General features: G+C 38.8%; 49 protein-coding genes, 5 tRNA genes and 1 pseudogene (1 of these 55 running past the window's edge). 30 read left to right on the forward strand and 25 right to left on the reverse strand.

Annotation, left to right across the window (positions count from 1 at the left end):
- The 3 genes from CCY97_RS03255 to CCY97_RS03265 all read right to left on the reverse strand — a co-directional run.
- Window positions 1-2,619, reverse strand: a 2,619-nt coding sequence (locus CCY97_RS03255) for a hypothetical protein (RefSeq protein ID WP_146744496.1), incomplete at its 3' end; no start/stop codon positions are given.
- Window positions 2,620-2,759: 140 nt separating this feature from the next.
- Window positions 2,760-3,590, reverse strand: coding sequence for a DUF815 domain-containing protein (locus tag CCY97_RS03260; protein WP_112064070.1), 831 nt, complete (start codon window positions 3,588-3,590; stop codon window positions 2,760-2,762).
- On the reverse strand, window positions 3,590-5,803 hold the full coding sequence (locus CCY97_RS03265; RefSeq protein WP_112064071.1) for an AAA family ATPase: 2,214 nt from the start codon (window positions 5,801-5,803) through the stop codon (window positions 3,590-3,592). The genes CCY97_RS03260 and CCY97_RS03265 overlap by 1 nt, the downstream gene beginning before the upstream one ends.
- 185 nt (window positions 5,804-5,988) lie before the next feature.
- Here CCY97_RS03265 and lolA point away from each other — a divergent pair, with 185 nt between their 5' ends.
- From lolA to CCY97_RS03320, 11 genes are all read left to right on the forward strand, one after another.
- Window positions 5,989-6,513 (forward strand): LolA-like outer membrane lipoprotein chaperone, encoded by a 525-nt coding sequence (gene lolA / locus CCY97_RS03270; protein WP_181562799.1) that lies wholly within the window; start codon window positions 5,989-5,991, stop codon window positions 6,511-6,513.
- A 60-nt stretch (window positions 6,514-6,573) separates the two neighbouring features.
- On the forward strand, window positions 6,574-6,921 hold the full coding sequence (locus CCY97_RS03275; protein ID WP_112064073.1) for a hypothetical protein: 348 nt from the start codon (window positions 6,574-6,576) through the stop codon (window positions 6,919-6,921).
- The gene (locus CCY97_RS03280; RefSeq protein ID WP_258456937.1) at window positions 6,900-7,286 is read left to right on the forward strand and encodes a hypothetical protein; all 387 of its coding nucleotides are present in this window, start codon (window positions 6,900-6,902) and stop codon (window positions 7,284-7,286) included. Before CCY97_RS03275 ends, CCY97_RS03280 begins: the two co-directional genes overlap by 22 nt.
- Window positions 7,287-7,296: 10 nt before the next feature.
- A complete protein-coding gene (locus CCY97_RS03285; RefSeq protein ID WP_112064075.1) occupies window positions 7,297-9,510 on the forward strand; it encodes a dynamin family protein in 2,214 nt (737 codons plus the stop codon).
- Window positions 9,507-11,228 carry a dynamin family protein gene (locus tag CCY97_RS03290; RefSeq protein ID WP_112064076.1) on the forward strand — a complete coding sequence of 574 codons (1,722 nt, stop codon included), beginning with the start codon at window positions 9,507-9,509 and terminating at the stop codon, window positions 11,226-11,228. Before CCY97_RS03285 ends, CCY97_RS03290 begins: the two co-directional genes overlap by 4 nt.
- On the forward strand, window positions 11,225-11,713 hold the full coding sequence (queF, locus tag CCY97_RS03295; RefSeq protein ID WP_112064077.1) for a preQ(1) synthase: 489 nt from the start codon (window positions 11,225-11,227) through the stop codon (window positions 11,711-11,713). Before CCY97_RS03290 ends, queF begins: the two co-directional genes overlap by 4 nt.
- A 29-nt stretch (window positions 11,714-11,742) precedes the next feature.
- Window positions 11,743-12,933, forward strand: coding sequence for a glycosyltransferase (locus tag CCY97_RS03300; RefSeq protein WP_220091887.1), 1,191 nt, complete (start codon window positions 11,743-11,745; stop codon window positions 12,931-12,933).
- Complete coding sequence (locus CCY97_RS03305; protein WP_181562800.1) at window positions 12,926-13,816, forward strand: glycosyltransferase family 2 protein; 891 nt, start codon at window positions 12,926-12,928, stop codon at window positions 13,814-13,816. Before CCY97_RS03300 ends, CCY97_RS03305 begins: the two co-directional genes overlap by 8 nt.
- Entirely contained in the window at window positions 13,813-14,988 is a 1,176-nt protein-coding gene (locus CCY97_RS03310; RefSeq protein ID WP_112064080.1) for a glycosyltransferase family 4 protein, read from the forward strand. The genes CCY97_RS03305 and CCY97_RS03310 overlap by 4 nt, the downstream gene beginning before the upstream one ends.
- A gap of 66 nt (window positions 14,989-15,054) precedes the next feature.
- Entirely contained in the window at window positions 15,055-17,346 is a 2,292-nt protein-coding gene (locus tag CCY97_RS03315) for a PD-(D/E)XK nuclease family protein (protein ID WP_112064081.1), read from the forward strand.
- Between the two features lie 92 nt (window positions 17,347-17,438).
- Window positions 17,439-18,482 (forward strand): glycosyltransferase family A protein, encoded by a 1,044-nt coding sequence (locus tag CCY97_RS03320; RefSeq protein WP_112064082.1) that lies wholly within the window; start codon window positions 17,439-17,441, stop codon window positions 18,480-18,482.
- Here the strand turns inward: CCY97_RS03320 and CCY97_RS03325 are convergent.
- Complete coding sequence (locus CCY97_RS03325; protein WP_112064083.1) at window positions 18,463-21,042, reverse strand: AAA family ATPase; 2,580 nt, start codon at window positions 21,040-21,042, stop codon at window positions 18,463-18,465. The two genes, CCY97_RS03320 and CCY97_RS03325, sit on opposite strands and share 20 nt — an antisense overlap.
- Before the next feature lie 175 nt (window positions 21,043-21,217).
- Between CCY97_RS03325 and CCY97_RS03330 the strand changes: the two genes are divergently transcribed.
- From CCY97_RS03330 to CCY97_RS03385, 13 genes and pseudogenes are all read left to right on the forward strand, one after another.
- The gene (locus CCY97_RS03330) at window positions 21,218-22,117 is read left to right on the forward strand and encodes a DnaJ C-terminal domain-containing protein (RefSeq protein ID WP_112064084.1); all 900 of its coding nucleotides are present in this window, start codon (window positions 21,218-21,220) and stop codon (window positions 22,115-22,117) included.
- Between the two features lie 27 nt (window positions 22,118-22,144).
- Window positions 22,145-22,486, forward strand: a complete 342-nt coding sequence (locus tag CCY97_RS03335) for a helix-turn-helix transcriptional regulator (protein ID WP_112064085.1) — start codon at window positions 22,145-22,147, stop codon at window positions 22,484-22,486.
- Window positions 22,486-23,667 (forward strand): replication-associated recombination protein A, encoded by a 1,182-nt coding sequence (locus tag CCY97_RS03340; RefSeq protein ID WP_112064086.1) that lies wholly within the window; start codon window positions 22,486-22,488, stop codon window positions 23,665-23,667. The genes CCY97_RS03335 and CCY97_RS03340 overlap by 1 nt, the downstream gene beginning before the upstream one ends.
- A gap of 23 nt (window positions 23,668-23,690) precedes the next feature.
- Window positions 23,691-24,767, forward strand: coding sequence for a tRNA (adenosine(37)-N6)-threonylcarbamoyltransferase complex transferase subunit TsaD (tsaD, locus tag CCY97_RS03345; RefSeq protein ID WP_112064087.1), 1,077 nt, complete (start codon window positions 23,691-23,693; stop codon window positions 24,765-24,767).
- Window positions 24,768-24,932: 165 nt separating this feature from the next.
- Window positions 24,933-25,313, forward strand: a pseudogene (locus CCY97_RS03350) (hypothetical protein); the annotation flags it as partial.
- 187 nt (window positions 25,314-25,500) lie between these two features.
- Window positions 25,501-25,734 (forward strand): hypothetical protein, encoded by a 234-nt coding sequence (locus CCY97_RS03355; protein ID WP_112064089.1) that lies wholly within the window; start codon window positions 25,501-25,503, stop codon window positions 25,732-25,734.
- Window positions 25,734-26,003, forward strand: coding sequence for a type II toxin-antitoxin system YafQ family toxin (locus tag CCY97_RS03360; protein ID WP_112064090.1), 270 nt, complete (start codon window positions 25,734-25,736; stop codon window positions 26,001-26,003). Before CCY97_RS03355 ends, CCY97_RS03360 begins: the two co-directional genes overlap by 1 nt.
- 251 nt (window positions 26,004-26,254) lie before the next feature.
- On the forward strand, window positions 26,255-26,521 hold the full coding sequence (locus CCY97_RS03365; protein ID WP_112064091.1) for a hypothetical protein: 267 nt from the start codon (window positions 26,255-26,257) through the stop codon (window positions 26,519-26,521).
- Window positions 26,521-28,131, forward strand: a complete 1,611-nt coding sequence (locus CCY97_RS03370; RefSeq protein WP_112064092.1) for a pentapeptide repeat-containing protein — start codon at window positions 26,521-26,523, stop codon at window positions 28,129-28,131. Before CCY97_RS03365 ends, CCY97_RS03370 begins: the two co-directional genes overlap by 1 nt.
- Window positions 28,132-28,144: 13 nt before the next feature.
- Window positions 28,145-28,282, forward strand: coding sequence for a hypothetical protein (locus CCY97_RS08205; RefSeq protein ID WP_181562801.1), 138 nt, complete (start codon window positions 28,145-28,147; stop codon window positions 28,280-28,282).
- Window positions 28,283-28,505: 223 nt separating this feature from the next.
- The gene (locus tag CCY97_RS03375) at window positions 28,506-28,880 is read left to right on the forward strand and encodes a hypothetical protein (RefSeq protein WP_112064093.1); all 375 of its coding nucleotides are present in this window, start codon (window positions 28,506-28,508) and stop codon (window positions 28,878-28,880) included.
- Window positions 28,881-29,025: 145 nt separating this feature from the next.
- Complete coding sequence (gene htpG / locus CCY97_RS03380) at window positions 29,026-30,891, forward strand: molecular chaperone HtpG (RefSeq protein WP_112064094.1); 1,866 nt, start codon at window positions 29,026-29,028, stop codon at window positions 30,889-30,891.
- 88 nt (window positions 30,892-30,979) lie between these two features.
- On the forward strand, window positions 30,980-34,384 hold the full coding sequence (locus tag CCY97_RS03385) for a S8 family serine peptidase (RefSeq protein WP_112064095.1): 3,405 nt from the start codon (window positions 30,980-30,982) through the stop codon (window positions 34,382-34,384).
- On the opposite strand, the gene CCY97_RS03390 is transcribed toward CCY97_RS03385, so the two are convergent.
- The 3 genes from CCY97_RS03390 to CCY97_RS03400 are packed head-to-tail and all read right to left on the reverse strand — an operon-like array spanning window position 34,379 to window position 38,793.
- Window positions 34,379-35,443: a UDP-N-acetylglucosamine--N-acetylmuramyl-(pentapeptide) pyrophosphoryl-undecaprenol N-acetylglucosamine transferase gene (locus CCY97_RS03390; protein ID WP_112064096.1), complete on the reverse strand. Its 1,065-nt coding sequence runs from the start codon at window positions 35,441-35,443 to the stop codon at window positions 34,379-34,381. The two genes, CCY97_RS03385 and CCY97_RS03390, sit on opposite strands and share 6 nt — an antisense overlap.
- Window positions 35,443-36,093 carry a rhodanese-like domain-containing protein gene (locus CCY97_RS03395; protein WP_112064097.1) on the reverse strand — a complete coding sequence of 217 codons (651 nt, stop codon included), beginning with the start codon at window positions 36,091-36,093 and terminating at the stop codon, window positions 35,443-35,445. The genes CCY97_RS03390 and CCY97_RS03395 overlap by 1 nt, the downstream gene beginning before the upstream one ends.
- A complete protein-coding gene (locus tag CCY97_RS03400) occupies window positions 36,094-38,793 on the reverse strand; it encodes a valine--tRNA ligase (protein ID WP_112064098.1) in 2,700 nt (899 codons plus the stop codon).
- A 64-nt stretch (window positions 38,794-38,857) separates the two neighbouring features.
- Between CCY97_RS03400 and fliW the strand changes: the two genes are divergently transcribed.
- From fliW to CCY97_RS03430, 6 genes are all read left to right on the forward strand, one after another.
- Window positions 38,858-39,268 carry a flagellar assembly protein FliW gene (gene fliW, locus CCY97_RS03405; RefSeq protein ID WP_112064099.1) on the forward strand — a complete coding sequence of 137 codons (411 nt, stop codon included), beginning with the start codon at window positions 38,858-38,860 and terminating at the stop codon, window positions 39,266-39,268.
- A complete protein-coding gene (locus CCY97_RS03410) occupies window positions 39,269-41,287 on the forward strand; it encodes an ATP-dependent helicase (RefSeq protein WP_112064100.1) in 2,019 nt (672 codons plus the stop codon).
- Between the two features lie 93 nt (window positions 41,288-41,380).
- A tRNA-Lys gene (locus CCY97_RS03415) sits at window positions 41,381-41,456 on the forward strand.
- A 60-nt stretch (window positions 41,457-41,516) separates the two neighbouring features.
- Window positions 41,517-41,591, forward strand: a tRNA-Glu gene (locus CCY97_RS03420).
- Window positions 41,592-41,612: 21 nt separating this feature from the next.
- Window positions 41,613-41,688, forward strand: a tRNA-Val gene (locus CCY97_RS03425).
- Between the two features lie 6 nt (window positions 41,689-41,694).
- Window positions 41,695-41,771 (forward strand) — tRNA-Asp (locus CCY97_RS03430).
- A 114-nt stretch (window positions 41,772-41,885) separates the two neighbouring features.
- Here CCY97_RS03430 and CCY97_RS03435 read toward each other — a convergent pair.
- The 18 genes from CCY97_RS03435 to recJ all read right to left on the reverse strand — a co-directional run.
- Window positions 41,886-41,961: transfer RNA gene (locus tag CCY97_RS03435), tRNA-Phe, on the reverse strand.
- 53 nt (window positions 41,962-42,014) lie between these two features.
- Window positions 42,015-42,884 (reverse strand): HDOD domain-containing protein, encoded by an 870-nt coding sequence (locus CCY97_RS03440; protein WP_112064101.1) that lies wholly within the window; start codon window positions 42,882-42,884, stop codon window positions 42,015-42,017.
- A gap of 31 nt (window positions 42,885-42,915) precedes the next feature.
- Window positions 42,916-44,076 carry an ABC transporter permease gene (locus tag CCY97_RS03445; protein WP_112064102.1) on the reverse strand — a complete coding sequence of 387 codons (1,161 nt, stop codon included), beginning with the start codon at window positions 44,074-44,076 and terminating at the stop codon, window positions 42,916-42,918.
- Window positions 44,073-45,179: an ABC transporter permease gene (locus CCY97_RS03450; RefSeq protein WP_112064103.1), complete on the reverse strand. Its 1,107-nt coding sequence runs from the start codon at window positions 45,177-45,179 to the stop codon at window positions 44,073-44,075. The genes CCY97_RS03445 and CCY97_RS03450 overlap by 4 nt, the downstream gene beginning before the upstream one ends.
- Window positions 45,180-46,163, reverse strand: a complete 984-nt coding sequence (locus CCY97_RS03455) for a biotin/lipoyl-binding protein (protein ID WP_112064104.1) — start codon at window positions 46,161-46,163, stop codon at window positions 45,180-45,182.
- A gap of 9 nt (window positions 46,164-46,172) precedes the next feature.
- Window positions 46,173-47,561, reverse strand: a complete 1,389-nt coding sequence (locus CCY97_RS03460; protein WP_112064105.1) for a TolC family protein — start codon at window positions 47,559-47,561, stop codon at window positions 46,173-46,175.
- A gap of 236 nt (window positions 47,562-47,797) precedes the next feature.
- Entirely contained in the window at window positions 47,798-48,190 is a 393-nt protein-coding gene (gene atpC / locus CCY97_RS03470; protein WP_112064107.1) for an ATP synthase F1 subunit epsilon, read from the reverse strand.
- A 10-nt stretch (window positions 48,191-48,200) separates the two neighbouring features.
- Window positions 48,201-49,598, reverse strand: a complete 1,398-nt coding sequence (atpD, locus tag CCY97_RS03475) for a F0F1 ATP synthase subunit beta (RefSeq protein WP_112064108.1) — start codon at window positions 49,596-49,598, stop codon at window positions 48,201-48,203.
- Window positions 49,599-49,616: 18 nt separating this feature from the next.
- Entirely contained in the window at window positions 49,617-50,519 is a 903-nt protein-coding gene (atpG, locus tag CCY97_RS03480; protein WP_112064109.1) for an ATP synthase F1 subunit gamma, read from the reverse strand.
- Between the two features lie 35 nt (window positions 50,520-50,554).
- Complete coding sequence (gene atpA, locus CCY97_RS03485) at window positions 50,555-52,069, reverse strand: F0F1 ATP synthase subunit alpha (RefSeq protein WP_112064110.1); 1,515 nt, start codon at window positions 52,067-52,069, stop codon at window positions 50,555-50,557.
- A gap of 23 nt (window positions 52,070-52,092) precedes the next feature.
- Window positions 52,093-52,620 (reverse strand): F0F1 ATP synthase subunit delta, encoded by a 528-nt coding sequence (locus CCY97_RS03490; protein ID WP_112064111.1) that lies wholly within the window; start codon window positions 52,618-52,620, stop codon window positions 52,093-52,095.
- A gap of 2 nt (window positions 52,621-52,622) precedes the next feature.
- Window positions 52,623-53,141, reverse strand: a complete 519-nt coding sequence (locus CCY97_RS03495; protein ID WP_181562802.1) for a F0F1 ATP synthase subunit B — start codon at window positions 53,139-53,141, stop codon at window positions 52,623-52,625.
- Between the two features lie 21 nt (window positions 53,142-53,162).
- Entirely contained in the window at window positions 53,163-53,588 is a 426-nt protein-coding gene (locus CCY97_RS03500; RefSeq protein WP_112064113.1) for a F0F1 ATP synthase subunit B', read from the reverse strand.
- Window positions 53,589-53,665: 77 nt separating this feature from the next.
- On the reverse strand, window positions 53,666-54,556 hold the full coding sequence (locus tag CCY97_RS03505; protein WP_346435141.1) for a ParB/RepB/Spo0J family partition protein: 891 nt from the start codon (window positions 54,554-54,556) through the stop codon (window positions 53,666-53,668).
- Window positions 54,556-55,347, reverse strand: coding sequence for an AAA family ATPase (locus CCY97_RS03510; protein WP_112064114.1), 792 nt, complete (start codon window positions 55,345-55,347; stop codon window positions 54,556-54,558). Before CCY97_RS03510 ends, CCY97_RS03505 begins: the two co-directional genes overlap by 1 nt.
- 27 nt (window positions 55,348-55,374) lie before the next feature.
- The gene (locus CCY97_RS03515; RefSeq protein ID WP_112064115.1) at window positions 55,375-56,034 is read right to left on the reverse strand and encodes a biotin--[acetyl-CoA-carboxylase] ligase; all 660 of its coding nucleotides are present in this window, start codon (window positions 56,032-56,034) and stop codon (window positions 55,375-55,377) included.
- Window positions 56,035-56,064: 30 nt separating this feature from the next.
- Complete coding sequence (locus CCY97_RS03520) at window positions 56,065-56,892, reverse strand: carbon-nitrogen hydrolase family protein (protein WP_112064116.1); 828 nt, start codon at window positions 56,890-56,892, stop codon at window positions 56,065-56,067.
- A 63-nt stretch (window positions 56,893-56,955) separates the two neighbouring features.
- On the reverse strand, window positions 56,956-57,671 hold the 3' portion of the coding sequence (recJ, locus tag CCY97_RS03525) for a single-stranded-DNA-specific exonuclease RecJ (RefSeq protein ID WP_112064117.1). The gene runs 856 nt beyond the window's last position; 716 of the gene's 1,572 nt are visible here — the last part of the coding sequence; its start codon lies off the right edge, out of view; the stop codon is at window positions 56,956-56,958.

The following is a 57,671-nucleotide window of genomic DNA, read 5'->3' on the forward strand; positions in this document are numbered from 1 at the left end:
TGATTTTGGATTAAAGAAGCTATATCCTAATACTAGACCTTGTGTATGTCCTTTAGAGAATACTCCTTTATCGAGTTCTACTTTTGTATAAGAGTAATAGGGCAATACAAAGAAAAGATTGTTTTTATTGCTTGCATAATTAGAACTTGTAGAGAGAATATCATTTCTTAGAGTGCTAGCATTTGCATACAGGTTTGTAGGTGTTGAAGAACTCAGATTTGCTTTGTCTTTGTTGTGTAAGAAATACAAAGTATTGAGTGCATTGCCCATAACAGAATCTAAGAATGTAGCTCTTGCAGTAGCTGTGGTTATAAGTGTTCTGTTTAATGCAGCAGCTGCTGTTTTAGAACCATCTATGTTGGCAACAAGGCCTCTTAGGAGATCGCCTGAGAAAGAGACAGCGCCATTATCATTACCTGCTACTACTTGAGTTCCTACTATGGCATCTGCCATCTTATTACCTTGGAATGCTGCTTTGAGATTCTCATTGCTTACATCAGCGTTAGTAACATCTACTGTTAATTTCTCTAGGGTTATTTTGCCACCACCATCACCTTCAAATTTGAGGGCTTTGAGGGCATTGCCATTATTATCTTGTTTTTCTAGCTTCCAGTCTTTTATTTCTATGTTGCCAGAGCCCTTATTGGTGATTACTGTTTGGTTACCAACTTTACCTTTGTTATCAATCTCTAGATTATGGGAGCTGTTGTTAGTTATATTTCCTTTAAATGTACCTTTGCTATCGTTTTTGAAACCACCTTGGATTTGGCCTGTGGAACCTATCACAATAGCTTCTTGGCCATCTGTTCCTAGTTCTCCATAGTTTGTGATAGCAGTTGCTCCTTTCAGTGTGCCATCTACTTGAATCTTGCCCTTGATTTGGTATTTCTTATCTTGACTTTGTCCGTTTTCACTTTTCCCTAATACCAGACCGCTACCACTTGTCCCTTCTACTGTAGCGCCTTGTTCTATATTGATATTCGTAAGATTGATGGAATCTTTTTCACTGTTGTCTTTACTGATATTGATTCCATTTTTATCACCCTTGACTACTCCTTTATCTTTAATAGTGATATTTTTAATCTCAGCAGTGAGGGTTTTTTGACCACTCTTGTTGTTTGTGTTGTAAAACGCTATACCATCTATTTTGCCTTCTATGGTTCCTGAATTGATAAGGTTGTTTATAGTTCCTCCTGAGATATGTATCCCGTATTGGCCGCCTCTGATGGTGCCTGTGTTTTCTATGGTGTGGTAAGTGGGTATGGCTTGAGCATTTTCATTTTGCACTATTCCATAGGCGCCGAGTTTGATACCTGCTGTTATGTTATTGCCACTGCTACCGCTGCCGCCATTACTGCCATTGGTCACTTCTATAAGGCCTGAGTTTTTGAAATGTGTGATGGTCTGCTTCTTGTCACCCCAGATGTAGATTCCAGCGTTTCTGCCTTTGATAGTTCCTTTGTTGTCAAAGCTTTCAATCGTAGTGCCTTTGCCTCTAGGGCCTCCAGAGACATCAATAGAGATGGCAGCATCGAATCTTGTGTCGTTAGTGTCATTCTTGATTGTGCTTTTGCTTTCGATGATGCCACCACTTTCATTGACGAAAGTGGCAATATGTGTGTTCTTAAGCCATATCGCACTGTCGTGCTCTGAGCTGATGGTTCCTGAGTTTGTAAAATTCTTAATAGTTGTTTGGGCTTGCTTTTGAGTATCCTCTTGATTGTTTTGGTCGTTGGTCATAATTTTTATTGCAGCATTATTACCAGTGTTATTGTTATTATGATCTTGAGTCTTACCGCCTGTGCTTGTAATCGTTCCTTTGTTGATAAAAGTTTCGATACTGGCATTGAGCTCAGACTTATTATTATCATCACGCTTGCCTTGTAGAAGTATGGCATTGCCATTTCCTTTTTCATTAAAGCTAGGAGCTGAGATAAGCATATTTTGTTCGTTTGTGAAAGTCTCAATCTTGGCACCTTCTAGTTTGATGGCGTGGTTGTTGTCTTCTGACTTGATAGTTCCCTTATTGACAAAGTTTTTGATGACTGTTTGGCCGCCTTTATCCATTGCGTTATGTTCGTTGTCTGTTTGTAGCACAATTGTGTTGTTCTGGTTTTTTGAGGTTATGGTGCCATTGTTTTCAAAAGACTCTATTGTAGAGCCACCACGAATCATTATGTTCCATTGATTCCCGGTATTTTGCTGTTTGTTTAAGAAATTACCTTGTCCAATAGTTATCTTGGGAACAGTGATTTTGTTGTTATTGGTGCCGCTGCCTACTTCTAAATTTGGAGTGGTGCTAGTCATTGCATTTGCATTAATGATAAGTGAGCTTATCTCACCGCTAGCATTAGCTTTGGTGGTGATGATTTTTTGGTCTAGGTTTGTAACTGTGCTGGTATGCTGACCATCGTGGTTTAAACCACTATTTTGGCTTATGCTCCATTCATTTGGATGGTGAGCCACTGCGCTTGAGACACAGAGTGATAAGGCTGCTATGGTAGAGACAAACTTGGGCTTAAAGACTTGAGAGTGTTTTGAACTCTTTGGTCTTTTTGCTGCTTTGGATTCTTTTCTTGCTTGTGCTGTTTTCTGAACTACTGTGGTCTGTGTATTCATAAGTTTCTCCTTTATATATTTTTAAATACAGTGTCTATTCTATAAAGGGATAAAAAAAAAAAAAGCAGATGTTTTGAAAAAAGGGTAGGAAATTAGTAGTGGTGTGTAGAAATGTAACGAATATCTGTGGAAAAATCGTTTTAAAGCAGGCTGTTGTGATAAAACTTCACAAATTCTTGTGCTATGCGAGGATTTCTGGAGCCTTTTTGCGTAGCAAAGTTCAAAGCCATCTTGCGCATTGTAGAATCTAGCTGGGCTGGCAAATCTTGCTTGGTGGCAAGCAGAGATTCTATTATCGTGAAGTATTCTTGCGTGCCTAAGGTGTAAAACCCTAGGCTTATACCAAAGCGCTCGCTTAGGGCTAGTATCTCGTCTTTGGAATCTATTGTATGGAGGGTGTCTTGGGCATAATCCTCTACAAGCAAGTGGCGCATATTTGAAGTGGCATAAAGCAAGACATTTTTAGGGAAGCCTTCTATGCTTCCACTCAGAAGGCTTTTGAGCGCCTTGTAACTTTCGTCATCGCTGCTGAAGGCTAATTCATCGCAGAATACCACAAAACAATAAGGTAGCTCTCGCACAAAGTCCAGGATAAAGGGCAAAATCTGCAACTCTACTTTAGGAATCTCAATCACGCGTAATGGCATTAGCACTGGAGATTCTAAAAGCTTGAGGCTTTCTTGACAAGACGAATCTGCGTACGCAAAGAGTTTCAACACAGCTTTTATACTCGAGCTTTTGCCGCAACCTCTAGCTCCCCACAAAAGGACATGAGATGCGTCATTGCCCTGCATAAAGCTCTGGGTGTTTTGACAAAGAATCTTTAGCTCGCGATCTATACCTATGAAGCTATCTAAAGGCTTAGCATCAAAATCTTTCACTGGATGCAAGTATCCACCATAGCCTTGATACTGGCCACGATACACACAAGCATAGGTCTGAGCAAAGTCGATACTAAAATACTTGGGCATTACTGGGAAATATACAAAGAAAGAGATGGAATGGAGTCTGTGGTTTTTGTGCTGACTTTGACTTTGCCACCGTTTTTGAGTTTGCCAAAGAGAATCTCATCGCTTAAGTAAAGCTTGATTTGGGAATCTATAAGATGCTGTATCTCACGTGCACCTAGGTCATTGTCTATACTGCGTGTAGCCAAGAAGTCTATGACTTTAGAATCTATGGTGATTGAGATATTTTTGTCTTTGAGTTGTGCACTCAGATCATTGAGGAATTTTTTGGCTATCAGTCTGTATTCTTGAATACCTAGAGGAGAAAAATGCACGATACCATCGAGTCTAGAGCGAAACTCTGGCGAAAAGAGATTTCTGATTGCGCTTTGGGTCTTTGCATGGTTATGGGCATTGAAGCCTAGTGTATTGCTTTCTTTACTGCCGGCATTGCTTGTCATGATGATTATCACATTTTTAAAATCCGCGCGATTGCCGGCATTATCTGTCAAAACAGCAGAATCTAGTACTTGTAATAAGACATTATAAATATCACTATGCGCCTTTTCTATCTCATCGAGCAAAAGCACGCAATAAGGATTTTTACGAATGCTATCCACTAATAGACCGCCTTGCTCAAATCCTACATAGCCAGCAGGCGCGCCAATGAGCCTAGAAATAGAATGCGCTTCCATATACTCGCTCATATCAAATTTCACAAAGCTAATCCCTAATGCTTTGGCTAGCTCAATGCTTAGCTGCGTCTTTCCAACGCCGCTTGGCCCTGCAAATACAAAGCTGCCTATTGGCTTGTTTGTATCTCCTAAACCTGCTTTGTTTTTCTTGATGACGCGCACTACTTCATCTATGGCTTTGTCTTGGGAGAAGATTCTTTGCTTGAGGGACTTGACAAGGTTTTTGAGTAGCTTGCCTTCGTCTTGGGTGACTTTAGACTTAGGTATATGCACGGACTTGGAGATAATATGTTCAATGTCTCTGAGACTTATGTTTTTAGGTTTGGAGTGGGGATGTGTGATTTTAAAGTATGCGCCACTTTCATCGAGTAAATCGATGGCTTTGTCAGGCAGAAATCTGTCGGTGATGTAACGATGCGAAAGATCGACACAAGCTTTGAGTGCAGAGTCTGAATAATGTACATGGTGGAATGCCTCATAGATTGGCGCTAGACCTTTGAGAATCTTATAGCTGTCTTCTCTACTTGGCTCTTTTACTTCGACTTTGGAAAATCTGCGTAAAAGCGCTTTGTCTTTGTCAAAGGTCTGCTTGAATTCACTGAAAGTGCTCGCACCTATGCAGCGCAAAGTACCATTAGCTAATGCAGGTTTGAGGAGATTGGAAGCATCAAGCGAGCTGCTGCTTGTAGCACCGGCACCTACAATCGTATGAATCTCATCGATAAAAACAATGCTATTAGCAATAGCATCAAGCTCGTGTAGGACGCCTTTTAGTCGTTTTTCAAAATCACCACGATATTTGCTGCCAGAAATCATAGCACTCAGATCCAATGCAAAGACTTGCGCGTCATGCAGTGCTTTGGGGACATTTTTCTTTGCGATTTCAAGTGCTAAGCCTTCTGCAATAGCAGTCTTTCCTACACCTGATTCTCCGAGTAAAATGGGATTGTTTTTCTTTCTCCTGCAGAGTATCTCGCTTAAGCGCATAATCTCATCGCGTCTGCCTATGATAGGATCGATATGCCCTGCTTGCGCTTCTTTGGTGAGATTCTTAGCGAATTGTGCAAGATAGCTTTCGTTTTTATGTTCATTATGCTCTTGCTTGAAATGATGGGTTTTTGATTCTGTCTCTACAAGATAGGAGGTGATGGCGAAGCGATCTATGCCTTGAGATTCTAGAATCTTGGCGGTGTAGCAGTCTCTCTCTTGTAAGACTGCAGCTAAGAAATCCCCTACTTCTGCTTGCTTGTGGCCTTGGGACTGGATATGCACAAGCATATTTGCAAAAATGCGCTCTAGTGCTGGGGTGTGGTCAGGATGTGCAGAAAAATTTTGGATACTCGGAAAATACTTAATGAGGTAGCGATAGACTATCTCAATCATTTGTGTAACATTTCCGCCGCACTTCTGGATAAGCTCTTCACCTTCTTTGTTGCGTAATAATGCAAAGAAAACATGCTCTGTTGTAAGGGTATTATGTCTCATGTCTCTTGCGATATTTACTGCTTCAGAAACCACTTGCGCAAAATTATTATTCGCCATAATTAAAGCCTTAGGAAAATAGATTACTGTGTATTTTTGGAGTAAAAGCGGGTGATTTTAACATAAATCTCTTTGCGCAGAATCTCATGCACAAAGCCTATAAGCAAGATTATCAGCTTATGGATTTTGGGATAAAATCCATAAGCTAGACTTATAATCCATCACATAATTTTTAAGGAGTGAGTTTGGAAAAAATTGTATTGGTTTTGCTACTTATAAGTTTTTTGCATGCTAGAGATTTAAAGCATGCAGCGCTCTTGGAATTTAGAAGTCTTGAAGCAAAATTCGAGCAAATAGTAACGACACAAGATGGCGATGAGATAAGCTATTTTGGCAGGTTACAAGCAAAAGCGCCAAATAAAGCAAAGTGGGATTATGAGATGCCCATACAAAAAGAGGTTTTTGTCAATGGTAAAGAGCTTATTATCTATGAATCTCATCTCTCTGAAGTCTATAGACACAAGCTTGCCACGACCGAGGATTTTTTTAGCATTATCGCTCGTGCAGAAGCTATTTCTAGTAATAAACTTGCTGCTGTACTTGAGAATGTGACCTATTTCATTACGCTGAGTGAAAATGGACTGCCACAAGAGCTAGAATACAAAGATGACTTAGACAACACAATACGCATAATTTTCACGCAAGTAAAAGCCAACACAGAGATTTTGGATTCTGTGTTTGTCTTTACTCCGCCACAGGGAAAACATTAAGTTTAGAATCTGGAATGTTTTGTTAGAATTTTTGCGACTTTGGCTATATAGGGGTTTATATTGAGCAGTATTCGAACCATCACCTTAGCTACTATCTATGAAAACCAGGGTTTGAAAGATGATGCCTTACAGATCTATGAATACATTCTAAACAACAATCCAGAAAACGAGGAAGCAAGACTTGGAGTGGAACGACTTACAACACAAAGACGAATGCTCTCCCAAGCAAAATCTATAAAATCCTCTCCACAATCCACAGAATCACAAAACATACAAAAACCCCAAACTAGGCACATTATCACTCCAGCAAATCCTCGCACAAAGACCAAATGGCTGCATGTCTTTTGCGCACTTGATAGCCAAGACAACAGCATAAGATTCCAACAATGGCTTATGGAATGGAACTAAAAGACATTATTCTAGAAACTATCAGCTCCTTAGAGCAACACGAAATCAGTGCTCTTGGCACACAAAAACAAGAATTTGGCCCTACAGATACAGAAGCTATGGAACCAAAGCCAAGCGCACGCAAACCGCTAAACTCACTCTCTCCCTCTGTGCTTTCTGTCATCAACGAACAAACACACACATATGGACTATTAGATGATGAAATAAGCTTTCTTTCGCTGCTAGAGGAGCGTTTGCTCGTACTTTTTGAAGGCTTAAACCAGCCACAAAACAGCCAAGATTCCAAAAAACTGCAGATGGTCTTGAACTTTTTGCAATACCAGCTAAGCGTTATTGCTCGGCGTTTAGAAATACTTTCAAAATAGCCAACCAATAATGGAAAGCTTTAGCCCTGCATATTTACGCAAGCGGTTTTTAGAGAATGAGGATTTTATAGCGATCGTGCTTATCTGTAAGCAGTTAGATTCCTCGCTTTTCATGCAAAGTGCTTCTTTGATGGAGTTTGTGCGCTCTTTAGGAATAAGCAACCCAAGTGCAGGGGATATAGGGGTTTTGTATGAGTTTATAGAAACTACATTGCTTAGAGAACTGGATAGGGAGCAAAGAACACATTTAGAGCAAAACCTCATCGAACTTAGCAACAAACTCCATCTTCCTTACAAGATAGACATACCGGATGTTTTTTTACAACAAACACAACAAAACTCACCCACCCAAGCGCCTTTAACAGAATCTTTGCAAAGCCTTAAGGCGCAAATTATGGACTTGATAGATCAACTCTCTGATTTATGTAAGACAAGAGAAGACAAACTTCTGGGTATTGCGACAAATCTTACAGATGAGCATTTTTCCATAGGCGTTACAGGGGTATTAAGTGCTGGCAAGAGCACATTTTTGAATGCCCTCTTAGGAGAAGAGATTTTAGGCACTTCAAGCATTCCAGAAACTGCAAATCTCACGATTTTACGCTATGGTGAGATTCCAAGCGTGGAAGTGCGCTTTTGGAATACAAAGGAATGGGGGGAGCTAGAAAGACAAAGCGGACAAGATAATGCACTGAGGCGATTTATAGATGAGAGTAAGGAGATTTTTGGTGCAAGATTGCAAGAATACATATTGCCAGATGCACGTAGAGAAAAGATAGAATCCACAGACCTTAGAGCCTACACTTCAGCAAACCACCCACAAAAGCTTTGCAATCTTGTGAGTGAAGTCACATTCTTGACACCATTAAAATTTTTAGAAAACAATGTAAGTATTGTGGATACTCCCGGACTTGATGATCCTATCACACAGCGAGAGGAGATTACAAAAAGCCATCTCAAAAACTGCGATTTACTTATACATCTTATGAATGCAAGCTGTGCTGCGACACAGACTGATATTGACTTCCTCTTAGAAACGCTCTTAGAACATAATATCTCGCGACTAGCCTTAGTGCTTACGCGAGCTGATCTTATCAGCCAAGATGAACTTAGACAAAGCATGGAATACACCAAACACACGCTAGAAAATCAAATACGCAAGCTCTCTTTGCGTGTGGATATACAAGAGATAATTTCTCGTATCACATTTTTTCCACTCTGTGGATATCAAGCGCTTTTGTGCAAACAAAACAAGAAATCTCCTCTACCATTAGAAAAAACAGGTATTGTAGAAATCGAGCGGTATTTGGAATATATGCTTTTAGGTGAGGAAAGCCTCAAGCACCAAGATATCCTCTATCTCGCTATAAATGCGCTGCAAACACTTATACAAGAGACAAAAACTGATTTAAAGATCCAAGAAAGCCTATTTTCTGCAAACAAAGAAGAACTTAACAAAAAGCTACAAGATATAGAAAATCAAACACAGCTCCTTAATAAAAGTGCTCAGACAATAAAAGACACAATCCACATAGAGTTGAGTGAAATCGAGCAAACAAAAAGCATGCTTGAAGAGATGCTGTTTTTGAATCTCAAAAATGCCAGAGATTCTTTGTGTGATCGTGTAAGTGCAAACATTATCTACAATCGAGACAATAACCATAGTTTTGTATCCCAAGATTTAGAAGATTCTCTTTGCATTGCGCTCAAAGATATTTTTGCTTCCTTGGCACGCGAATATAAGTTTCGCTTAAATAATAAGATTGCCCAAAGCATACAAAGACTAAAGAATGAAAAAATCCAAATAGCAGATTTTCCTAGCTTCAACTTTGTCTTGCGCGATCATCAGGTAGAGCATTTTGCAAGAGATTTGACTCTAAAAATAGTCAATATCGCCAAGGATAGAAATTTGCGTGCAAAGATGGAACCAGAGTTTGCAGAGATTTTCTTAGAGTTTGAGACATTAGTCAGGGAAAAAAGTCAAGAGATACAAAACGCTGCCCTTACGTTTTTTAACAATCTGACAAACTTGGTGCAGGCAGACTATGACAATAAGATAGCGCATATAAAGCAACTAGCACAAAGCACGCTTGAGCTTATACAAAATGGAGACAATCAAGCAGCAAAAGCAACAATCTCACAGAATCTACAGAAATTAGAAGGTTTTCTTGCACAAGCCACTGTGTTGCAAGGAAAGCTCCTAGCATTTAAGGGAATGGAATGATTAGAACTTTTATCAATGAGATACTACAGGCTAGGGAATCTGCTTGCACACCCAGCAAATCTGCCCAGCAAATAAAGCGAATCAAAAGAGCCTTACAATCACACAATCTCTTAGACAAAAAATGCGTACAAATGCTAGATACCCTCGAAAATACCGCAGATTCTCCACTAAAAATCGCAGTGATTGGGCAATTTTCCAGTGGCAAAAGCACATTTTTGAATGCCCTCTTAGGAGAGGAGCTGCTTCCTAGCGGGATCATCCCTATCACTTCAAAAATATGTGAGATAAGCTATGGCAGACATTTATCACTAGAAATTCTCTACAAAAATGGGACAAGCAGATTCCAATCTCTTGGGTTTTTAGAACACACAGATTCTAAAGACGAGGCGATTACATCATTTAAAATCTATGCGCCACTTGAGATTCTCAAAAAAATAAGCTTTTTTGACACGCCCGGCTTTAACTCCCAAAACCAAAGCGATACAGACACCACAAACACACTCTTAAACGGAGTTGATGGAATCATTTGGCTAAGTCTCATTGACAATGTCGGCAAACTCAGCGAAAAAGAGATTCTCCATACACATATCAAAAAATACAGTGCAAAAAGCCTCTGTGTGCTCAACCAAAAAGACAGACTAAAAGACTTAGCAGAAGTACAGATGAGCTTGGAATATGCTAAAAGCGCATTTGATGGAGTTTTCTCACGCTTTGTGGCTATCTCTGCTAAAGAGGCGCTTGTGGGCTTAAAGACAGAAGACACAAGCTTGCGTGATCACTCTGGGATACAAGAGGTGCTGGATTTTTTACACAATGAACTTATGCCAAATGTCTCAGATATAAAAGAGGCAAAAATCACACGAGAATTGCGCAAAGGTCTGCTTGCAATTTATTGCAGCTTGCGTGCACAAGAAAAAGAGATACAAGAATATGAACATGCCATAGCCAGATATTGTGAAGGTTTTAGCAAGGGTTTTTTTGCGCAATTCAATGCTATGTGCTTGAAGCAATTTGATGCATTAGATTCTCTGCTAGATGAGATTGCTTTGTTTGTATTTGCAAACTTCAAAAAGCAAGAGATGGAATTTACACGCAGATACAAGGTGTTCGTATTTGAGAGGCAAAAGAAATTTTTTAAAGAGATTCTTGCTTTTTCAAAAGATGAAGTGGTAAGTATGATGGAGAAAAGCTCCCTTATGCGTGAATGCAAGAAGCTCAACTTCAAGATTCTTACTGAAAGCTTAGATACTCTCCCAAACTTTGCAATGCCAGCTCCTAAAGCCTTTGATGATTCTCTAAATACGCATTTAGCTCAGCTTATCTCCCAAGCATTTTTAAAACTCCAAGTACAAATTAGCGCATTTGACACACTTTGGCATACAAATTTTTCCTCTGCTTTTAAAAGCGTGTGTGTGGCGCTTGAGTATGCCTTTTTACGCGGTATTGTCTTGTTCAAAAAAGACCCTGAAAAGTTCCCACTTTATGAACCAACCGTGCAAAACATCCGAGAAACGCTCAATGAAGCATTCCATTTTGAGATATTCTCCCAAAAGCTCTTTTTGCAAAACAACCTCGCCAAAGAGATAAGTGCCTTTCTGACATTCGAAAGCAAGAATCTGGATTTACAACACCTACACAAAGCCAAGCAAGAGCTAAGAGAGAAGATTGACTTTGTGCGCGCTGAGTTTCACTCACTTAACCCAAAGGATAAAAATTGAAAGATAGTCTCAAACTTCTAGGCTCACAGAATACAAACTACCCTAAGAGCTATGCTCCAGAGATTTTGGAGACTTTTGCAAATAAGCATCCAGATGTGGATTACTTCGTTGGATTCAACTGTCCAGAATTCACATCACTGTGCCCTATTACAGGACAGCCAGACTTTGCAAAGATCTTTATTGGCTATATCCCATCACTACAGATGGTGGAATCCAAATCCTTGAAACTCTATTTGTTTTCTTTCCGCAACCACGGCGATTTCCACGAGGACTGTATCAATACTATTGCAAAAGATCTCATTGCTCTCATGCAGCCAAAATATCTGGAAGTCTGGGGGAGATTCACCCCGCGAGGAGGCATCAGCATAGATCCATATGTCAATTATGGAATCCCAGATACAAAATACGAGCAAATGGCACAGCACCGTCTGCTAAACCACGAGCTGCACAAAAATGCTGTGCTACAATCCCACACCATGCTATGAGATACCTCTTATAACTTTAAGGAATGCTTTTGGGACGACTACTAAAAATTCTCCAACTTGGCAAATTCTATCCGCCTGATATGGGAGGGATTGAGCGGGTGATGGGTGATATTCTCGAGGGTATGAATGAGCGGGGATTTGTCTGTGATGTGCTCTGCTCTCACTCCAAGCCAAAGTTTGCGCTAGATATCACAGATTCTAAAGCCAGAATCTATCGCACCAAAAGCTTTGGCAAGCTAGCACGCACTTCTATCACGCCACAGATGGTGTATTTCTTGCGAAAGTTTGCCAAGAGCTATGACATTATCCATGTCCATTTGCCAGATCCTATGGCAAATCTCGCGCTTTTGCTCACTTGCTTGGATTCTCAGATCATCATCTTGCATTGGCATGCTGATATCACCAAGCAAAGATACTTATTGCATCTTTATAAGCCATTGCAGACTTGGCTCTTAAAGCGCGCAGATGCAATCATCACCACAAGTCCAAAATACCTAGAGCAATCGCCCTTCTTGCAAGCATACAAACACAAATGCAAAGCCATTCCACTTGGAATCTCATGCACTCCAGATAATGTATCCCGCCCATTTGTGCAAAAAGACACAAAAACCCTCTTTGCGCTTGGACGCTTTGTAAGCTACAAAGGCTTTGAATATGCTCTTAGCGCACTGAGATTCTTGCCAAGTTACCGATTGCTCTTAGGCGGAGATGGGCCATTGGAGCACGACTTAAAGAATCTCGCAAAAACATTAGGTGTTGCAAGCCAAGTGGAGTTTTTGGGCTTTGTCGCCGATGAAGAGCTACCCAGATTCTATAAAAGCTCCTCAATTTTCCTCTTGCCATCAATCACAAAAAGCGAAGCCTTTGGTCTTGTGCAAATCGAGGCCATGGCGCATGGCTTGCCTGTAGTATCTTGCGCTATTGCTGGCTCTGGAGTTGATTGGGTCAATCAAAATGGTGTGAGTGGCATTGTCGTGCCTCCCAAAGACCCCAAAGCTATCGCGGATGCGGTGCTAGAGATTGCTAAAGATTATGAGCGCTTCTCACAGAATGCAAGAAAGCGATTTTTGGAGCATTTCACAAAGAATCAGATGCTAGATTCCCTACAAAATCTCTACCTTGAGCTTATGAAAAATTCCATTGAGGGGGGGGGGCAGATAACATCTTGCGGGTATAACACCCGCTTTCTTTCTTCTTCGTATAAGGCGCGCTGTGCTTAAGATCTCTATCATCACAGCGACGCTTAATTCTGCCAAGACGCTAAGCTCTGCACTTGATTCTGTTTTGGCTCAGACCTACCCACATATCGAGCATATTATCATCGATGGCAAGAGCAGTGATTCTACACTTAGCATAGCACACAGCTACCTCCCAGAGTATGACAAGAGGGGCTATAGCTTACGTATTTTTAGCCAAAAAGATAATGGGATCTATGATGCGATGAATAAAGGCATAGAGCTTGCCAGTGGCGAAGTTGTGGGGTTTTTGAATTCTGATGATTTTTTTGCAAGCTCGCATGTAGCAAGCCTTATTGCGTGGGGGTTTGCCAAACCTACAGATGATATACAAATAATCTATGCTGACATAAGCTATGTCAATGCCTCCCTGCAAACACAGAGAATCTTATGTGGCAAACCCTTTAGCCCGCTTTCTTTCAAACTCGGATTCCATCCACCACATCCAAGCTTTTACGCAAAAAGAGAGCTTTTTGTATCCTATGGGGGTTTTAATCTCAAATACAGCATTGCAAGCGATTATGATCTTATGCTCCGCTTCTTGCACAAACACCAAGCAAAGAGCCTCTATATCCAAGAGATTTTCGTAAAAATGCGACTAGGGGGTGCTAGCAATAAAAGCATTGCAAATATCCTGCGTGCTAATATCGAGTGTTACAAAAGCTGGCGTGATAATGATTTGAGCGCATTCCCAATTTTTGTATTTCTCAAACCACTTCTGAAAATTTTTGCGATCTTAAAACACAGACAAGATTCCAACATGGGGGGGGGTATAACAATCGCGCTTTCTAAGCGCACAACTTATCCAACCTATCTCTTATCTCCAAATTTTTCCACAAGCTTTGGATACACAAAGCTTGCGTCATGAAAACCCAAACTAGCCACGCCAATACACAACAAAAGCTTGCTTTTGTTGCAAATACAGCACAAGGCATGCTGAATTTTCGTCTTGAAGTATTGCAGGCATTACAAAAGATGGGCTATGAGATTCATATCCTTGCGCCAATTTTTGAATCCACACGAGATCTTTGTCACGCTGCTATGGCACTGAAACAAAATGGTTTTATTTTGCACCATATACAAGTAGATTCCCAAGGGCTTAATCCATTCAAAGATTTATTGCTTGCCTATGTGATTTTCAAATACCTAAGACTTCTTAAGCCCCAAATGGTTTTTAGCTACACAATAAAACCCGTGATTTATGCTTCGCTTGTGGCAAATCTCCTCAAAATTCCTCATATCGCCATAATCACCGGGCTTGGATTTGTCTTTATAGGAGATGGGATAAAAAAGTGCATATTGCGTAAGTTTGTCTGTCTGATGTACTCAGTCAGCTTGAAGGGATGCTTCCGAGTGTGGTTTCTTAATGCCGATGATAAAGATGAGTTTTTAAAGCGCAAGATTCTTGCACCAAAGAAAGCTGACCTGCTTGCTAGTGAAGGCGTAAATACAGAGTTTTTCTCTCCAGACTCACAATCTCCGCATGACACACAAACCTTTATCTTTCTACTTCCAGCTCGTATGCTATGGGATAAGGGGGTTGGGGAATTTGTGCAAGCAGCCAAAATCTTACGATCAAGCCAAGACATAAGATTCTATCTGCTTGGGCAAAGCGATTGCCAAAACCCACAAGCAATCTCTAGAGAGCAAATAATGCAGTGGGAGAATGAAGGGCTTATCACCTATCTAGGGTTTGTAAGCGATGTAAGAGCGATCATAAAAGCAAGTTCTTGTGTAGTGTTGCCAAGTTATCGTGAAGGTGTGAGTGTAGCGCTACTTGAAGCTATGAGTATGGCAAAACCCATAATCACAAGCAACGCACCCGGTTGCAAAGAAATGGTGATAGAAGGCTACAATGGCTTTTTATGCGAACCAAGAGATTCCCGCTCTCTTGCCTCTTGTATGCAAAAAATGCTCTCGCTAAAGCATGAGCAGCTTATTGAACTAGGGCAAAACTCCAGAAACATCGCACTCTCTCGTTACGACAGAAAGCTAACCATTGCACGCTATAAACAAATATTAGACCAAGCACTCAAATAATTTTGTGTTGCAAAAAACACATTCTTAGAATATGCTTACCTTTGCAAACCACCACAAAGAATCACAATGCAACCATCCACACAAGAGCTTTCTTTACAAGCTTTGCAATCCCGCACCCTTTTGGTGTATTCTTCAAAGCGCTCCTTACGCTCAAGTTTTATTGAAGGCAATATTTGCCCACCTAGTATGCTTTTGGGGGATTTTTTCAACAAAGCAATCATTTATCAAGGCAAAACCATCATCCCAAAACACATACGCAAATTTATCTTGAGCTTTGTGCTGAAAAAATATGACTTCACCCAGCTCTCACAGCATGGGCTTGTGTTTGAAAAAAGCTTTTTGGCTTATTTGGAAAGCAGCGAGTTTTTCTTGCAGTTTTTTGATGAGCTTTTTGTGCATAACATCACGATACAAGATATTCCATGCAAAGACATTTATGGCGAGTATGAAGATCATTTAAGAATTCTAGAAACAGTTTTAAAACACTACGAAGAGATACTCAAGCAGCGTAATTGGGTGTATAAAAGCAGGGATTTTGAGCTCTCTTATGCATTTTTGCAGAGATTTTCTCATATCAAGTTGTTTCTACAAGGGATACTTAACCCCTATGAGCTAGAGATATTAAAAGCAGTATCAAGCATATGCCAAGTGAGTATCTGCTTTGAATCTGATGAGATACACAAAGAAATATTTGCCATACCTCTTAAAGAAAACATGCGCTATGAGCTAACCTATCCGGATGCCAAGATTCTTGCAACAGAACCAATCAAAGACACAAGCACACTCCAAGCACTCTCTTGTGATACAAGAATCTCCCAAGTAGGCGCTATAAATGCCAAAATCGCTCAATGGCTTAAGCAAGGCATAAAGCCTGAGCAAATCACGATAATTCTACCCACGCGAGATTTTATGACATATCTGCAAGCACTTGATTTGGAGCATAACTTCAACTACGCATTTGGCAAGCCATTTGCCCAAAGCACATTTTTTAAAATACTCAAAGCCAAGCTGGAATCTCTGCAAGAGAGTACAGAATCTACATTTCTCCATAAAATCGAGATTTTAAAAGAAAACATCATCCAATGCTTTCTCTCAACCACCACACAAGCACTCTTTGAATCAAATAAGCAAAAAATGCTAGAACTTCTAAGCCAATACGAATATATACAAGAATTCCTAAACACACTCAGCCTACAAGAGCTTATAAAGTATTTTTTGCAAGAAATCCAAACTTGGAATCTCTATGATGTCAGCGGTGGGCGCATTAGCGTTATTGAGATTCTAGAATCTCGAGGGCTTGACTTAGAATACATCCTCCTGCCTGATTGCAATGAATGCTTTATCCCAAACCTTAAGCAAAGTGATTTGTTTTTGAACACGACACTGCGCCAAAAGCTCAATATGCCCACACTTAAAGACAAAAAATCCTTGCAACTCTCTTATTACACAAGCTTGTTAAGACATGCAAAAGAAGCACTAGTACTCTTTGTAAAAGATGAGGATAATGCACCCTCACACCTCATAGACATGCTAAAAATTCAAGTGCAACCCAACAGCTTTAGCATATTCACCCACACAAATGAGAATCCAAGAGAATATAAGAGCGAGGAGTATCACGGGGCATTGCCACAGAGATTTTCACCCACAAGCTTTCATGTTTTTATTGATTGCAAGCGAAGGTTTTATTTCAGATATTTATGCAATCTCAAACTTGATGATACAGCAAACACAAGAAGCGGACTTATCTTGCATAAGATACTAGAACTAAGCTACAAGCCTTTTGTCAAAAAAATTATCTCTAATATGACAGAAATACAACATAGCGCATTCCAGATTCTCAAAGAACAAATACCACAAAATGCATATGAGGAGATGGAGCTATGCCATATGGAATTGTATTTGGAGCGGTTTTTTGAAAATGAGAAACGATTTATTCAGCAAAATGGAGAATTTGAACTTTTAGGCCTAGAAGTCCCGCTTAAAGGTGTTATAGCTGGCTTTAATTTTGAAGGCAGAGCAGATAGAATCCAAAGGCTCAAAAATGGTGAAGTGCTGATTTTAGACTACAAATATAAAAATAATCTCAGCAAGCAAAAAGATGATTTCTCGCTTGAAATCTACCGCCAAATGTATCTACACCAACACCCGCAAGAAAGTGTATCCTGTGCATTCTATGATATGAAAAATAAAAGCCTTGATATGCTTTTAAGAGAACAAGACAAACAAGAGCTGCTGATACAGACTCTAGAAACTATAAAATCAACCTTCACAGATCCCAGAGCAAATAATTACGGAGTATTTGGCCAAAAAGAGACAGGCTGCCAATACTGCGATTACAAGACCTTGTGCAACAGATAATTCCCTGTTTTTTTTTTTTTTTTTGCTTGTGTTATAATCCCGCAATTTCTCAATAAGGAGCTACATGCAAACGCCAATCAACAAAACAAACAATGTGGGGGGGGGGATATAAAAAGCCAAACAACCTCACCTTCCCCCAAAGACTCTTAAAAAGATTCCGCGCTCTCCCAAAACCACTCAAAATCATCCTAAAGATTCCCTACTATCCTATAAGGTATTTAAGACATAAGATAAGATTTTTGTTGCTTGATTATGAAGTAAGGAAGTTTTTATCACACAAGCAAAGCACTCCGATAAACAAAGATGAGCCCTATGTAATCGTCTCTCTGAGCTCTTATCCAGAGAGGTTTTATCAGCTGCATTACACGCTTTATTCTATATGTAGACAAACCTACAAGCCACACAAGATTATCTTAAACCTCACAAAAGAGGAGTGTCCTAATCTACTAGATGATGTACCAAACAATATCTTGCTTTTCAGAGAACATGGCCTAGAAATAAGCTTTAGCAAGCAAAACTTCCGCTCATACAATAAGATTATCCACACCCTACAAAACTATAAAGATTCTATAATCATCACTTGTGATGATGACCATACCTATCCTCCTGATTTGATAGAAAATCTTGTTCAAAGCTACAAGAAATTCCCTCAAGATATCCATTGTCACAATGTCGCAAAAGCTACCTTCAGCCCAGAGAATAAACTCAATGATTTCTTGCAGTGGAAGGGCGGATACACAGATGTCCTGCATGGAGATTCTCTTTTGCCCCATGCCTCATACCTTAACAGCCCGCTCGGCTTTAGTGGCGTCTTATACCCTCCAAACTCCCTGCATAAAGATGTACTAGATTCTGAGAAATTCCTAAGCCTCGCCCCGACAAATGATGACTTATGGTTGTGGGTTATGGCGCTACTACAAGGCACAAAAATTAGGCTCATAGAGAATTGGAATAAAAACTATCATATCACTTTATGGAGTTCTCAAGGTAAGCAGTCTCTATGGAGGCATAACACTAATGGTGGCTATTTAAGGGACTATCACAATCTTTTGAGGGCTTACCCAGAGATTATTACAATCACTTCACAAGCGCACAAACAAGAAGGTGATTTGGGGTTTAACAATGCAAGATCTTGACTGTAATCTCTCCACTCTTAGAATCAAACTCCACCTTTGAGCCCTCTGTGATTTTATTCTCTAAAATCATATCCGCCAGCCTATCCTCTATCTCCTCATACAACGCGCGTTTCAAAGGTCTAGCTCCATAAACTGGGTCAAATCCAGCCTTGGCAATAAATTCCTTCGCCTCTTGTGTGATGCTAATCTCTATACCCCTCTCTGCTAGCATTTTGGCAATACGAGCAAACATAATATCCACAATGCCAACAACAGCATCCATACCAAGTGGATTAAAAATTACAATATCATCAAGCCTATTTAAAAACTCCGGCTTGAAATACTGCTTTAATAGCTCTCTTACATCCTGCTCCGTCTGCTCTTTAGAACTAGATTCTAAAATCCTATCACTCCCGATGTTACTTGTTAGGATAATAATAGTGTTTGAAAAATCCACCACCACGCCCTTATTATCAGTTAATCTTCCATCATCAAGTACTTGCAAGAGGATATTAAAAACATCCGGATGTGCCTTTTCTATCTCATCAAAAAGCACCACACTATAGGGCTTGCGTCTTATCGCCTCTGTAAGCTGCCCACCTTCCTCATAGCCCACATATCCGGGTGCTGCACCAACTAAGCGGCTCACAGAGTGCTTTTCCATATACTCGCTCATATCAATGCGAATGAGGTTTTTCGCGCTGTCAAATAAGAAGTTTGCAAGGCTTTTAGCACTCTGTGTTTTTCCCACCCCTGTTGGTCCTAGAAAGAGAAAGCTTCCTATTGGGCGATTGCTTTCATTCAGACCGGCTTTGTTGCGCTTTATTGCACGAGAAATAGCACGCAAAGCCTCATCTTGCCCCACTACACTTTTTGCAAGCTCTGATTCGATACCCAAAATACGCTCTTTTTGGCTTTGGAGCATTTTATTCACAGGGATTTGCGTCCATCTACTCACAATCCCCGCGATAATCTCCTCTGTCACAGAGTTTTTAAGCAATGTGCCATCTTTTTGCATAGCTTCCCATTTCTCTTGTAGTGCGCGCTCTTGATCCTTTGTCTGCGGTATAAGCCCATAGTCAATCTCTGCAGCTTTATTGAAATCCCCCGCTCTCTTTGCTAGCTCAGATTGGCTTTGCAGAGAATCTATCTTGCTTTTGAGCTCTGCTATTTGTCGGAAAATCGCCTTTTCATTTTCAAACTGCCCCTCTAAGCGCGTCTTTTCCTCGTTGCAATCTTCAAGCTCCTTTTCTATCTCCTCCAAGCGAGCCGTGTTTATCTTCACACCTTCCATATTTAGCGCTTGTTTTTCTACTTCTAAGCTCTGAATCTGACGCTTTGCCTTGCTTAGCGCATAAGGCTCAGATTCTATTTGCATCTTAAGCTCTGCTGCACCCTCATCAATGAGATCAATTGCCTTATCAGGTAAGAATCTATCCGTAATATAGCGACTTGAGAGTTTTACAGCCGCTACAAGTGCAGAATCTGTAATGTTTACATTATGATGAGCTTCAAGCCTTTGCTTGATACCCCTAAGGATTTGTAATGCCTCATTTGCATTTGGCTCATTCAAAGTAATTGGCTGGAATCTCCTCGTGAGCGCGGCATCTTTTTCAAAATACTTGCGATATTCCTTAAGTGTCGTTGCGCCTATTGTGTGTAGCTCACCACGCGCTAGCGCAGGCTTTAGGATATTTGCTGCATCCATACTACCCTCACTCGCCCCAGCACCTACGATTGTGTGAATCTCATCGATAAACAAAATCACATTCCCGGCTTTTTTCACCTCATTAATGACCGCTTTTAATCGCTCCTCAAACTCACCTCTATACTTTGCACCCGCGATAAGTGCGCTCATATCAAGTGCGATAACGCGCTTATTCTGCAGGCTTAAAGGCACATTTTTGCTTGCAATCCTTTGTGCTAATCCTTCAACCACTGCAGTCTTCCCAACACCAGGCTCACCTAGCAAGATTGGATTATTTTTTGTCTTACGGATAAGAATCTGCATCATCGCTGTGATTTCTTCATCGCGTCCAATCACTGGGTCTATAGTATTCTCAAGTGCCTTTTTAGTTAAATCAATCCCATATTTTTCCAAAGATTGCAAATTATCATCATCACTTTGGTCTTGGATTTTCGCGCCTGCACGTAGGACTTGCAAGGTCTTTTTAAGCTCGCTTATATCTACATACTTGCCAAAAATATCCTTAAAAACACTATCTTGTGCATTTGCAATAAGGAAAATATCCACGGCAACATAACTATCACCATTCTTTGTGGCCTCACCTAATGCAAGCTCAAATGCATCGCTGAGTGACTTTGTAATACTAAGGTTTTCTTTTGACACATTTGAGGCTTTCGGTAATTTATCCACCACACTGCGCGCTTCCAGCTCGATTGGATTCTTATCGATGCCTAGTTTATTAAGTGCTTGGTTAAGCAAAGATTGGGAATCTGTAAGCAAGGCCCAGAAAATATGCGCAAGCGCTATTTCTTGGTTCTTACTATGGAGTGCTAAAGCCGCTGCGCTATCGAGTGTTTGTTTTAGTTGATTGGTAAGTTTTTCGAAAATATTCATTGTTGTACTCCTAATATTTAAGTCGATTTGTATTATATAAGTTTAGTCTAATAATGTAAATTTTATTTATCAGACACCATAAATAAACATGTGTAAAAAACATAAAACTTTATTAGTATATACTAAAGTTTTATAATATAATCCAGCTCAAATTATTTTTGGCTAGGAGCAAAAAATGGCAAAAAGTTTATATGAGACACTAGAGATTCCAGAAAATGCAAGCCTTGATGAGATCAAAAAAGCCTATCGTAAGCTTGCACGCAAATACCATCCAGATATCAATAAAGAAGCAGGAGCGGAAGAAAAATTCAAAGAAATCAACGCAGCTTATGAAGTCTTAAGCGACGCAGACAAAAAAGCGCAGTACGATAGATTCGGCGATTCTATGTTTGGCGGGCAGAATTTCCATGATTTCACACGCTCACAAGGAAATGTGAATCTTGATGATTTGATGGCACATATCTTTGGGCAAGGTGGATTTGGCGCGGGCAAAAGTGCTAATTTTGGCTTTGGATCATCAGGCTTTGGGAGCAGTTTTAGCTTTGGGGGTTTTGGTGAGCAGCCAATAGATAATGACATACACGAAAGTATCACGATTCCATTTGAAAGCACATTGCTTGAAGGCAGTAGCTACCACTACAAAGGCAAAGGTGGTGAGTTTAATATCAAAATACCTCAAGGCACGCGTAATAACGATACTATCCGCCTCAAAGGCAAGGGCAAAGCTTCAAAATTTGGCACAGGCGATTTATTATTGAAAGTCCAAGTAGCACAAAATCCAGAATACGAAATACAAAACGATGATTTGATAAAAACCTTCAATCTCCCGCTCAAGCTCGCACTATTTGGTGGCAAATACAAGATTGCGACTTTACACAGAGAGCTCACTCTCACAATCCCACCCAATACAAAAAATGGACAAAGATTCCGCATCAAAGAACTAGGACTAAAAAACCGTAAGACAGAAAACACAGGTGATTTGTATCTGCGTGCAAATATAATCTTGCCAAAACTAGAAGACCTAAGCCAATCCCTACGAGATGAGCTAGAGAAAGGCTTAAGCCAGACACTTTAGACACTTATTTCACGACAAGGAGAAAATATGTACAGCTATGATGAACCCGTATATCTTATTAGTGTAGTAGCCAAGATTTTACAGATCCACCCCCAGACCTTACGACAATACGAAAAAGAAGGCCTCATAGTCCCCGGTCGCACAGATGGCAAGATGCGTCTGTATTCCCAACGCGATATTGACAAGATTAAGACTATTTTGCGCCTCACAAGAGAAATGGGTGTAAATCTTGCGGGAGTAGATATCATTTTGCGTCTCAAAGAACGTCTTGATGAGCAAGATATCATCATCGATGAGTTCAGAGGCAAGGCGCAAAATTCTGTCAAAGTGAAACAAAGCTCATACGAAGTCATTCTTTTCAAAAAATAATGCGTAATCTCAGTTCGTTATTGCGCCCAAAGAGTTTGGAGGAATTTATCGGGCAGCAGCATATCATTGGCGCAAACGCCCCCTTATATAAGAATCTCTCCAACCCTCCCCATTGTATATTTTATGGACCTCCAGGCTGTGGCAAGACAACCCTTGCCCAGCTTATTTGTACAGACCTAAAACGCGAAATCGGCTATTTTAATGCGGCCACCTTCAAGCTAGAAGAACTCAAAAGCTTTGTTGCACACTATGAAGATTCCTTGCTCAAAGCAGCGGTATTCATTGATGAAATCCATAGACTGAACAAACCACAGCAAGAATTCCTACTTCCAATCATGGAAAAGGGTGAGATTATAGTCTTTGCAGCCAGTACACACAATCCTTTTTATGCACTCACAAATGCTTTCCGCTCGCGCGCCTTTGCATTTGAGTTCAAACCTCTCAATACTAGAGACTTAGAATGTATCTTAGATAGAGCCTTAAGTCTATACCCAAAACCTCTTAGTTTTGAATGTAGAGACTACCTGATAGAATCAAGCGCCGGAGATGCAAGAGCGTTACTAAACCTCCTTGATTGCGTGCTTGATTTAGACACAATCACCCTAGATAGCCTCAAAGCCTTGCGTCCTTGTGTATTGCACGATGGAGTAAGCCATCCAGACACACACTACAACCTTATCTCAGCTCTCATAAAATCCATTCGCGGAAGCGATGTGAATGCCGCTCTGTATTATCTTGCCCGTCTGATTGAAGCTGGGGAGAGTGCAGAATTTATCGCCAGACGTCTTGTGATTCTCTCAAGCGAAGACATTGGCAACGCAAACCCAAATGCCCTCAATCTCGCTACCTCTACTCTCCTAAGCGTAAGCAAAATAGGCTACCCAGAATCCCGTATTATCCTCGCCCAATGCGTGATTTTTCTCTCTGCCTGCCCAAAGTCAAACACCGCATACAAAGCCATAAACAAAGCACTAGAGTTTGTAAGACATGCCAAAGACTTGCCAATCCCGCCAAATATCTTGCCACATGCCAAAGACTATCTCTATCCACACGATTTTGGCGGATATGTAACACAACAATATTTAGCCCAAAATCTCGAGTTTTTTGAACCCACCCAAAAAGGCTTTGAAAAGACTCTATCCCAATGGCTAGACAAGATTACACAAGAGGCTGCAAACTAAGAACCTGATTATGAGGAGCGCAAATGATACTCAGTATAGAATCAAGCTGCGATGATACTTCCTTAGCACTCACAGACATTAGCACTTATAAGCTCCTTTTCCACACCAAACTTTCACAAGACTCCTCCCACCAGCCATTTGGCGGTGTCGTCCCAGAGATAGCCTCCCGCCTACACGCCCAAAACCTCCCCTTACTGCTAGGTAAGCTCAAATCCTTCCTGCTAGATTCCCAAATCTCTACAGACACCTCCCCTTTTGCTCCAATCAAAGCCATCGCGGTTACAAACCGCCCCGGCTTAAGTATCACACTTAGCGAAGGTGTGTGTATGGCAAATGCACTAAGCCTCTCTCTCAAGGTCCCAGTACTTTATCTCAACCACCTCAAAGGACATATTTACTCGCTTTTTATAGGCAAGCCAGCCACCACCGCAAAACTTGGCATCCTGCTTGTAAGCGGTGGGCATACGCAGCTACTCCTCATGCAAGACTCCTCTCATATAGCACTTATCGCACAAACTTTAGATGATAGCTTTGGAGAGAGCTTTGATAAAGCCGCCAAAATGCTCAATCTCAGCTATCCTGGTGGCCCCATCATCGAGCAGCTGGCACGACAAAACTCCCAAGAGCTCATTCCCTTGCCCCTGCCACTGGCCCATGATAAGAGTCTTCATTTCAGTTTTTCGGGATTAAAAAATGCCCTTCGCCTCAAGATACAAGCTTACAAGCAGGCCCACAATCGCACCACTCTAAGCCAAGAAGATTCCCAAGACCTAAGCTTCATGACACAGATATGCGCGAGCTTCCAGAATATAGCTTGCGCGCATATTCTTGATAAGACACAAAAATTTTTTGAGCAATATGATTTTGAGCTATTTGGTGTTGTAGGTGGAGCAAGCGCGAATCTTTTCCTGCGTGAAAAGCTCCAAGAGCTCTGCACAAGATTTGGTAGATCTATCCTTTATGCAGATCTTGACTTCTGCCAAGATAATGCCGCGATGATAGGTAGGCTGGCTATAGAGCAATACCACTGCGCCAAAGACTTTAAGGGAGTGAGTGATGTTATTTATCCCAAAAGCCTGCAAGATGATTTTATTCTCTAATTATCCTGTCTCTACACCCTACCTTGCTTTTTAAAAACGAATTTTTTGTATCAGATAGAAAAACTTTATTCCTAAGTTTGTCTCAACCATAGCAGCTTTGTCTTTTTGTCTCTCAAGTGCAGTAGCTCATCATCTAGTATCGCTGAGCAATCACAAGGTAACAATAACAGCAACATCGACTTAGTACTAAAAAATAGCGACTCTATCGAAGTGTTGATTGAAGCCAAAAAGCATCAGAGTGCTGAAATGTTTAGCGCGCAAAATGTCAATTGCAAGGCGTTGCATGAATGCATTTTCTACTATTTTCGCGAGCGCGAAAACAAGCGGCTCATAAATACCAGCATTAAATTTCTTATAATCACTGATTTTTATCAATTCTACATTTTCAAAGCCAGCGAGTTTGATAGGCTTTTTTATAAAAACACGCATTTTAAAAAACTCTATAAAAACTTCACAGATAAAAACTCACTTTTCAAAGGCAACACAGAGAAATTTTATAACGAATGCAAGAAGATTCTAGACTCGCCTGAGTATTTAGATTCTATCATCGCTTTAGTCGAGGAGATTTCAGAATCTAAGGCACAAGATTCCACCGCCGACACAAGCTACCAAGAATCCAAAATCGATACCCTCGTCTATAAACTCTACGATTTAACAGCCGATGAGATACAAATCATAGAATCTTAAAAACTTCATTTATTATAATGCTAGGATTTAAACTTAAGGAGCGACTATGACCTTGGTTATCGAAAATGCAAGTGAAAAATTCTTACCCCTTTTTCAGGAAGTAGCTAAACTTGACAAGGCAAAGATTACCATAGCAGAAGAAGATAAAGACATTACTCAAGCAATTATTGAGCGCAAAAGCCCCAAGTTTAAAAAGTTTATCCGTGAGTATGAAAAGGACAAACGTGCAAAAAAACTAAAGACTTATGCGAATTTTGACGCGTTTTTGCAGGATTTATAATGTATGGCTTTCGCCCTTCTTCTCGTTTTAAGACACAATTTAAGAAATTAAGCAATGTTGATAAAGCCCTGACAAGAGATGTGATTGAGAGATTGTTATCAGGTGAGAATCTAGAGCCAAAGCATAATGACCATGCACTTAAAGGTGAATTTAAGGATTTTAGGGAGTGTCATATCAAGCCTGATTTGCTGTTAATTTATCAAAAAGATGAACGGGTTTTAGTTCTTGTTTGCATTGCCATAGGTAGCCATAGTAGCTTGTTTGGATAAGGTATAAACGCATAATGGCATAGAATCTAAGGCTTGTAAGGATTCTCACAAATGCTAACGCATCGCCTCGCAATGACAGCGATTTAGAATCTCGTCTAGATTCTCTTATTTACCAAGCCTATGGATTATAATGAAAATGAAATACGTTTAATCGAATCTGAATTTAGCAATAAAGAGAGAGAACAGAAATAATTGATAAAATTTATCAATTATGGCAAGGTTTTGCACGAGATTCTAAAGCTACCCAAAGTTTGGTTAAAGCCTCTCTTACATTAGCAGATACTTTAGCCCCTGAATATAAGCCGCAATATCAAGGGAAGATTATATGGAATAGAATTTCAAGTGAGCTTTGCTTTTCTTATGATGAGGCGGGGCATTATATTTTAGACTCTGTGTTAAGCGGCGGACATGAAATAACGATAACAGACACCAAAGAGCTAGAATCTAAAATCGATTTTCTAGTCTATAAACTCTACCACCTAGCTAAAGATGAAATAAAAATCATAGAGGGAAAATAATGGAATACAATGAACAATTAAAAGATTATGGAATCCTTGCCACAAATACTGAAAACAAAATAGAAGATAATAAGATAATCATAGAATTTGCCCAAATAGATAGAATAGACCTTAAAAGACTTCAAGAGAAAAAAATAAAAGAGATTCGTATCTATGGAAGTGAAATACAATATATAGATTTTACTGAAGACACTACGATAGATATAGATTTTGGATGTTGCAATTTCAAAAATCAAGTTATTGCTAGAGAATGTAATTTTAATAATACAATTGCATTTACTCAATGTATATTTGAAACCAAAGTAGATTTTTCTGGTGCAACTTTTAATTGTCAAACTACTTTTTTAAACTCCATATTCAAAGCCGAAGCAAGATTTATAAAAACTCAATTCCTAGCAGAGCAAAGTGATAATAATAAAATAGCAGAAAATGATTTTAGAGAAACTATCTTTGAGGGAAATGCATCTTTTGATAATGCAGAGTTTAAGGGAAGAGTAGATTTTAGAATCTCAAGATTCAAAGCCGAAGCAAGATTTATAGAAACTAAATTTTCAGCAGAACAAGGCAATGGTGAAATAATAGAAAATAATTTTAGACAATCTATCTTTGAGGGAAATGCATATTTTAACAACATTGCCTTTCAAGGAAGAGTTAGTTTTAAATTTTCAAGTTTTATGAAAGAAACATTGTTTATCGACACAAATACACAAAATTGCATATTTGACTATACAGAATTCAATAAAACAAAATTTATTAAAAAAGATTACAAAAATGCAGAAACCTATACTTTTAAAAATTCAACATTCAAAGATACATTAAGCTTTGAAAATACAAATATTAACAAGTTAGAATTTGATAATGTAGTATTTAATGGCATTGTAACTTTTAATGAGGCAAACTTTAGTAATAAACCAAGCTTTACAAATAATAAGACAAACTCCAATAAACCAAGCTTTACAAACTGCACCTTTTCTAATCAATTTAACATAGAGCATGAACACATACAATACAGGTATGAAGACATAGAAAAGATAATAGAAGAAAAAATAGAAAGAATAGAAAAATATAAAAGCTTATTAAACTATAGAGATTTATTTAGAAAGCTAAAGAGCAATCGCATAGCACATCATAATCTAATCGATGCTTCCGAGCTACACTCACAAGAACTCTACGCTAGAGAACTAGAGCTAAAATATAAAGATAAAAAAACCATAAAAGAACATATAGAAAAATGGCAATTATGGTTTTATTACAAACTTTGTGATCATCACACAGACTTGGTGTTAAATCTCAAATGGCTTGTTTATACTATTGCCCTGTATGTTTTGCTTTTGGGCAAGATACCTTGTGTATATCCTGTAGCAATACCTGTCTTTTGTGTCTATGTCTATATGCGTGGATTCAAAAATGTATGGCTCACTGTCTCACTAGCAATAGTTTTTATAACGATTTTGGATACACCAAAAATCATTCTTGGCATTTCAAATTTATTTGAAAAAGATTTGAATCCATGGCAAAACTTTATAACAACTCTATATGTTATAGCTATCGGTTTGGTGCTTTTCTCTCTCCAAAAAACCGCACGCAAAAACTCCATAGTGCCAAACTAGAAAGGATATAAAAATGCAAGGAATTAGCTATATGATAGATTCTACAAACAAAGCCACAGACACCAAAGAGCCAGAATCTAAAATCGATTTTCTAGTCTATAAACTCTACAACCTAGCTAAAGATGAAATAAAAATCATAGAGGGGAAATAAAGGAACAATAAAATCAAGCAATAAGGTAGATACAGTCTATCTCTTTACAGATGAAAAAACAAAAAATGGGAAAACTACTAAAGGTGGACAAACTGTTGTCAGAAATTTCACTAATAATGGCACTATAGAATCTAAAAATGACCATGCTGCTTTAAGACTCCAAGGTGCTAAGATTGAGACATTTAAAAATGAAAGTGGCAAGCTTATTTCAGCGACTGGAAATGTGGTTGCAATAAAGATTGAAAGCAATAAGACTAAGGATAATGCCAATGGCTATAATGGAAGTATTGGCACTTTTATCAATGAGGGGACTATAAAGGCAAAAGGTCAAGGCATAGGACTCACCAATGCTACTATTACAAACTTTACAAACTCTGGAACGATTTCAGCAGCTGGTCAAGGGGCTGTATCCTTGGCTCATGCTACTATCACAAGCTTTGAAAACAAAGGATTGATAGAGAATACAAGTAGTAATGGCAACTTAAATAATGGAACTGTACATGCAGCAATCTATCTTCATGAAGCTGGCAATACTACAATCAAAAGCTTTGATAATCAAGGAACTATCAAAGGTGGAAACTATGTGTGCTTTTTATGACTATCCCTTGCGCATTCAGATATTAACGCTCCCCTTTGCATATGAGTTTGGTTAAAAATGAAAAATATTTGACAATGCATTTTGCAGCGACACTACGGTAAGTTCTGCTAAGATTCGGACTCACAAAACATTGCAAGGAGTAAGTATGGCGACAAAACATTCTTTTCAAACTGAAATCACACAGCTTCTGGATCTTATGATTCATTCGCTGTACTCGAATAAAGAGATTTTCTTACGAGAGCTTATCAGTAATGCTTCGGATGCGCTTGATAAGCTTTCTTATCTTACATTGACTGATGAGAAACTTAAGAAGATTGCATTTTCACCGCGTATTGATATTAGTTTCGATGAGAAAAAGGGCACTATCACTATAAACGATAATGGCATAGGCATGAATGAGGCAGACTTGAAAGAAAATCTAGGTGTGATTGCTAAGTCTGGGACAAAGAGCTTCTTATCCCAACTTAGTGGTGACAAGAAAAAAGATAGTGCGCTTATTGGGCAGTTTGGCGTGGGGTTTTACTCAGCTTTTATGGTAGCAAGTCGTGTGGTCGTGCAAAGCAAGAAAGCAGGAGAAGATAAGGCGTATGCATGGGTAAGTGAAGGCAAGGGGGAATATGAGATAGGAGAGTGTGTCCAGGAAGAATCTGGCACACAAATCACACTCTATCTGAAAGATGATGAGAAGCATTTCGCTAGTAGGTGGGAGATAGAAAATATCGTAAATAAATACTCTCAACATATTGGATTTCCCATTTTCCTACACTACAAAGAGCTTGCGGATGAGGAAGGAGACAAGAAAGATTCTAAAAAAGAAGTGGATCAGATCAAGCAGATAAACTCTGCAAAAGCCTTATGGAGCTTGCCTAAAGCTTCACTCAAAGCTGAGGACTATAAAGAGTTTTATAAAAGCTTTGCACATGATAATACAGAGCCACTAAGATGGGTGCATACAAAAGTAGAGGGGAATTTGGAATATACAACACTCTTTTATTTTCCTAAAAAAGCACCTTTTGATTTGTATCGGGTTGATTACCAGAGTGGCGTGAAGCTGTATGTAAAGCGCGTCTTTATCACCGATGATGACAAGGAGCTTTTGCCTACATATTTGCGCTTTGTTCGTGGAGTGGTTGATTCTAGTGATTTGCCATTGAATGTCAGCAGGGAAATCCTGCAGCAAAACAAGATCCTTGCAAATATCAAATCCGCTTCGACAAAAAAGATTCTCTCAGAGATTGCTTCAATGGCAAAAGATGAGAATCTGTACAAGGAATTTTACGGAGAGTTTGGCAAGGTACTTAAAGAGGGGTTATATAGTGATTATGAAAACAAAGAGAAGCTGCTAGAGCTTTTACGCTTTGAGAGTAATAAGGGGGAATTTGTCTCGCTGAAGCAGTATAAAGATCGCATGCCGAAGGAACAAAAGAGCATTTACTATCTCTTGGGAGAGAATAAAGAAGTGCTTAAAAACTCGCCGTTGCTAGAGAAATTCCAAAACAAAGGCTTTGAGGTGCTGCTTCTAAGCGATGAGATTGATGGTATGGTGATACCAATGCTTGGGGAATATGAAAAAATATCATTAAAAAATATCAGCTCTAAAGAAGTGCTAGGCGAGTTGGGAGATGAGGGTGTGAGTGAAGAAATAAAAAAGGAGTTTGAGGAGATTGTAAAAGACTTCAAAGAAACTCTGGGGGATAAAGTCAATGAAATTTCGCTTACTGGTCTTATGCAAACCAGCGCGATAAGCCTTATCAAGCAGAATGATAATCCGATGATGGCGCAACTCTTCACACAAATGGGACAAAAAATGCCAGCGACAAAACCTGATATAGAGCTGAATGTCAACCACAAGATTTTCCAGAAACTAAAAAACCACAAGGATAAGGCGAAAATAGCGCAAGTGGCGAATCTACTCTTTGATAGTGCACTCATTGAGCAAGGAGAGAATGTGGTAGATAGTAAAGAATTTACACAGAATCTCAGCGATGTGATAATCCAGTGGCTTGAGTAATTCGCTTTTAAGTTTATGTTTGATAGTTTTCGCGGCATATACAAATGTCTAAATATTATAATTAACTTTAAATCTTCAAGGATATTCCATGCATATAAAGATACCTGTCTTGTCGATAGCTTCTTGTATCGCGCTAAGCAGTGTCTATGCAGATACTTTTGAAAACAAACATTCACATGACATTATCAATACAAAAGCCGCGTGGGATAGTGGAATAAATGGCAAGGGCGTCTCCATTGGCATTGTCGATACAGTGATAAATAAGGAGCATATTCTCTTAAACAATAAGATACTTGATCAAAAGATTTACAAAGACAACACAACAAATCGAGAACATACACCTGTATTTACGGATTGCGAGCGTCAGACTTGTGATACTCATGGAACGCATACAGCAGGTATTGCTATAGGGAAATTCGAGAAAACATATCAGGGTGGCACAAATTTCTTTGGTGTAGCTTATGAAGCAGAGGCATATAGTCTAGGGGCAATCCATAGTGGTGGCCGCAAACAACCGCAACCTATGGCACTTTATGATTATTTCAAAGATAAAAAAGAAGTGAAAGTTTTAAATAATAGCTGGGGGAGTAATATTTACCCACTTATAAATTCCAGTTTAACTGAAACAACAACAGGCGAATACATACTTCAAACTTCTCAAGAAACACTAAAAGATAATTCACCCTCAACACTTCTTAAAACTATATCAACTTATTGGAAGGGCTCTGCTGATTGTCAAACATGCAATACAACAAATGAAGCCGAACTTATGAGACTTGCTAGCCAAAAGCAAGTTTTGAGTGTTTTTGCTGCTGGTAATGAAGGTATGGTCAGCCCTAATATACAGTCTGTCCTACCTCGTTATGATGAAAATCTTAAGGCGTGGATTTCTGTAGGTGCATTTGATCCAGAAAATGTGAATAAAGACCAATATGGAAATCTTGATTTTAAAAATAAAAATGCGTTAGCAACATTTTCAAATGCATTTTACGGTGCAGAAACATGGGGGATTCTCTCCCCTGGTGTTAAAATAAATTCTGCAAATGCAGCTATAAATGACAACTACAAACAAAACTCTGGTACCTCAATGGCCGCGCCATTTGTAAGTGGTGCTGCGGCTTTGGTGGCACAGAAGTTTCCTGACCTGAATGGACGGCAGATAGCTGATGTACTTTTAAGTACGGCAAATAAAAATATCAAACTCCCTAACGTAATTGTGAAAGATACTTACAATAAAAAATACACGATTATTTTTATTGATGATGGAGCTGACAAAAAGGGCTTGGTAAAAAAAGATAAAAAAGAAATCATTCGACAACTTAAAAATGCTGGTTACACAAGTGATGCAGATAAGATTGTCGCGAATATTATGAAAACTCCTGAAGGTAGAGATTCTGTATATGTATTAGGCAAAGAATCTGTGATAGGACAAGGGGTATTGGATATACAAAAAGCTCTCAAGGGTATAGCAGTGCTAGATGCAAATCGTCTCACACAAGGTGATATTTACACACTCACAGAAAATAACACAAAGCTTGTATTATGGGATTTCCAGAAAGCAAAACAAGACCCAACAAAATTCAAATTTAGCAAAAATGAACATGCACTTTATACATTGTCAGTTAGTGACAATAAAGAAATGTTGTTTAGTAATGATATAAGCCAACGGAAATGGGATAAATCTTTGCATTTTGATAAGGGTAATTTAGAGAGTTCTCCAAATCAACTTGCAAATCCAATGACTCATTTTGATGGGGTGGGTTTGCTAAAAAAGGGCGATGGCAAGCTTATTTTAAGCGGACAAAATACCTATACAGGACTTACGTTTATAGAATCCGGTACTCTGGCTTTAATGAGTGAATCAGAATATAATGCACTCAAAAACCACAATACATCTAAGAATAATCCCCTTATCCCCAACACACTAAGTGTGCAAACAAGTGCTATCAGTGCTCATATAGAGCAGAAAGCAGAAAATATTCACAAACCAAGTCTCGCTGGAAGTGTCCTCGTAGCACAGAATGGAACACTTTCAGGGAGTGGGAAAATTGGACAAAATTTAGATAATCAAGGCAATGTCCAGGTTGGAAATCTCATACCTGCAAGCGGTGTGGGGGGCGAAAATAACAATCTAGAAGTAGGTGGCACTTATACACAGAGAAAAAATGCATCGCTTAGTCTTGTCTTTGGTGAAAGTGCGAATGCTAAACTTATAGCAAGCGGATACAAGATTGAGGGTGGGAATCTAAAATTTATCCCACAAAAGAATACTTTCTTCAATATCAACGGTGACAAAAAGATCAATATAGACTTGGGTGATATACCCATGCATAGTTTTTCAAACGTAGAAACAAACCAACAAAATACCTCTTTGAGATTTCTCTTTGATGTGAAAACTAGTGCTATAACCCCTGTATTAAATACAGAAGCTTATATGACCAGTAATACAACCTCCTCTTTTACCAATGCACTTAAGACTGTGAGGGCAAAGCAAGACTTATCACAAAATTACAAAGATTTTTTTGGGGAATTAGATTCTATGATGTTATCGAGCGCTGTGTATAAGGATTCGATAGAGCAGGTGCAAGGTGGCGCTCATCTGCTAGCTACAAATGAGGTTTTGAATATACAAAAGCGTATGCTTAATGAATTTTATAATCTGCCTACACACAATTCTATAGCTCCGCTTGCAAGCATTACAGGTGGTTCTTACCAAGCATATAATGCAGGTAGCAAGATGACTTTTGTAAGCGAACAAAAAGATACTTTTGTGTGGAAGGGACTTTTTAATGCGGGCTATCTCAATACCAATAATAAACTGCTCCATATAAACAGCGGGTATATTGGTTCAAGTTTGGGATTAAATGCTTATTTTGGGAATCTTGAAGGTTTTGCAGGTACAAATCTAGCATTTGGACAAAACTCATACACTGGACAAATATCGCAATTCTCTGTAAGGGGTAACTACACTGACATAATACTAGGTGTACAGACTGGGGCCAAATACAATATCCATCTCACTCCCACCTTTACACTTTCTCCCTTGGCTTATCTTTCATTCATACATGTACATACTACTGCCTTCAAGGAAAAGTCTTTGATATTTGCAAAATCTTTTGGTGCGAGCGGACAAAATATGCTAGGCGCAAATATCGGACTTGCACTCAATATAGCTCTGAAAAATGGACTAAGATTTGATATTTTGAGCGTGTATGAAAATATTGTGAATGCAAATACTCTCAGCGCCAATGCACGTTTTGTTGATTTTGATGAGAGTTTTAATATCCTCAAACCACTTACTGCCCAATCTCTACGTAGTGCTATCAATATGGGATTTGTACATGATTCTGCAAAATCAGATTCTAAGGTTACTTTAGGAGTGTTTCACGCAGTGACTAATCAAACCAATAGCATTGGAGTCCAAGTAGGCTTTCTCTTACGCTTTGGAGAAAAGTCTAGCCAAGAACCCCAAGAATCTGATAGTGATTTATAATCTAGATTCTATTAATCTCACAATCTCATCTGACCCATCAGATGAGATACTTTCACATAGTTTCTTTGATATGTGCTCAATATTTTTGATTCCATCAGCACTACTGTCTAAAAAACCCAAAAATTCTAAAATACTAGCCTCTAATTCTCCTATATTTTGAGATTCTCTACAAAGCCCTGCGAGATTTCTCTCCTTAAACCACAGGGCATTAAAATACTGGTGATCTTTATGAGCATATGGATAAGGGACAAAAAAGCAAGGCAGTCCATTAGCACAACTCTCCCATACACTAGAAGCTCCAGCCCGCGAGATACATACATCACTTTGGATTAACTTTTCAATAAGATTGTGGGAAAAATCAAAAAATTCTATTTTTTCTAATATTCCAGCCTCTTTGTATGCTATTTCTACTCGCTTGGCGTCAGCTTTGCCACATTGATGGATAACCTTCAAACCACTTTCTAAAAATTTTGGTGCTAATGCTAAAGCCAAATTGTTGATTGTTTTTGCTCCTTGAGATCCACCGAGAAATAAAATGGTTTTTATCTCTTTGCGTATGCGGGCGTATGCGAAAAATTCCGCCCGTATCGGATAAGCACATTGCACAAAATTCTTGCTCTTGTGAGGGAATGCACCAAAGACATTCTTTGCAAATGGTCTTAGAATCTTATTGAGCGTACCAAAAGACGCATTTTGTTCATGGATAAAGAGGGGGATTTTCAGAGTGAGTGCAGCTATGCTAGCTCCTGCTGCGCTAAATCCCCCCACACTTATCACGGCATTTGCATTGTGCTGTCTGCAAATTTTTCTTGCATCAATACATGCTTTATAGGCCTTATACAATGCCTTGATTTTGGCAAACCCCTTTTTATTCACCACCCCCGTAGAATCCAAAAAATATACATTCTCAAAAATTTCACTATTTGCAAACCACAATCTATCTTGTCCGATATTTGAGCCAATGTATATGCAAGGTATGTTTTTGGTATGCAAGGTAGTGGCTAACACCTTAGCAATCGCTAGATGTCCTCCTGTCCCCCCGCCAGTAATAACAAACATCAATGTGTATGCCCGGTATGGTGCGTTTTAGAATCATGCGCATCAATTTGGCAGCATAATGGCACTTCTTTGGTTGTTTTTAATCCTAAAGCTTTCCATGCGCCAAATCCCCCGACCAAGCGATAAAGATTAGTATAGCCCTCATGTTGCGCCCAAAGAATAGCCGTATGAGCACTACCAGCAGGGGCAAAAATATCCTCGCCTTCATCATAAAATACAATCTTTACGTTCTTATCCTCACCTAAAAATTCCAAAAACTTCTCTTTACTCTGTCCTTTGGCATCCTCCTTCCAGTTCCACTCGCTACCATCTGTATTGGCGCTTAAAGATTTTGTAAACTCAAAATGCATAGCATTTGGGATAAGCCCTAGATTATAAATCCCTCTTGGGAGAGTGGCAATCACAATAAATCCATCGAATGCTCTCTCTAAACTTCTAGAATCTATAAGCTGATAATTATATAGCTGCGCGCGCTGTATAAGTGCCATAGCTTCCTCTTTTGCCTTAGAGATTCCCGGATCTTGAGAATCTAGCATCTGCTTTGTTTGGAGCTGCAAATACACGGAATCTAATGTTAGAAAATGATTATTTGCTGGCTTATCGCACCCGCTAAAGATTAGCGCAACAATCACAAAAATAATTTTTTTCATTTATGCTCTTAAAGTATCAAGCTGGCTTGATACCTTGTTTTTCTTGGTCTTAGCATTTTGCAACGCAGATCTAGTCTGCTCCAAAATATTTGCAGGGGCATTTTTAAGAAAGTTTGGATTTTCTAACTGCATAGAAAGCTTCTCTATTTCTTTGCTAAGCTTAGCTTCCAGTCCTTTTAAGCGCGCAATGATTCCATCCAAATCAATACCATCTAGCTGCACAAAACACTCACACCATTGGCCTACATCTCCGACACTTCGGATATTCTCAGGCTTAGAATCTACAAGTTTAATCTCCTGCACTCGCGCAAGCTTACACACAAAGTCTCGCATTAATGCATAATCCACTTTTCTATCAAGAACGACATAAGCACATGCAATAGGTGTATTTCCTATTTCTAGCGTAGCTTTTATACGCCTAAGAGTGGTAATAGCGTCTTTGATTCTCTCAAATTCTGCTTGTAAATCCTCTGTCTGCAAGCACTCTCTAGAGACGATTGGAAATTCTGCAATCATTATGGAATCATCTGTCTCTATACTACTGCCATTAAGCATATGCCACAAACTATCACTTAAAAATGGCATAAAAGGATGCAAGAGTTTGAGTGCTTGCTTAAAAATCGCACCAAGCTCAAAAATAGCTTCTTTTTTTGCTTTGGCAAATTCTATCCCCCAGTCACAAAATTCATCCCACAAAAAGTGCTCAAGCACATTGCAGGCTTCATTGAAACGATAAGAATCAAGAGCATTACGTAATTGCTGTGTTGTGAGATGTAAGCGCGCATTCAGATAAATACCAAGCGGATGTGTAAAATCACTCAAATCCGCAAAATATGGAGAATCTGCCCGCAATTGCTTTGCATAAAGCAACAAGAATTGTGCGGCATTGTAAATTTTATTGGCAAAGTTTTTACTCAAATCAAGCTGGGAATAAGAGAGCTTGATATCGCGTCCTTGCACACAAAGACTAGCCAGACAATAACGCAAACAATCAGCACCATAATTCTTGATAATTTCTAGTGGGTCAATCACATTGCCTCGTGATTTGCTCATTTTATTGCCAAATTCATCGCGTACAAGTGCATGCAAATAAATATGTCTAAAAGGTAGTTTCTTTAGTAGAGATTCTCCACTCAAGAGCATTCGTGCCACCCAAAAAAACAAAATGTCAAAACCTGTGATAAGTAAAGAGTTTGGATAAAACCGTTGCAAGTCATCTGCTTCATAGAGATTTGTTTGGGTGTCTGTGCCATTCCCCCATCCAAGTGTGCTAAATGCCCATAACCCAGAGCTAAACCAAGTATCAAGTACATCAGGATCTTGCGTCTTAATCACGCGCGAGCATTTGGGGCATGTCGGATAGTCATGCTCGCTAGCGACTTTTTCGCCGCATTCGCAATACCACACTGGGATTCTATGCCCCCACCAGAGCTGCCTGCTAATACACCAATCTCTTAAGTCATTCATCCAAGCATTGTAATTATTAAGCCAAGTAGAAGGGAAAAACTTCACTTCCCCATCATTGACACTTTTTATTGCATTCAAAGCAACTTCTTTTTTGACAAACCATTGCTTTGAGATATAAGGCTCTATGATGTTCCCACAACGATAGCACTTGCCAACTTGGTGTGTGTAGGATTCTATTTTCTCTACAAATCCGAGATTTTGTAATTTTGCAATTATTGCATCCCGTGATTCTAAGCGTTCTAATCCTTTAAATTCGCCTGCAAGAGAGTTTAAAATGCCTTTTTCATCAAATACAACAAGGAAGGGCAAATTATGCTTTTTGGCTACTTCATAATCATTACTATCATGTGCTGGCGTTACTTTGACACAACCCGTGCCAAACTCCATATCCACTGAAGAATCTGCAATGATTGGAATCTCGCGCTCACTTAATGGTAGAAGTACACTTTTCCCTACAAGGTGTTTATAGCGCTCATCATGAGGATTTACCATCACCGCAGTATCGCCAAAGAATGTTTCAGGACGCGTAGTAGCTACTACTATGTATTCCCCATTGCTTTGCGCGATGGGATACTTAAGATAATACAAGCTACCTTCATTCTCTTCGTATTCGACTTCTATATCGCTCAATGCACCATCGTGGCTACACCAATTAATCATATAGGAATCTTGCACAATCAAACCCTGAGAAAACCACTCTACAAATGCTTTTTTGACGGCATTTTGCAGTCCTTCATCCATCGTAAAACGCAATCTACTCCAAGCAGGGCTTATCCCTAAAGTGCGCATTTGCTGCAGAATCTTGCCTCCAGATTCTTCTTTCCACTCCCATACTTTCTGGATAAATTTTTCTCGGTCAAGTTCTTGTTTGCTAATACCTTGTGTAAGCAATTGCTTTTCTACAATATTTTGGGTTGCGATTCCTGCGTGATCCATTCCGGGCTGATAGAGTGTCGCATAGCCATCCATTCGCTTATAGCGAGCGATGATATCTTGCAGGCTTAAAGTAAGTGCATGTCCTATGTGTAATACCCCAGTAACATTTGGGGGTGGCATCATGATGCAGAAATTTTTTTCTTTATTTCTATTGACTTCAAAGTAACCACGAGATTCACAAATCTTATAAATCTCAGATTCTATCGCGGCGGGATTGTAGCTTTTTTTTTCTTGTGGGGTTTGTGGGGTATTAGCAGAATCTTCGAGTCCCTGCGAGGAGTCTGATTTCGTATCCATCAAATAAACCTTAAAGTTACTTTGTTTATAATTGCGCGATTATAGCTAAAATCAAGGAGTTTCCATGACCTACGAGGTGAAATCACCAATCCTAGGATTTGAGAATATTACGAAGGTTGTGTTGCAACCAATCGATGAAGCTTTTTATAAGCTCGATGCACTTGATGGCAATATGCAACTCATACTCATCAATCCCTACACTATCCTTAAGGAATACAATTTCACAATCCCCACTGCCCTGCAGCTTATGCTTGAAATAGAAGAAGGCAAAGATAAGGTAGAAGTGTATTGTGTACTTGTCGTACAAAGCCCAATAGAAGAATCTCAAGTAAGCCTGTTGTCTCCAATCGTAATCAATCCAAACAAAAACTATATAGCTCAAGTGCCGCTAAGTATTAAGGATTATCCTAATTTTGGTGTTACAAAGCCTATCAAAGAATTTCTACCCAAAGAGCTTTTAGAATCTCTGCAGTAAATGGCACAATCCCAGCTCAATCTTGAACAAAAGGCTGCTGCAAGTGCCCCGAGTGGTTACAACCTTATCATAGCCTCAGCTGGCACTGGGAAGACATCTACGATTGTAGGCAGAATCTCTCACTTACTCCACAATGGAGTTTCTCCTCACAAAATCCTACTCCTAACCTTCACCAACAAAGCGAGTCAAGAGATGATAGAGCGAGTAGCGAGATTCTTTAATCCGCAAATTGCTCAAAATATAGAATCTGGGACTTTTCATGCGGTAGCCTATCGCTATGTCAAGCAACACACAAATATCCGACTTAAACAACCAAAAGAATTAAAAATGCTTTTTAGGAGCGTGTATGAAAAAAGAGTATTTCTCAATCGCTCAAACCAACCGCCTTACTCAGCACAATATCTTTATGACATATATTCTCTCTTCTTAAATAGTGGCTGCAAAGATGGGTTTACCAAATGGATAATCCAAAAGACGCCTACACAAGAAATCTATACAGAGATTTATGAAGATGTGTTGCAGGAATTTAAGGAACTTAAAAAATTGCACAATTATGCTGACTACAATGATCTCTTGCTACTTTACAAAGAAGAGATAAGCAAGAATCCACCAAATTTTGCTGAAGTACTATGCGATGAATACCAAGACACAAATCCCTTGCAAGATTCTATCTTGAAGGCACTCAATCCAAAAAGTTTATTTTGTGTAGGAGATTATGATCAAAGCATTTATGCGTTTAATGGCGCAGATATTAGCATTATCAGTAATTTTATTCAGACTTATCCCAATGCAAGAGTGTTTAGCCTTAGTAAAAATTACAGATCAAGCCAACAAATTCTCTCTCTGGCAAATGAGGTAATACAGCACAATCAAAGAATCTATCCAAAAAAACTTGAGGTGATAAAGCAAGGAAATTTTTCCGCTCCAAAACTCTTAGGCTTTGATGAGCTTTTTTTGCAATACCAAGGCATAGCGCAGCACATCGCTCATAGTAATTGTAAGCATACTGAGACAGCTATAATTTTCCGAAACAACTCAAGTGCTGATGGAATCGAAGCTAGCTTAAGAACACTCAATATTCCTTGCAAACGCAAGGGAAGCTCGAGTTTTTTCGAAAGCAAAGAAGTGGTTCTCATGCTTGATCTTTGCACGATTCTCACCCATCCAAGCGATATGATGGCCTATATCAACGTATTGAGTTATGGCAAAGGCATTGGCTCATCAATGGCAAAAGATCTGTTTGAATCTTTTGTAAGGCTTGGTAATGGCATAGCATTACAAGGTGTTTTTGAACCAAATAGCACAATACCTGCATACGAAAAGAAGAGCAAAAACACACAACTAGGACTTTTTGATGATTTCTTTAACTTGCAAGCAAAGGAACGTTTTGATTCTATATTGCATGCAGGTTTTGCTTCACATCCTATTTTTGAACATCCAAAATTGAATCTCCAAAGCGCAGAGTTTTTGAATGAGTTTTATATCCTGCTCCATACGAACAAAACTCTCACGATTCCAAAGCATTTGATAATGCAAATTGCCAAAAGTGAATTTTTTCAGAAAATAACCCAAAACATCGCCAAGGAACGCGCCAAAAACAAGGATGGCAATATAGATTCCCAGAGATTGCAAAAGGCACAAGAAAATATCAAGCGTAAAATCATGCTTTTGTATGATCTCTCTTGTAACTACCAAGATATGCGCGCATTTTTGAATGCAATGGTACTCATCTCGACAGAAGCAAGCGAAGGCAGTGGTATCAATCTCTTAAGCGTGCATGCAAGTAAGGGTTTAGAGTTTAAAAATGTGTATGTAGTAGATCTTATGGAAGGAAGATTCCCCAATCTTAAGCTTGTTACTAAAGGTGGGAGTATCGAAGAGGAGCGAAGATTGTTTTATGTAGCAGTGACAAGAGCAAAAGAAAACCTCATTCTTTCATATGCCACAAAAGACATGATAAAAAATATTGAGTATACACCTTCACGTTTTTTGTATGAGGCGAAATTACTTGCAAACTAGGCGATGTGATAGCTTTGTCCCTTGACAAAACAAGGCAAAATCACTAAAATTGCTGCCTTGTGCGGACATCAACTTATTTTAAAATGCTTTAATGACCCGTTAGCTCAGCTGGTAGAGCAATTCCCTTTTAAGGAATGGGCCGTTGGTTCGAATCCAACACGGGTCACCACTATCCCATCAAATCATATATTTATATTATGCAAAGATTGATTTTGGATTAAGATTAAGTGGCCCCGTCATCTAGTGGTTAGGATACCACCCTTTCACGGTGGCTACAGGGGTTCGAGTCCCCTCGGGGTCACCACTTTGTCTATTTATTGAAAGTGGTCGCTTAGCTCAGTTGGTAGAGCGCCACCCTTACAAGGTGGATGTCATAAGTTCGAGTCTTATAGCGACCACCATTATCTGGAGCGGTAGTTCAGCTGGTTAGAATACCTGCCTGTCACGCAGGGGGTCGCGGGTTCGAGCCCCGTCCGTTCCGCCACTCTTGGAATATCCCCCAACACACTTCTTATTTATCAGTTATTTCGATTACTTCTCATAGGACTTTATAAAGCAGTTAGATTAAGATTAAAAAAGCAAGAAAGAAAAAGATGAGTGGTGGCTTGAGGCGGAATCGAACCACCGACACGAAGATTTTCAGTCTTCTGCTCTACCGACTGAGCTATCAAGCCAAAGATGGGGATTATATCTGGTAATGCTTAAAAACACACTTAAAAAGGAGGAATTAGTTATCGGTTTGTTCCACGCTAGCTTGCTCGAAGTTTGCCATGAGATCTGCTGGGATTTTGTTTTTAAAATTTTCAATAGAAAAATACACACCTTGTTTTTGTGCTTCCTCAAGGAGTCCAAATGCTTTGTGAATATTTGTCGAGCTTCCTCCAACATGGGATTCAAAAAGACAATTGATTACTGCCAACGCATAAGCACCCTTTTTGGCGTCATCATGAGCTGAATGTGGGTTAGTCATAAAAGAGATATATTCTATGAGCGATTCATCAAATCTCCAATGATTAAATAAAAATCCCAAAAATGAAAGAGAATCTACCCCGCAGCACTCCTCTTCTACTAAACTTATATTTGTAAAGTTCTGCTTTTTAAGTTTTTGTAAAAACTCCTCATCCTTACCCAAAACGCGCAAAGAATTCGAAAATAAAATCACACCGAGTCGCAAAAGCATAGCGCAAGGCACAAGCATCTGAGATAACTTCTTATCTTCTTCGCCTAACCAGTCAGCTACGAAGTTTGCCTCTCTAGCACATGTATTCATAAATTCACCAGTATCAATTCCATAAGGAGAAACATCGATACGAAAAACATTCTTGATGGAATTTGCAATCGTGATATTTTTCACATTACTTACGCCTAATAGAGAAACAACTTGCTGGATTGTCGAAACCTCGCGGGAAAGCCCATAAAAAGGGGAATTAGCTAATCGTAGTAACTCAGCAGTCAAAAGTGGATCTTCCTGTATTATGGCTGCTACTTTTGTGATATCAACATCAGCACCCACAGAATCTATATAATCACGTAATTTCACAACTGTCGCTGGTAATGGTGGAAGATTATCAATCGTTCTAAACAACACTTCATTCATTGCTATAAACCTGATTACTAAAATGCGCTCATTATATCAAAATCGCTCTGTGTTTTGTTTTGAGAACAAAATAGCTTCCAATAAAACACACAAAAAAAATAGTTAAAAGTGCGAGAAAATGTGGAGCAATATCTGAAAAGCTCGCACCCATTTGATTGAGGTTAATAAATCCCTTAATTCCATGGTACGCGGGGATAAAATAACTCAGATTCCTCAAAAATGCAGGCAAAAGTTCGCTTGGCCAAATAAAACCCATGATAAAAACAAGTGGCATAGAGGAGATAAAAACAATTTGTGTTGGAAGGCTTTCATCTTTTAAACACACCCCAAGAAATATCCCACACATTGCACAGCAAAAAATAAACATAAGTGCGAAACACCAAAAATCACTCGCACTCGCATGGATATTCACTCCAAAAAGCACAAACAATACGCCAAAATAAAACAAAAACCACACACAATAAATACTGCTAAAAGCCAAAACTCTTGCCAATATAAGAGAGCTTATATTGCAACGCAAAAAATATGGCACATCAGTATTTGTGTATAAATCTTTTGGAATTTTAAGATTCACTGAGATTCTATTCTGATAAGCACCTAGAATCGCACTGCCTCCAATAAGCGTTTGGTGTAATATAAACACAAGCACAGCAGCAAGAGCATAATTGATATATCCAAGGCTTGGATTAAAAAGTGCTATTGGCTCATAAGAAATAACATCCAATGATAAGGCATCCGGATTTGCTTGACTAGAAATCTTATGAGCCAATTCATCTATGGCACTGTGGATTCCTTCAATTATCGCACCATAAATCAAAAAGTATGACGCATTCCCCATATACGAAACTATACTTCCAACACCCATATACGCACTGGATTCAAAACCTTTTGGGATAAATAAAATGCCTTGAGCTTGAAAATTTTCGATAATTGTTTGTGCTTTATACAGAGAATCCACTTCCTCAAAAAGTGTGATTTGCGGACTTGCACCAACCAAAAAAACCAATTCTCTTGAAAGAGTGCTTTTATCCTCATCAACAATGAGCAATTTTTGGGAGAGCACATTATCATTAAGATAAGGCATTGGATATAAGATTCCATACACCATAGAGCCTACAATGATTACAACCACAACAATTTTATTGCTAAAAATTGCCCTGTATTCCGCTAGAAGAATTTCTAAAAACCTCATTGATTTCTCCTTAGCGCATATATTCCAGCTCCAAGTACAAAGAACAGAACAAAAAAGAGCATGCTACCTAGAATCTTGAACCCAAGCTCCAAAGAACCACCATAGTTTGCCTGTTGGACATACAAGTCCATAAAAGATGATATTGGCAAGAATTTACTCCACATCAGCGCTAGGAAATTCATGGAATTTTGCGGATAGGTAACGCCAGCAAATGCTAGACTAGGAGCTGTATAAACGGCAATAACCCCTATGCTTTTGCGCATATCCTGCAACAATGATTGGATAAAAACCACCACACCATTTACGCCTAAGATCAACACCAAAAGACCCAAAATCAAAAGTCCTAGATTGCCTCGAGATTGATAACCTAAAACTTTCAAAAACACCAACATACAAATTCCCCAAAACAAAAACATACCAGAATTAAAGCAGTAGCGAATAATTAGACTTTTGCTTGAGTTCGGAGGAAAACGCAGTAATCCTATCATTCCTAATGCACTAAGAATCTGCAGCATACAAGGCAATAAAAGCACGAGCAAAAATTGTGCATAGTTGCTATTGGCGTTATAAAGAGGCGTAATCTGCGAAAAAATAGGCATTGCTTTAGCTTTTGCAAGCTGCATATCTTGGCTGCTGATGAGATTTTTTCCAACCATGGCTTTCGCATTTAATGTACTTACAACTTGCAAAAATGCTGAGTTCAATGACTTGCCAATAAGCACGTATTGCGCATTGTAATAAAAGGCGAGTTTGGCTCCTATGCCTAATTTGATATTGCGCTCATAGTTATATGGAATAACGATAAGTGCATAAATCTTAGCAGTACTAAGATCAATCTTTGCTGCATGGATAGAATCATATTCACGCACGATTTGCATGCCAGGAGAAGCATTTACGCTGAAAATCACTTCGTCGCTTAAAGTGGATTTATCTAAATTCACCACACCAATCGGAAGATTTCTAGGCAAAGATGCACTAAAGACTGCATAAATAAACCAAGCAATCAAAAGTGGCAGCACAAAATAAATGAGGAATAAAATAGAGCGCTTGCTAAGGAAAAGCCAAATTTGGTGTATTTTATTGTTTGTCTTAAAGAGATTCAATCAAGCACCTATTGTTACAACCGCACTCATTCCAACCTTAAAATCACCATTATTTTCTAATGGAACAGCTTCTATCTCAAAACTACGCAAATCATAGCCTTTGGAGTTTGAAGTAGCCCTCCAAGTAGCAAAATCTCCCATCACAGAAACATAACGCACTTTAAATTTTATCTCTTTATGTAAAGCAGGAATAAAGGCGCTAAATTCATTGTCAATCTGAAAATTTTGCAAATATTCTTCGCTCACATTTAAGCGTAACCATACATCTTTGGTATCTACAAGCATAACCACAGGGAATCCCGTAGGGCTAAGTTCTCCTTCACTCAACAATATATTTGACACTTCACCACTAGCTGGCGCATAGGCTTGTATGTCTTTAATGTAGGCCTCAACTTCATTGAGCTGACCACTCGCAGCAATTTCCTTTTGTTTTGCTGCTTCTTTTGTTTCTTTGCTTGCACCATCAAGAGCGATTTTGTATTGTTGCAAGGCAGCATTTTCATTGAATTTAGCATTTTGGAACGCAGTGAATGCTTCATCTCTACGTTGCAAACTTGCAACGCCATTTTTATACAAATCTTCTATCCTCTTGTATGTATTTTCAGCGAGCTCACGCATTGCCCTTGCGCTATTGTACATATCACGAGCAGAGATTATGCTTTCTACTCGAGCCCCTTTGTGTGCCTCATCTGATAGTGCTTTTGCGGCTTCATAGCCTGCTTGGGCTTGGGTAAGTTTTGCTTCGAGCTCAGGAGATTCTATTGTGAAAACCAAATCTCCTTTTTGCACCAAATCTCCCTTTTTGACAAGCATAGAACCGATACGCCCGGCAATTTTTGAACTCACCTTATATTCTCTTGCTTGAATCTGTCCTTGCAATATTTGGGGTTTTGGAGTATACGCTTTATAAAAGCTCATCACAAGCCAAACAACTAGTACAGCTACTACAATTGCTACAAAACCAATCTCAAACTGCTTTTTCATGCCTATTCCTCAATTTTGGAATTTATAAAATAAATCTATTTCATCACTCAAAGCAAGAAGTTTTGAAAGTGCAATAATCGCCTTAAAACCCACACTTTTTTGCTGAATGAGCACACTCTCAAGAGCATTTTGGGCATCAATGACCCGTGCGCTTGTTGCCATGCCTTGTTTGAATGCTCGTGTTTGGAGCTTGAGATTTTCTTGCGCGAGTAAGACAGAGGAACTAAGTGTATTGTATTCTTCTCGTGCAGAAACTGCCTCTTTATAAGTCCTCCGTACAAGCAAAGTAAGATCCTTTATTGCTTGTTCTCTGAGACTGATTAGCTCTAGCTCTGTTATTTTGGCGACTTGGTATTGTTGGATTCTCGCTCTTGGGGTAATAAATGAAAAATTTACTCCTACACCAACATACCAAGATGGCATATTTGCAATAATCAGAGAATCTTGTTTGTCAGTAACAAGATAACTTCCTATACCAACAATCTGAGGAGTAAAAGCTGCACTAGCAATATTTTTAGAGACACCAACACTTTGGATTTTATGCTCTAAGATACGTAGTGCAGGATAACTTGCTAAGGCTTTTTGCACATAATAAGATTCATCATGAAGCGCTTGCGTTGAAATCTCTATTTTTGAGCTTGGTATGAAATCCAGAGAATCTAGCGCACTTTGGAGTGCTAAATTAGCGCTTTGAAGTGCATTATTTGCAGAACGCAGATTGTTTTTAAATTTATCACTTGCCACTTGCGAAGCAAGAACTTCTAAATGCGCTATCTGCCCACTCTTTTCTAAAGCTAAAGCATTTTGGTAATGCAATTTTGAAGTTTCAAAATTCTGCACACATACAGCAAGAATATCTCGTGCCAATACATCAGCATAATAAATACTCACAAATTCCTCAAATGTAGCAAGTTTCTTGATACGCATGGCTTCATTGGCATCTTTTTTTGCAATATCTGCAAGTGCAATAGTAGAACGACGCAAACCACCAGTATAAAGTGGATAAACAATATTAAATGCACCTATCATGACATTACGTTCTAAGAGTGTGATTGGTTTAGCGAGATTTCGCAACAAAGAATCTAGTTGTGGCATATTGAATTGTGCAGAGGAAAAGTTTGGGGTATATTGCAGGACTTCGTTTAGATGAACATAGATACCTTGAAAATTGATTTCAGGCAAATAACTCAGTCTTGCTCCAAAAGCAAGCTTTTCAGCCCGCTTAACTCCTTGCTCTTGTGCTTTGAGAGCATCATTATTTTGCAACACCCTCTCCCAAGCGCTTTTGACATCAATCGGGCTTTTATTGGCTTCAAAATCCTGTAAGATAGAATCCTCAACACCAAACAAAGCACAAAATCCCAAGAAAATAAAAAATGCCAAAAGAAAATACTTCATGGAAATCTGCCTTAAGAAGAACAAAGTTGGGAATTATACTTGAGTGTTCTCTATTTGTCGTGGATGGATTTGAGCTTGCAACCATAAACCTCTATAAAACAATTCAAAAACTCCCAAAGGACATAGTTTCGAGAATCAAAGACATGCAGATCTTCATCAATCAAATAATATTCAAGACACAAACACCAAAAGAGCACATGGTATTGCCAACAAATTAAAAGAATATGGAGATGGGTCTATATTTTAGAGCGAGCATTGGATTCGATTCGTGAGACAACAGAAGAAATTGCTATGCGATCGTTACTTGCTTCTTCAAGAAGTTTTTTTGCATTATCAATTGCCATAGCAACCTGATCTTGGGTATTACCACTAATAGAGACCGCACCATCAGCTATAACATCAACCTTGTTTTGTGAAACTTGCACATAACCCCAATTAATGGCTACTAACTCCACCGAATTGTCATTTCTGATAAATTCGATAATGCCTGCTTTTAGAGACGATAATAAATTACAATGCTGAGCATACACCCCAAACTCACCTTCACTGCCGGGCAGAATGACGTTTTGGATTTCGTCATCAAATATTTTTCCATAAGGTGTGACGATGCTAAGTTTGAGATTTTCCATAGGTTTTCCTTTATGCTTTAAGTTTCTCTGCCTTTTCTAAAGCTTCCTGTATATTGCCAACCATATAAAATGCATTCTCTGGAATATGATCGTATTTGCCAGATAAGATACCTTTGAATCCTTCGAGTGTTTCCTCTAAGGTCACATATTTTCCTGGGCTTCCTGTAAATACTTCTGCAACAAAAAAAGGCTGTGAGAGGAATTTTTCAATTTTTCTTGCTCTATCTACAATCTGCTTGTCTTCTTCAGAAAGCTCATCCATTCCCAAGATTGCGATAATATCCTGTAAATCTTTGTATTTTTGCAGAATCTGCTGAACACCTGTTGCGATATTGTAGTGTTCTTCCCCGACCACTTGTGGATCCAGGATTCTCGAAGTGGAATCCAATGGATCAACCGCGGGATAAATCCCTTTTTCTGTAAGTTTTCTATTGAGCACTGTAGTTGCGTCAAGATGTGAAAACACAGAAGCTGGTGCTGGATCTGTTAAATCATCTGCAGGCACATATACAGCCTGTACAGAAGTAATGGAGCCCTTTTTGGTTGATGTAATACGTTCTTGTAATTTCCCCATCTCACTTGCTAAAGTTGGCTGGTAACCAACAGCTGAAGGAATACGACCCAAAAGTGCTGACATTTCTGCTCCAGACTGCGCATAACGGAAAATATTATCAATAAACATCAAGACATCCAAACCTTTTTCATCACGAAAATACTCTGCCATTGTAAGCCCCGTAAAAGCGATTCTATTTCTTGCTCCAGGTGGCTCATTCATTTGCCCGTAGCAAAGTGCAACTTTATCTAATACACCACCCTCTTGCATCTCATTGTACAGGTCATTACCTTCTCTTGTGCGCTCACCAACCCCAGCAAAAACCGAATAACCACTATGTTTATATGCGACATTATGAATAAGCTCCATAATAACAACTGTTTTTCCAACACCAGCGCCACCGAATAATCCAACTTTACCGCCTTTAGAATAAGGTGCGAGCAAATCTACAACTTTAATACCCGTCTCAAACATTTCAGTTTTTGTGCTTTGGTTATCAAAACTTGGTGCTTCTCTATGGATTGGCCATTTCAAATCACTCTGTAACGACTCTTTACCATCAATAACATCACCGGTAACATTAAAGATTCTCCCCAACACCGCTTCGCCTACAGGTACTTCTATCATTTGACCACGTGCCTTGACAGTTTGCCCACGCGTTAAACCTTCTGTCATATCCATAGCAATAGTACGCACACGATTGTCGCCTAAATGTCCTGCAACTTCCAAAACAAGATTATTTCTACGTTCTTCTACATCAAATTCGACATCAATAGCTTCATAAATAGCAGGCAGATACGAATCAAATTCGACATCAACCACTGGCCCCATAACTTGTATAATCTTACCTTGCATATACTCTCCTTTTTAAACTTATTTCATTGCTTCAACGCCAGCATTAATCTCTACAAGTTCTGTTGTGATAGACTCTTGGCGTGCCTTATTGTACGAAACACTTAAACTTTTCACCAAATCTCCAGCATTATTTGTAGCAGCATCCATTGCTTGTACCCTTGCACTATGCTCTGCTGCTAAGGAATCTATAAGAGCATGGTACATGTTGTATTCAATATACTTGTGTGCAAGCTCATCAAGTAGCTGGTCTTCGTCAATCTCAGATTCTATATTAAGCATAGAGAAATCTGTCAATGCGTCTTGCTCATTAATATTTATTGTGAGTGGCAGAATTGCACGAGATTCTAATTCTTGAGAAATCATATTTTTGAAACCATTGTGCACGATAATAACTTCATCTGTGAATCCCTGCAAAAAATCATGTACTACATTGTTAATGAATTTGGCAGCAGATTCATAAGTAGGACTAGAACTAAGTCCCACAACCTTATCAAGAACTTCGACATCATTAAAAGCAAAAAACGAGATCCCCTTTTTACCGATACCTCGTAGTCTTACCCGAACATTTTGTTCTTTATAATGCTTCATAAGACGCAATACTTCTTTGATGGTTACTTGATTAAATCCACCACACAAACCTTTATCAGCTGTAATAAAAACAATATCAATCTTTTTTATTTCTCTCGTTTTTGAGCTTTGAAAATATTTGCTATTTACGCTCTCTATGCCTTTGAGCAAAATCTTACGCACAATCTCATCAAACATTTCATTAAGTTTATGAGAATAGATTTTGGATCGTCTTGCTAATTCTTCAGTCTTTTTCAATTTAGAAGTAGAAACGAGCTTCATAGCTCTCGTTGTTTTTTGAGTGTTTTTTACACTAACTATCTTGCGTCTTATTTCTTTAAGATTACCACCCATATGTCACTCCCATAATTCCTAATCAATTGCTTGAATTAGACAGAAAAAGATGTCTTAAATTCTTTCAGCGCAATATTAAGCTCGGCTTCAAGTTCCTTATCTAAAGCTTTTTTAACACGAATATCCTCAAAAAGTTTAGGATATTTGGCTTCAATGAATGGATACAACTCCTCTTCAAACTTGACAATCCTACCAACAGGTATATCATCAAGATATCCTTGACTGCCGGCATAAATAATCACAACTTGCTTCTCAATGGCAAGAGGAGAATAAGGGGATTGTTTCAAGATTTCAACCATTCGTTGTCCGCGTTCTAACTGTTTCCTACTAACTTCATCAAGATCCGAAGCAAACTGCGAGAATGCTTGAAGCTCTCTGTATTGAGCCAAATCAAGACGCAATGTACCTGCCACTTGCTTTGTAGCTTTAATTTGTGCTGCTCCACCCACACGAGAAACAGACAAACCCACATTTATCGCAGGACGAATACCTGAATTGAATAAATTAGTTTCAAGGAAAATTTGCCCATCGGTAATGGAGATCACATTAGTAGGAATATAAGCAGAAATATCACCAGCTTGCGTTTCAATAATAGGGAGCGCTGTAAGAGAACCGGCACCAAGCTCATCACTCAATTTTGCAGCACGCTCCAAAAGCCTTGAATGCAAATAGAATACATCTCCAGGAAATGCCTCTCGCCCTGGAGGACGTCTTAAAATAAGAGACATTTCACGATAAGCTACTGCATGCTTGCTCAAATCATCATATATAATAAGCGCATGCCTACCATTATCTCTAAAATACTCTCCGATTGTTACGCCCGTGTAAGGAGCTAAAAACTGCATAGCCGCAGATGAAGATGCTGGGGCATTGACAACAACGGTATACTCCATAGCCCCATGTTCCTCTAATTTACGTACCACTTGCGCAACGGTGGATTCTTTTTGCCCAATAGCTACATAAATACATATAACATCTTGTCCTTGTTGGTTGATAATAGAATCTACCGCAACTGTTGTTTTGCCAGTCTGTCTGTCACCAATAATAAGTTCTCTTTGTCCTCTACCAATAGGCACAAGAGCATCAATTGCTTTGATGCCTGTTTGGAGTGGCTCATGTACAGATTTTCTTGCCATAATACCTGGTGCTTTTTCCTCTACAAACTTATATTCACTTGCTTCAATAGGACCCCGACCATCAATTGCTTCGCCTAATGTATTGATAACACGTCCTACTACACCATCACCCACAGGCACTTTCATAAGCTTTTTTAAGCGTTTAACTGAGGAGCCTTCTTTGATATCCTTACCATTACCTAAGACAACTACTCCGACACTTGATTCTTCAAGATTGGAAGCAATACCAATATCACCGCTCTCAAATTCCACCATTTCATAGTACATAACATTATTCAATCCATAAACGTTTGCAACACCATCAGCATAAGCAAGAACTCTGCCTGTCTCGCTAATATCCACATTAATATCAAAGCTTTCAATGCGCTCTTTTATGATTGCACTTACCTCTTGAGATTTTAATTTTGCTACCACTTTTTCTCCTTTGAATCTAAGAATTAAAATGCTTTTAAAATATATGCACTCAGATCACTTAGAAATTTCTCCTTTGAAAAGGAAATCTCGATTCCTAAATCATCTACACTCAACCTAATACCTTCAATCATCACTTGCTCTTGTTTAATATTCAAAACCACATTCAACTTGCGAGAGAGACTCTCAGCAATCATATCTTGAGTCTTCGAATCTAAACCATCTTTTGTTTGCAAGACTGCTACAAATTGCTTTTTTTGTGCAAGCAAACGCTTCTCTAACATATCCGTTATATTTTGTAATACCTGGATTCTATTTTCTAAAACTATGATTTTAAAAAAATTCTTTAAGCGCTCATCGATTGTTTCAAATAGATTCAAAAGCAATTCTTCTTTTTGTTTGGTAGTCAAAAATGGAGAATAAATCAAGTCTGTAATTTGTTTCTTGCCTAAAGCATCGCTAATATTTGACAATACACACAAAACATCCTCAAGTTCCTCAATAGAAAATACCTGAAAAAGTGCTTGCACATATTTTTTGGCTATTACATCCATGGTCAACTGATCCTTTTTGTGATGATTTCAACATAATCCCTGTTGTCAATAACAATATCCTTGGAATGCAAAACGTCGTCTAAAACTACCCGAACGCTTTCTCTTAGAGCAAGAGTATTCTCGAAGTCCATATTTGCGTTCATCGTAGCTTCCATAGACTCTATACTCACCTGTGTTATTTTGGCAAACCTATCTGAAATCAAATTAGCTTCTTTCTTTGCTGTTTCTACAATCTCTTGCGCTGTCAACCTACTTTCTTCTAATTTTCTTAAAGCATTTTCTTTTTCTTGTCTAGCTATATGCAACCTATTTTGAACTTCATCCAATCGGGAAGCGATATTCTCTTTTCTTGTCATTAGAATCTCTTTAATGTGCGGATAAGCAAAATACCACAAAATAGCAGCAAATAAAATGAAATTTATCAACCTTTGAACAAAATCATTATCTCCTTCATTGAATCCAACTCCAAACGTAAAGCTTGGAAGCAAACCAACAAAACAAAACAAAAATATCTTTCTCATTTTCATTTCCTTAACAAATCTCTAAAGGATTTTGAGTTTATGCGCTATAGCTTGCTTATATTCATCAATATGGGTTAAAAGTTCGGTTCTCAATTCTTTTTGGTCATTTTTTGATTGTTCTCGAAATTTCATAAAACGATCATCAAGCTCTGCTTTTTTTTGTTGAATAGCCGCTTCAAAAAGATCTTTTTCTTCTATATTGGCTTGTTCAATAATATCTTTTGCTTCTTGCTGTGCTTTAGATATTATCGCGTTTATCTCTTCTTCGATTGTAAGAATATCTTGAGCGTTGTTTTGTGTGTCCTGGAGATCTTTTTTTATGTGTTCATCACGTTTATCCATAAACTCAAACACAGGCTTATATAACCATTGATTCAAACAAACCAAAAGTATCAGAAAACAAACAAAAACCAGTATCATGAGATACGGATTAACTGATATACCCATCCTTGAAGGCCTCCTTTAACTAATGTCTTGTTTTGCCATCCATTCTAACAAGTTAAGTCTTTTAATAACTTAAAATTTTAAGCTTTAAACTGGATTTTTTTCAAAAAATCTACTATTTCCACATTTTGATTAAATTCTACATAAAGCCTATTGTTTCTGAGGTTTGCCTTGAAGTTTTGCTTAAGAAGTTCTGTAAGTACACTATGTAACAATTCCCTATCGACATGCGATTTGTTTATCATCTTAGGATGTCTATCCTCATCTATACTATTCTGTGTTTTTATATTTCTAATCAACATTTCACTCTCTCGTACAGTGAGCTTTTGTCCAATGATAGAATCTGTTGCTATTCTCTGTTCGTCTGGACTTAATGTGATAAGAATCTTCGCATGACCCTGTGTAAGCTTGCCTTCCATAATATAATCCTGCACAAATTTTTCAAGATTGAGCAAACGGAGAGTGTTTGTGATTTGTACACGAGATTTCTTGATTTTCTGTGAGAGTTCTTCATGAGTAATGTTATATTCATTCAGGAGCTCTTGGTAGGATAATGCCAATTCGATTGGATTGAGCTCTTCACGCTGTATATTTTCTATGAGTGCAAGCTCACGCATTTTGTCGAATTTAATGTCAGCCAAAATAGCTCTGATACTTTCCATTCCAGCGAGCTTACTAGCTCTAAGCCTACGTTCCCCTGCAATTAAGATATATTCACCATATCTATCTTCGCATACCACCACAGGTTGCAGCAAACCATGTTCTTTTATAGAATCCGAAAGCTCTTGCAACGCGCTTTCATCAAAATTTTTGCGAGGCTGGTAAGGATTTGGTTTTATGTTTTCAATATTTAATTCCAACACAAGTAGAGAATCATTATCAGCATGCAAACTATTCTCATACGACTCACCCACTTCCCCTAAAATAGCACCTAACCCCCTACCTAAGCCTCTTTTGCTTTTTGCCATCATTATGCACCCTCTAGGATAAATTCCGCGAGATTTTGATAAGCAATGCTTCCGCTAGATTTAGCATCATAAAACAAAATAGGTTTTCCAAAACTTGGAGATTCCGCTAAGCGCACATTTCTTGGAACAATAATATACTCTTCTCTTTTTTTTGTGTGTCTAAAAAGCTTATCTCCAAAATGCTGACTTAAATCATCAAGCACTTGACGCGAGAGATTGTGCTGGCTTACAAACATTGTAGGTAAAAATCCGCGAATACTGAGATCGGGATTACTTGTATCTTTGATAACCTTTACTGTGTTGAGAAGTTGGGCTAATCCCTCAAGCGCATAAAACTCACATTGGATTGGCACGATGATGGAATCTGAAGCCACAAGCGCATTTACTGTCAATGCACCAAGTGCTGGAGGAGAATCAATAATAATAAAATCATAATTATTTTTCACCTCTTCTATTTTATTGCGCAGCATAGTCTGTCCATTATTTTTCTTGCTATAAAAATCTTTTTCAAATCCCGCTAAACCGATATTTGCGGGGACAAGATCAAGATATGGAATCTCATCAAGACGAATGATTACTTGAGAAATTTTCTTGGAGCCGCTTAATACATGATAGGCATCAATTTGCACTTCATTACGACGGATACCAAAAGCTGTAGTAGCATTGGCTTGCGGATCACAGTCAATAAACAAAACCCGCTTTTCCGAGGTAGCCAGAAATGCTGCTAAATTAACAGCTGTAGTTGTTTTGCCCACTCCGCCTTTTTGATTTGCAATAGTTATCACTTCACACATTACTGATCTCCATAAATCCATATAAAATTACCTAAGACTATAAATCACTTGAGAATCCACGCAAATAGAACCATCTTCAAGTAACCTCGCATCCTTAAAAAACAATTCTCTACCCTGATGGTGGAAGCTAAAAGCAAAATTATTTTCAAATTCTAACTGATAGAATCTGAAAATCTGCTTCCAAGATTCTGTTTTTTCTACCGTTTGCAAGTAGTTTTGCACAAACGTTTTTTTATCGATATTCATGCTTACGCCTTTTTCTATAGTCCCATATTTTGCGATATCTGCGCGATGAGTACCAAAAAGATTCACTCCTATTCCACATACTAATGTATTCTGTATTTTTGTGCTTAACACCCCACCTACCTTATCTCTTTCTACATATAAGTCATTAGGCCATTTGAGCCATACTTTTGAGCCAAGAGCCTGTAGGTTTTGTTTTAGTATGTAGCCAAAAAAAATGGACGCGGATTCTAATCTCAAATCATGTGGCAACAGCTCTAATGGTAAAGCAAAAGAAAAATATAAGGCATTTGGCGTATGCTCCCAGGTATTTCCCCTAGATCCAATCCCTTGAGTCTGAGACCTACAAATAATGCACACAGGCGCCTGTAGCTTAGAATCCTTTAGGGCACCAATCAAAAAAGTTTGTGTAGATTCCAAAACATCATATTCCAAAATTTCCATAACTATCCCTGCAATCACCTCATCACAAAGCTAAAATTCTTTATAAAATCCCCAGCTCTCCCTTGCTTGAGTGATTTCACTTTTTGATACATGCACAATCATAAGACCCTCGTATTCTTGCAAGCTATCCTCTATTTTCCCATAGGCATTGATATACAAGCTATCTCCGTAAAAATTCCAAGTGCTCCCATCTACCAACTCATTTCCTACACGATTTATTCTTAGAAGTGCACATGAGTTTAAAAACGCGCGCATTTTGCATAAAGAGCGCCATCTTGCATGTGTATCAAAGGTATTTGCGCAAGGTACGATAAGCATATCATAAGCTTCTTTTTTGATGCGAATAAAGATTTCATCAAAATGAAGTTCAAATCCCGATAACACCCCAATCTTTAGAGCATCCTGTTCAAAAGTTAGTGGTAATCTCGCGCTACGTGCTTTCTTGTTATCAAAAAACGCTCGTTCGTTCCAATGCTCAAATCCAATCAAACACTGTGGGAGATAAAACTCTATTTTTTCTGTGCCTCTGATAAGGGCAATTGTTTTGTATAATCCCTTGGTGTTGGATAACTTGCCCCAAACTCTATGCTGTAATAAAACTTCATTATTAACAATAATAGGGGTAAGAAAATTTATGTTGTATTGAGCGCTTAAAGATCCAAGCATTTGGAGATTCTTAAAATTAGCACGAGAAAGAAGCGTGGCAGAACTCAAAGTTTTCAGTGATGTAAAAAATGGCTCAAATACATATTCAGGGAAGCAAAGCAAGGAGACTTGTTGTTTCTGACAAGTTTTAAGATACTGTTCTAAATAATTGAAATTAGGCACGTTAGCAATCTGCAAAAGCGCAAGATTCATTACTATCCTTCAAAATATTCCAAAATCAATAGCAATTGTACTATTAAAAATTGATGCAAAAATTCAGTTCCTATGTATCTTTAAACAAAGATCATAAAACATATCCCGTGAAAGTGAAAACTCCCAATTCTTTGTTCCAAGCTCTGGGAGTTGTTTGTAAAAAAACTCAACCCCACCTAAATGCATTTTTTGTGTATTCAAAAATGCAAGTTGCAAATGGTTTTTGTCCTTGCCTATAATCTTAAATTGCACCAACTCCAAATCATTACACGCAAAGCAGGGCATAGGATTTGCCTGTCCAAAAGGCTCAAATTCTTCAAGAATCTGCAACAAATCTTTGTTGATATAACAAGATGGAATCTCGCCTAAAATAGCGCTTTGTGCCTCTCCTTTTGTCTGGAGATTCTCATCAAAGAGTGTCATAAATCTCTCAAGATTTCTGGATTCTAAACTCAAGCCCAATGCCCCCTGATGTCCGCCAAACTCAAGCAAAAGCGAATGTTTGCTCTGGATATCTTGGGCTGTTTTTATCAAATCCACATTTCCATAGCTCCTTGCTGAGCCTTTGAGTATCCCTTGGCCATCATCACTTAGCACAAAGGCGCTTTTCTTATAGGTCTGCACAAGCTGGCTGCAGATTATCCCAAGCACACCCTTATGCCAATCTTTGTGGCTTGCATAGAGCAGATTGTCTTTTTGTATAAGCACATTTTGGGCTGAGCACAAAATCTCTTGTTGCACGATTTTGCGCTCGTTATTGATAGATTCTAAGTCTTTGT

Source organism: Helicobacter sp. 10-6591, assembly GCF_003288805.1.
In the GTDB taxonomy this organism is placed as follows: domain Bacteria; phylum Campylobacterota; class Campylobacteria; order Campylobacterales; family Helicobacteraceae; genus Helicobacter_F.

Coding starts and splice junctions, on each gene's coding strand:
- CCY97_RS03260 (WP_112064070.1), bottom strand. CDS start 3,590: ATGCCCAAGTATTTTAGTATCGACTTTGCTCAGACCTATGCTTGTGTG.
- CCY97_RS03265 (WP_112064071.1), bottom strand. CDS start 5,803: ATGGCGAATAATAATTTTGCGCAAGTGGTTTCTGAAGCAGTAAATATC.
- CCY97_RS03280 (WP_258456937.1), top strand. CDS start 6,900: ATGGCTTATGGAATGGAACTAAAAGACATTATTCTAGAAACTATCAGC.
- CCY97_RS03285 (WP_112064075.1), top strand. CDS start 7,297: ATGGAAAGCTTTAGCCCTGCATATTTACGCAAGCGGTTTTTAGAGAAT.
- CCY97_RS03290 (WP_112064076.1), top strand. CDS start 9,507: ATGATTAGAACTTTTATCAATGAGATACTACAGGCTAGGGAATCTGCT.
- CCY97_RS03310 (WP_112064080.1), top strand. CDS start 13,813: ATGAAAACCCAAACTAGCCACGCCAATACACAACAAAAGCTTGCTTTT.
- CCY97_RS03315 (WP_112064081.1), top strand. CDS start 15,055: ATGCAACCATCCACACAAGAGCTTTCTTTACAAGCTTTGCAATCCCGC.
- CCY97_RS03320 (WP_112064082.1), top strand. CDS start 17,439: ATGTGGGGGGGGGGATATAAAAAGCCAAACAACCTCACCTTCCCCCAA.
- CCY97_RS03325 (WP_112064083.1), bottom strand. CDS start 21,042: ATGAATATTTTCGAAAAACTTACCAATCAACTAAAACAAACACTCGAT.
- CCY97_RS03330 (WP_112064084.1), top strand. CDS start 21,218: ATGGCAAAAAGTTTATATGAGACACTAGAGATTCCAGAAAATGCAAGC.
- CCY97_RS03335 (WP_112064085.1), top strand. CDS start 22,145: ATGTACAGCTATGATGAACCCGTATATCTTATTAGTGTAGTAGCCAAG.
- CCY97_RS03340 (WP_112064086.1), top strand. CDS start 22,486: ATGCGTAATCTCAGTTCGTTATTGCGCCCAAAGAGTTTGGAGGAATTT.
- tsaD (WP_112064087.1), top strand. CDS start 23,691: ATGATACTCAGTATAGAATCAAGCTGCGATGATACTTCCTTAGCACTC.
- CCY97_RS03355 (WP_112064089.1), top strand. CDS start 25,501: ATGACCTTGGTTATCGAAAATGCAAGTGAAAAATTCTTACCCCTTTTT.
- CCY97_RS03360 (WP_112064090.1), top strand. CDS start 25,734: ATGTATGGCTTTCGCCCTTCTTCTCGTTTTAAGACACAATTTAAGAAA.
- CCY97_RS03370 (WP_112064092.1), top strand. CDS start 26,521: ATGGAATACAATGAACAATTAAAAGATTATGGAATCCTTGCCACAAAT.
- CCY97_RS08205 (WP_181562801.1), top strand. CDS start 28,145: ATGCAAGGAATTAGCTATATGATAGATTCTACAAACAAAGCCACAGAC.
- htpG (WP_112064094.1), top strand. CDS start 29,026: ATGGCGACAAAACATTCTTTTCAAACTGAAATCACACAGCTTCTGGAT.
- CCY97_RS03385 (WP_112064095.1), top strand. CDS start 30,980: ATGCATATAAAGATACCTGTCTTGTCGATAGCTTCTTGTATCGCGCTA.
- CCY97_RS03390 (WP_112064096.1), bottom strand. CDS start 35,443: ATGTTTGTTATTACTGGCGGGGGGACAGGAGGACATCTAGCGATTGCT.
- CCY97_RS03395 (WP_112064097.1), bottom strand. CDS start 36,093: ATGAAAAAAATTATTTTTGTGATTGTTGCGCTAATCTTTAGCGGGTGC.
- CCY97_RS03400 (WP_112064098.1), bottom strand. CDS start 38,793: ATGGATACGAAATCAGACTCCTCGCAGGGACTCGAAGATTCTGCTAAT.
- fliW (WP_112064099.1), top strand. CDS start 38,858: ATGACCTACGAGGTGAAATCACCAATCCTAGGATTTGAGAATATTACG.
- CCY97_RS03410 (WP_112064100.1), top strand. CDS start 39,269: ATGGCACAATCCCAGCTCAATCTTGAACAAAAGGCTGCTGCAAGTGCC.
- CCY97_RS03440 (WP_112064101.1), bottom strand. CDS start 42,884: ATGAATGAAGTGTTGTTTAGAACGATTGATAATCTTCCACCATTACCA.
- CCY97_RS03445 (WP_112064102.1), bottom strand. CDS start 44,076: ATGAGGTTTTTAGAAATTCTTCTAGCGGAATACAGGGCAATTTTTAGC.
- CCY97_RS03455 (WP_112064104.1), bottom strand. CDS start 46,163: ATGAAAAAGCAGTTTGAGATTGGTTTTGTAGCAATTGTAGTAGCTGTA.
- CCY97_RS03460 (WP_112064105.1), bottom strand. CDS start 47,561: ATGAAGTATTTTCTTTTGGCATTTTTTATTTTCTTGGGATTTTGTGCT.
- atpC (WP_112064107.1), bottom strand. CDS start 48,190: ATGGAAAATCTCAAACTTAGCATCGTCACACCTTATGGAAAAATATTT.
- atpD (WP_112064108.1), bottom strand. CDS start 49,598: ATGCAAGGTAAGATTATACAAGTTATGGGGCCAGTGGTTGATGTCGAA.
- atpG (WP_112064109.1), bottom strand. CDS start 50,519: ATGGGTGGTAATCTTAAAGAAATAAGACGCAAGATAGTTAGTGTAAAA.
- CCY97_RS03490 (WP_112064111.1), bottom strand. CDS start 52,620: ATGGATGTAATAGCCAAAAAATATGTGCAAGCACTTTTTCAGGTATTT.
- CCY97_RS03495 (WP_181562802.1), bottom strand. CDS start 53,141: ATGAGAAAGATATTTTTGTTTTGTTTTGTTGGTTTGCTTCCAAGCTTT.
- CCY97_RS03500 (WP_112064113.1), bottom strand. CDS start 53,588: ATGGGTATATCAGTTAATCCGTATCTCATGATACTGGTTTTTGTTTGT.
- CCY97_RS03505 (WP_346435141.1), bottom strand. CDS start 54,556: ATGATGGCAAAAAGCAAAAGAGGCTTAGGTAGGGGGTTAGGTGCTATT.
- CCY97_RS03510 (WP_112064114.1), bottom strand. CDS start 55,347: ATGTGTGAAGTGATAACTATTGCAAATCAAAAAGGCGGAGTGGGCAAA.
- CCY97_RS03515 (WP_112064115.1), bottom strand. CDS start 56,034: ATGGAAATTTTGGAATATGATGTTTTGGAATCTACACAAACTTTTTTG.
- CCY97_RS03520 (WP_112064116.1), bottom strand. CDS start 56,892: ATGAATCTTGCGCTTTTGCAGATTGCTAACGTGCCTAATTTCAATTAT.